This is a genomic window from Bacillus niameyensis, from assembly GCF_001375535.1.
GTDB classification, from domain to species: Bacteria; Bacillota; Bacilli; order Bacillales; family Bacillaceae_C; genus Lederbergia; species Lederbergia niameyensis.
This window is the reverse complement of the sequence record NZ_LN831197.1, coordinates 2,332,240-2,389,910: the sequence shown is the minus strand read 5'-3', so window position 1 is coordinate 2,389,910 and position 57,671 is coordinate 2,332,240. Positions and strand designations below refer to the sequence as shown.

Here is a 57,671-nt window from a genome sequence, read left to right as displayed (position 1 = left end):
TCCTAGATGAGCATTTACAGCATCATAGCTTTTGCAAATGAAAACATGCTCAGGTTAAGATTGAAACATCATGTTGTATAGGAGCGGTCTATGTGTTGAAAAGGAGAAATGAATTTGAGGTAAAATATAATCGGTTTTTATCCGAACTGAAGGAAGAAATTATTTCAGGAAGGCTTAAACCAGGAGAATTTATTTTACCTGAAAATACTTTAAGTAAAACGTATGAGCTAAGCCGAGTGTCGATTCGAAAAGCGTTGGCTGAGCTTGTAGAAGAGGGATTGATCGAGAAAATCCCAGGCAAGGGTAATCGGGTGACATTACCAGCAGAAACATCGAAGCAAACGATCACGCTTGGCTGGTTTTCTGATTCGTATGAACTTGAGATTGTTGAAGAAATTATTGCCCGCTTTGAACAATTAAATCCATTCGTCAAAGTGGAATTGCAACTACTACCAGGGACCGATTATGTTTATAGTTTGACGCAATTATTTGAACGAGGGAGCGGTCCAGATGTTTTTATGGTCTCAGATTTGCATTATCGGCAGTTAGAAGCGCTTAATCGATTAGATATTATTGATCCGTATTTACCAGATCACTTGCAACCTGAATTAGATAGTTATCCGAAGATATTTGAAATGTTTACGAAAAACGAAGAGGTGCTTTCAACACCATTTTTGTTTTCACCAGTTATTATTTGTTTCAATAAAAGGATGTTTAATGAAGCCGGAGTTCCGGGAAATTCGCCATTGAAAAATTGGGGAGATTTACTGGATGTAGCGAAAAGGTGTACGAAGGAAGAGGCGGAGGAATTAGTTGAACAATATGGTTTTTGTTTTTCAGCTTCTTCGCATCGTTGGCCAGTCTTTATGTTGCAAAATGGCGGTCGTTTTTTTGAAGATGATCGAACAGAATCGATTTTAAATAGTAAAGAAAATACGGAAGCTTTAACGTTTTGTCTTGATTTAATGTATGAAGAAAAAGTATCTCCAATTTTTTCCCATGGAAGCAATGATATGGCAGAAAATATGTTTATGCGCGAGCGTGCAGCGATGATTTTAACGACGTATTATTTTATGAATGAATTCCGTGATCATAAGATTAGTTGGGATATTATGCCTGTTCCTGAACAGAAGCAAAAAGCGACCTTATTATTAGGCGGGTCACTGGCGATTAACAGAAACAGTGAAATGAAGGAATCAGCGAAAGCCCTTATTAACTATATGATCAGTACGGAGGCGCAAACAACGATTAAACGAAATGGTTGCACGATTCCGATGTTGCGTGTAGTGGCTGAAGATAACCATTTATTACAGCCTGGAATCCATCCGGAAAATTACAATGCGTTTAAAAATGTAATGCCGTATGCGTATACGATGAGGGAGCTTGGTTTAACCATTTCTGATATTGAACTTTTAGAAAACGAACTACAGTTTCTTTGGGCGAATATGGAGAAGCCAGAAGATGCTTGTAAACGAATTGAACAGCTTCTCGATGATAAATTAAAGACTATCGCGAATTAATGTGGGGTGGAATTGTGTATGAAGGATCTTATTACCCATCCGAGGATCTTATTTACGAAGGATGAGATTGCAAATGCGGATACGCCTCCTCAACTATTAGCACAGGCTAAGCGGTTTCTGACAGAAACGGAATTTCAAGTTTCCTATCCGATGATAAACTATCAGCTAACCGTTTCATTACCGCTACAGCAATTAGCAACATTGCCTGAGCCAAAAGGTTACGTTGATTTTCCGTACTGGACGATGTATTCTCGTGCGATTGAGGAGAGGATTACAGTCCTTGGAAAAGCTTACGGTTTGACCAAGAAACGGGAATATGGGGAAAAAGTGAAAGAATATATATTGGCTTTAGCCCGGTTTGAACGCTGGTTTGAATTTCCACATCGTGGTGCAGAAGGCAATCTAAGTAATGCCCATTTTACACTAGCGATGGCAAGCGGGTATGATGCTATTTTTGATTTATTAGATGAACAGGAAAAAGACATAGTCCAAACGGCCATTTTGGAAAAAGGTCTGCACCCTTTTGAAATCGACTTTGATAACAAGGATAGCCACAATATTATTGCATCTAAAAGAGTGGCAATGCTCGTCGGAGCTCTTGCGATTTTAGAAGAAAAAGAAGTTGAACCTTATTTCACGAATGCCTATGAATACTTGCTCGCTTATTTAGATGAAAGACTAGTTAGTCCGGAGAATGAAGGGCTTCTGTATACGAAGGTCGCTGCTCAACATATTTTATTAGCTGCAGATACACTGCATCGTGCGACTGGAGATGGGTCACTTATTGCTCACCCGTATTTTAAAGAATTTTTGCCTGAACTCTTTCTCTTTATGCTTGGAAATAGCGAGACTGCTAGTTTTGCTAACTTTTCGGATTCCTTTTATTCGCTAGATATCGATTATATGATGTCTATGATTGCGAAGAAAAATCAACATCCTGTTGCTAGCTGGTATGTGCAAAACTTTTCTAATGAAAAAGAGCATAGAGTAGAATCGATACCGCCAGATTTATATTATGCTAGTCAAAAATCTCAAGTGTTTCCGACAATTGGCTGGACCTCCTTTCGCAATGGCTGGTCAAAGAAAAGTCATCTACTCGCTTTTCTATCTAGTGAGTCCGCCAAGGATCACAATCATTTTGACCAAAACAATTTTATCTTGCATACGGATGGAGAGTGGCTGATCACGAATCCTGGATATCAAGATTATGTGGCGGGACCAAGAAGGGAATTTACCCTTGGTACAATCGGGCACAACTCCATGCTTGTAAATGGAAAAGGTCAGGTATATTTAGGAAAAAGTAAGATTGTTGACTCCTTTTTATCGGAACGCTTCGATTATTGCATAGGCGATGCAACGCGGGCTTATGGGGATGCAATTAAACTTTGGGAAAGACAGATCATCCATGTTGATCAAACTTATTTTATGTTGATTGACCGTGTACTAAAAAAGGAGGCTCACGATCAATTAAGCTTTTTATATCATACAACGGGAACACCGATGGTTAACTTAGTAGAGCTGCAAGTGGATGAACTTATTAAAGAGAATAAGATTGATTTTGTTGGAGAAAACGCCTGTGCGTCTATTTATCCGTGTTATCCACAAATGATGAACAAGGCTGTAAAAGTATACACGGGGGCGGAGGAGTTTGGGCCTTATTTGCAGGTTGAACCGAATTCAGATCTGGAACAGGAGATATTAGTGACGCTTATTCATCCTGATGGGAATGAAAAGCTGGAACCAGTTGTGAATTTGGACGGCGGAAAGCTATCATTGCGAATTGAGCGAGATTTTAAGGTTGACTATTTCTTGATGAACATAGAGCGGAGAGCATCGGGAATGGTTTCTGAAGATGGTCTGTTTTCGATATACGGTGAGCAAGGCTGGTTATCTAAAGGTAAAAGTCAAAATGTTCTGAGTAAGGTTGTGTTAATAAATGGATCGGAAATTCATTATGGAGATCAGCTTTTATTCCAATCTAATAAGGACCTGAATGCTGTCGTAATGATGGAAAAAGGTAGTCCATGGTATCAAGTGGATGTAACAGAGGAGACTGTAATCCATGCTCATTTTGAGAATGATCGCCTTCAAAAATTTGTCTTACCTAGAGGAAGTCATGATCTTAGAAGGAGATTGTAATAGTCATAGAAATATGAATACATGTTAAATACATGTAGTTATTTAAAATACGGAAAATAAGGTGGCGTTGGGATGACTCTAAGTAAGTGTCTCGCCACTAAGGAAAGGAGAGCAGGGGATGGAACTGAAAGATACGGAAGTAAATCAGCCTTTCCTAAAGATTCCTAAAGAAAATAAATGGAGAAGACTTCAAAAGCGGATTATAAAAGATCGGTATCTTATCTTCTTAGCTCTGCCGGGAATTCTATACTTTTTAGTGTACCGTTATATCCCGATGGGTGGAATTGTAATCGCATTCAAAGATTATAGTGCTTTTAAAGGATTTGTCGATAGTCCATGGGTTGGAATGAAGTACTTTAAGTTGCTTTTTTCTGAACCAGAGGTAATTCGGGTCATTTGGAATACGTTGCAAATTTCCTTTTTACAAATCCTTTTTGCTTTTCCGATTTCTATTGTGTTAGCACTCATGCTCAATGAATTAAGGAATCAAGTTTTTAAGCGAATTGTTCAGTCGATTGTATATTTACCACACTTTCTTTCATGGGTAGTTGTCGTAGGGATTACGGTCATTTTTCTACGTAATGAAGGAATGCTTAACAACTTTCTTGTTAGTGTGTTCGGAATGGAACCGATCGGTTTTTTAACGGATCCGCATCTTTTTAAGCCACTCATTATTCTTCAAGTCATTTGGAAGGAATCTGGCTGGGGAACAATCATCTTTTTAGCTGCACTAGCTGGGGTGAACCCAAATCTCTATGAAGCAGCTGAAATGGATGGGGCAGGTCGTTGGCGGAAAATATGGCATATTACCCTGCCGGCAATTCGTAGCACAATCGTGATCTTGCTTATTTTACGACTTGGTAATGTTATGGAATCAGGATTTGAACAGATTTTCTTAATGCTTAATCCGTTCAATATGGATTCGGGTAATGTTCTTGATACGTTCGTTTATTTTAAAGGGATTCAGCAAGCTAACTATAGTTTCGCTACGGCCGTTGGTTTATTTAAAGGTTTAGTAGGATTAATTTTGGTTGTTGCCGCCAACCGATTAGCAAAGAAGTTTGGCGAAGAGGGTCTTTATTAGAGAGAGGAGGGAATCAGAGTGGATCAAAAAAACTTCGGATCGAAATTGTTTGACTCGGTTAATATTATCATCTTGATTGTCATTGCTTTTGCGATGATCTTCCCTTTTTTCTATATTTTCGCCGTGTCTTTTTCTTCTATAAGTGATTTCTTAAATAATGATTTTTTACTCTGGCCCAAAAAGTGGGTAACGGATGCCTATTCTTATATTTTGAGTTCGGATCGATTTATTCGCTCTATTCTTGTAACGATTTATATTACAGTAGTGGGAACATTAGTGAATTTATTTTTTACAGCGACGATGGCTTATTCGCTATCAAGAGCGATGATTGGTCAGCGCGCGATTCTACTGTTGGTCTTATTCACAATGTTATTTTCTGCGGGAATGATTCCAACTTATATGGTAGTGAAAGAAACAGGACTCATTAATAGTATATGGGCTTTAATTATTCCGGTTGCAGTTAGTCCCTTCAATTTGATTATATTACGGCAATTTTTCTTAGGGATACCGGATGATCTAAAGGAGGCGGCATTAATCGATGGAGCGCAGGAGCTGCAAATCTTTTGGAAGATTATTTTGCCACTGTCGAAACCAGCGCTAGCCGCATTTGGCCTCTTCTATGCTGTGGGTCATTGGAATAGTTATTTTTCGGGAGTTTTGTATTTAAGTAGTCCGGAAAAGTGGCCGATCCAAGTCATCTTGCGCCAAATTGTCATTGTCAACGAACCGAATGCTGCACTTGGTGCCAATGAAATGGTGATGGAAGCCTTGCCGCCACCTGAAACAGTGCAAATGGCCGCCATCTTACTGGCTACGCTTCCTATTTTAGTAGTCTATCCATTCTTACAAAAACATTTTGCTAAAGGGGTGATGCTCGGGTCTGTTAAAGGGTGAAATGGTGTGTTCTCTAGTCAAAGGCAATCGAAANTAGTCATAGAAATATGAATACATGTTAAATACATGTAGTTATTTAAAATACGGAAAATAAGGTGGCGTTGGGATGACTCTAAGTAAGTGTCTCGCCACTAAGGAAAGGAGAGCAGGGGATGGAACTGAAAGATACGGAAGTAAATCAGCCTTTCCTAAAGATTCCTAAAGAAAATAAATGGAGAAGACTTCAAAAGCGGATTATAAAAGATCGGTATCTTATCTTCTTAGCTCTGCCGGGAATTCTATACTTTTTAGTGTACCGTTATATCCCGATGGGTGGAATTGTAATCGCATTCAAAGATTATAGTGCTTTTAAAGGATTTGTCGATAGTCCATGGGTTGGAATGAAGTACTTTAAGTTGCTTTTTTCTGAACCAGAGGTAATTCGGGTCATTTGGAATACGTTGCAAATTTCCTTTTTACAAATCCTTTTTGCTTTTCCGATTTCTATTGTGTTAGCACTCATGCTCAATGAATTAAGGAATCAAGTTTTTAAGCGAATTGTTCAGTCGATTGTATATTTACCACACTTTCTTTCATGGGTAGTTGTCGTAGGGATTACGGTCATTTTTCTACGTAATGAAGGAATGCTTAACAACTTTCTTGTTAGTGTGTTCGGAATGGAACCGATCGGTTTTTTAACGGATCCGCATCTTTTTAAGCCACTCATTATTCTTCAAGTCATTTGGAAGGAATCTGGCTGGGGAACAATCATCTTTTTAGCTGCACTAGCTGGGGTGAACCCAAATCTCTATGAAGCAGCTGAAATGGATGGGGCAGGTCGTTGGCGGAAAATATGGCATATTACCCTGCCGGCAATTCGTAGCACAATCGTGATCTTGCTTATTTTACGACTTGGTAATGTTATGGAATCAGGATTTGAACAGATTTTCTTAATGCTTAATCCGTTCAATATGGATTCGGGTAATGTTCTTGATACGTTCGTTTATTTTAAAGGGATTCAGCAAGCTAACTATAGTTTCGCTACGGCCGTTGGTTTATTTAAAGGTTTAGTAGGATTAATTTTGGTTGTTGCCGCCAACCGATTAGCAAAGAAGTTTGGCGAAGAGGGTCTTTATTAGAGAGAGGAGGGAATCAGAGTGGATCAAAAAAACTTCGGATCGAAATTGTTTGACTCGGTTAATATTATCATCTTGATTGTCATTGCTTTTGCGATGATCTTCCCTTTTTTCTATATTTTCGCCGTGTCTTTTTCTTCTATAAGTGATTTCTTAAATAATGATTTTTTACTCTGGCCCAAAAAGTGGGTAACGGATGCCTATTCTTATATTTTGAGTTCGGATCGATTTATTCGCTCTATTCTTGTAACGATTTATATTACAGTAGTGGGAACATTAGTGAATTTATTTTTTACAGCGACGATGGCTTATTCGCTATCAAGAGCGATGATTGGTCAGCGCGCGATTCTACTGTTGGTCTTATTCACAATGTTATTTTCTGCGGGAATGATTCCAACTTATATGGTAGTGAAAGAAACAGGACTCATTAATAGTATATGGGCTTTAATTATTCCGGTTGCAGTTAGTCCCTTCAATTTGATTATATTACGGCAATTTTTCTTAGGGATACCGGATGATCTAAAGGAGGCGGCATTAATCGATGGAGCGCAGGAGCTGCAAATCTTTTGGAAGATTATTTTGCCACTGTCGAAACCAGCGCTAGCCGCATTTGGCCTCTTCTATGCTGTGGGTCATTGGAATAGTTATTTTTCGGGAGTTTTGTATTTAAGTAGTCCGGAAAAGTGGCCGATCCAAGTCATCTTGCGCCAAATTGTCATTGTCAACGAACCGAATGCTGCACTTGGTGCCAATGAAATGGTGATGGAAGCCTTGCCGCCACCTGAAACAGTGCAAATGGCCGCCATCTTACTGGCTACGCTTCCTATTTTAGTAGTCTATCCATTCTTACAAAAACATTTTGCTAAAGGGGTGATGCTCGGGTCTGTTAAAGGGTGAAATGGTGTGTTCTCTAGTCAAAGGCAATCGAAAAGGTATTGTAAAAAGTTCTATGAAAACTAAAGCCTAATTTTAGTGATTCATCCCGAAACGGAGTGGAAACCCGTCGCAATCGCTCTTGACAAACACGCCAATGGTTTGAATTCAGAGTAACAAGGGCGAAGGGGACAAAAGAAGGCAGGCCAAATAAGCCCTTGGTTTTTCCAATTTTAAACCATTGGCAAGTTCGGTTTGTCAAGAGTTCGCTACGCCGATTGCTGAACAGATCCAAAAACACAAGGGCTCAGCTAAACAAAAAGTTAGGCTAACCGCTGTTGAACAATCCAATGCTGAGCTAAATCGATCAATTTTGTCCACCGTGCTGGCATGGTAGGAAGACCCGATAACGCTGTGTTCACAACAGGTACCTTTCCTTCTAAAGAGGCATGTGGCCGCAGAAAATTAAAATAAGCGACAAACAAAGTGACATAGGAAACAGAACCATGTTCTGAACCAAAGCCATGCGTGGAACGATAGTTCCCCTTGAAAGTACGATTCAATCTCTCGATGATTTGTTTTAGCGGTCTGTATTCAGTTGAAATAGGATCCTCATTGGTAAGCCCAATCACTTGTTTCACATCAAATTTGATGTCGTTCTGGGCAAAAAAGTGTTGAGCTAAAAGATAGATGGGATTTCCATCCACTACGAAGGTAAGATCTTTAGGGATATCTTGCATTTTAACTAACACTTCATCAATGGCACGAATAGCCGTTACCGTGTCGCGATTTGGAGACACTGGATAAGAGAGAATGATCTTCTTTACTGCATCAAAAAAGAAAAATAAATAGTGCCACTTTCCATTGACTCGGATATAGGTTTCATCGCCACAGAATTGATCAGAAAGCTCATAGGGATAATGATCCACATACGGTTTAAGCAATAGAGCCACACTGTTTTCGTAATTCAAAATGGTTTGGTGGGAAATTGCAACACCATGGACATCTTGCATAATGGCTGCTGTCTTACGGGCTGAAAGCCCATAATTCACATGATAGGTTAAGATCAGACCCAAAACGTGTGGCGAAGCATAAATCCTAGATAAATCGACTTTTGGTAACTCGAATGATCTCTTAGATAAAGGTCTAAAATCAATGTGAAACTGACGAAAGATATACCTCAATTTAAATGCTTGAGGATCTTTCTTAAACCGCTTTTTCTCTTTTTTAGACATGGTCTTCAGTTTCTTTCGATAATAAGAACAGTCATTATTTCTACATTTGTAGACAGAGAAATCTTTTCTTTCTTTAATCTTATCAAGGGTCTTTGCACAGTGAGGGCACTTAAGAATGGCCTCTTTAGAAAAGCGATTCTTATCACTGAAAAGGCAAGAACAAACCTTGCATTGAAACTGCCCTTTATCACCATTATTGGCGTACAGATAATCTGATGGAGCTCCACACTGTGGACAGTTCATTGTTTTTGGTACAGTGGCCTTTGCGTTAGAACGTCTTTGAACAGGTTTGAGGACCTTTCCATGTTCCTCAAGATACTCGTTTAAAAGTAATTTGTAATCAAATTTTTTTACGGTTTCGATGATCGGAAGGTCATCTACCTGCAGTTTTCGATAAGGCTTATTAACTGGCTCTTCTAAAGGTTTCTCAAACATGTTTTTACCAATGAGAAGAGTTTGTAAAGTACGGATCATTTGATCTTGGTACTTGATAAATTGAAGTAAATAGGTTAATAATTGAGGGTACAACTTGTCACTTCCTAATCTTGGTTGTTGGTGGTCTGGTAACCTCAATTATCCAAAGATTTTAGGGGGTGGCAAGTTTTTTGTCTATAAACCCTTTTAAATCAAGGAATTATTAACTTTTTACTATAGATGTTTTGACAATACGATCGAAAAAGAGGGGGAACTATAATGAAGAAAAAGTGGTATTTAGTCATTTTACTTGGATTGGTGCTCTTATTAGCTGCTTGTAATTCGAAGACGAATAATGCGGGTGAGGAGAATCAAGGAAATAGTAATAAAAATCCAAGCACAAATGAAAAAGATGATCCTGAACAAACAGAGCAAATCGATCCATTTGATCATTCGAAAAAATATACGATTACGGGTATGACATTTCGCTTCGGGGATCCGCCGCCATCTAAAAGCCCTGGTTTAGACCTAATTAATGAAAAATTCAATATCGATTATAAACCTGAGATTATTCCGCAAGGGGATTATGCTGAGAAATCCTCCGCCATCGTTGCATCCGGAAGTATGCCAGATTTGGTCGGCTTTACAGCAGGCGATGCCAGATTTTATCAATGGGCCGAAGAAGGAGCATTCCTGCCATTGGATGATTATTTAAGTCACTATGATACGCTCGGGAATATTCCTGATCATATTTATGATGCTTTCAAAGTAAATGGGAAAATTTACGGAATTCCGCGGTATAGTCAAGTGTATCCATTAACACCCGTTTTACGGAAGGATTGGCTAGATAAGTTAGGACTGGAGATTCCAACGAACTATGATGAATTGAAAAAGATAGCGATTGCTTTTACAAAAGATGATCCAGACGGAAACGGTAAAAATGATACGTATGGGCTTGCGATTGGAGAAAATATTAACCCGAATTTTAATATGGGAGCATATTGGGATTTTGGCGCTTGGTATCATCAAAATGATGATGGCGATTTCATCCCAGGGATTATATCTGAAGGCCGGAAAGATTTGATACAATTTTTTGCAGACCTTTATGCAGAGGGAGCAATGACGAAGGATTTTGCCGTTTTGAATTGGGCTGATACGAATGCTGAATTTTACTCAGGAAAAGCCGGTATCTTTATCGGTGGTGTTGCCGGAATGTCGGAGCCTTACATGGAAGGGTTGCTGGAGTTAAATCCAGAAGCAGAATTTGTGGCAATTCCTCCATTTGAAGCACCAGATGGTTCTGTTGGCTTTACAATGGGGAGCGGGAACTCAGGAATTCTCGCGTTGAATGCTAAAATGGCGGATGATGAAGGGAAAATTTATCGTGCGTTGGAATTAGTAGACTTTGGGAAAAAGTATTATTCAAAAGAAGAACAAAATCCGCAAAATGAAGATTTCGATTGGTACTGGGGTAAGGAAGGCGTTGGCTACAATATGGAAGATGGAAACCCGGTACGTGTTCCAGAATTCTCAACAGACGGATTGGCACCATCCACCTATTTCTTAGATAACCGCGAGCATGTTCCGGACGATGCAAAAGTTGTTTATTCAGATGTTTACGCATTACAGCCAATGAAGGATTTGGTTGATGATCTTCAACAAATGTTTGAGTCGAATAAGATGTATGTAAATCCTTCCAATGGTGTCATGTCCAAAACAGACCAAGAGAAGGGCTTGGATTTAACACAATTTTTAATGAATGAACAAGCGAAAATGATTGCTGGTCAAAGACCAATTTCGGATTGGGATAAACTAGTAGAAGAATATATGAACCGCGGTGGAGCGGACATCATTAAAGAAATGAATGAAGGAATTAAATCAAAAGGGTATACGGAAAAGACATGGAAGTAAAGTGATAGATTTTACATCGCAGAGGAGTTCAGAGCTAATGCTAGGGACTCCTTTGTTATTTTGGGAGGAGTGGAAAATTTGAATAAATTAGCTGTAGGATTGATCATGTGTTTAATGTTTTCATTGTTTTCACCAGCTTTTATCTCCTATGCAGAAACAGATGAGAAACCGATTTTGAAGAATGGCAGTTTTGAGCTAGATGAAAATGGGGGAATTCCCGGATGGAACCCGGATGGTGATTCCGAAGAAGTGACAGTTGATCAAGCGGTTTTTGCCGAAGGGGCTAGCAGTCTTCGTGTGGAGGATACTTCTGGAACGGCCACTATGGGAGCTGTTAGTGATCCACTGGAGGTAGCGCCGTTTGAGAATGTTATATTAACGGCACAAGTTTTGAAAAAGTCAGGCTCTGGAGGAAAGGCTGATCTCAGGTTTTTTGATAAGGAGATGAAATTACTTTCTGTAGTAAGCGCCCTTGTTGATGGAGTGGCTAATGATCGTGAGTGGAACGTTCTTCGGTTGGCTGCCGCTTCACCGAAAGATGCAAAGTATTTTCAAATTGCCTTTTACTCTCCGAATGAAGCGGAAGGCCTCTTTTTTGTAGATGATGCTAAAGTGTCAGTTTCGGAAGTTCCTGGAACGATTACGAACCTTGGACCCCAATCAACAAGTTTAACGATTATGACGGGTGCGTATGGAAAGGATAAACTGGGACGTGATGTCATGTATACAGTTGCGCAGGGGGATCCTGCCCAGTTTATTGTTAGTGATGTGAATACGAAGGAAATTTACGATCAGGAACCACTTGTTGCTTTAGATGGAAGTAATGCTACGGCAGCTTGGGCGATTACGGTCGCTACGGACGGGAAGGTTTATCTTGGAAGTACGCCAAACGGAACACTTTTTCAATATGATCCGCTGACAGAATCTATGCGTACACTTGGGAAACCCGTTCCGACGGATACCGTTATTTGGGTGCTTGTCCCAGGTCCAGATGGGAAGGTTTACGGAGGGACTGGATATTCACAATCGATTTTTGAGTATGATCCAGCTAAAGATGAAGCGAAAGTTTTAACATCTTTCAAAACGACCTCTAAGGAATCGCATGTTCGGAGTCTAGCTTATGATGAAGACCGTCATGTTTTATATGTAGGTGGAGCGGATGTCGCAAAACTATATAAGTATGATCTAGAAACTGGAGAAGAAACATTAATTACAGGATTTGGCGGCAAAACATCTGTTTACGATTTGCAATACACGGCGGGTAAACTGTTTATTAGGGTAGATCCAGGACCTGTCATGTATGTGTATGATCCTGATCGCCATCATTTAGACGTAAGAGAAAACCCTGAATATAATACACGTGGATTCTCGAAGGTTTCACCTGATGGACGGGTGTTCTACACCTATTATGAACCAACAGCTGATGGTGGAAATCAATGGTCACTTTATGCTTATGATGTAAAAACTGGGGAGTTCGGTTCGTTAGGTGTAGATGTGAAGGGACCAGCAATTGCGTTTACTTACACAGAGTTAAATGATCCGAACTTTCCAGGTGTGACGCTAGTTGGATTAGCGGGGAATAGTGGGCGTGCCTTCTACTATAATTTAGAAACAGGATATGTTGAAACACCTGAACTGCCATTGCCGCCACAGTTTGTTGAATTATTTAATATTGGTAAAAGTGTTGATGGCAAAATGCTGAGTGCTGGCTTTATTTCGGGTGGCGGGCTCGGCGAATATTCACCAACACAAGATAAGACCGTTCATTATTCGTCGTTAGGACAGGTGGAAGGCTATGCTGAATTAAACGGAAAGATGTATTTTGGCGTATATCCGCGAGCCTCCATTTTTGAATATGATCCTAAGTTAGCGTGGAATCGGACTGATCCAAGTGAGCCGAATAATCCCGTTCGTTTAACTCAACTTGGCGATGAGCAAGATCGTCCGATTGCAATGCTTGGTGTGGAAGAGGAGAATAAATTGTATGTTGGAACGTATCCAATTGCAGGGAAAACCGGCGGTGCCTTGACGATCTATGATCCTGTTACAGGAAATTTCGATGTGCAACGGAATATTGTTCCTGAACATTCGATAAATACGATTTTGTATCGCGATGGCAAATTATACATGGGCACAGGAGCGATGGATGGCGGCTCTGGTAAGCTCGCGATCTATGATACAAGTACGGGGAAGATTGAATATGAAATGGTTCCAGTTGAAGGGAAGAAGACTGTGACGTCCTTTATATGGGGGCCGGATGGTAATATTTGGGGAATGGCATTAGGAACATTGTTTATTTTTGATCCTGACACGAAGGAGATCATCTATACTGATGATAAATTTCCAACAGCTGATTATGCCCACAGTAATCCGCGTTTAATGGTTGGGACAGATGGAAACGTTTATGGCTCGATTTTTATTGGCTATGTTGCCGATAAAACGTATACGAGCAAACTGATTAAAATTGATGCTGAAACTAAGCGAGTTGATATTTTACTAGAAGGAAATGTAGAAAAATTAGCCCAAGACGACTTTGGTAACTTCTATTTTAAATATGGCAGTGAATTAATGAAATATAGTGATCCAAACTTGGTCGTGTCCTTAACTGGGGTGGATGTCGAAATTGAAAAAACTCGCTTCCATCCAGGAGAAGAGACCGCGATTGAATTAACGGGTTTATTGGAAAAAGGCCGTACGACCAAGGAACTTTCAGGTGCTACTATCACTTATCATTCTAGTAATCAGAAGGCTGGAATTGTTACGGAAGATGGAAAGCTAGTGGCGAAGCACCCTGGTCGGACAAATATTACAGTAGACGTTTCATTGGCTGGAAAAACGGTGATTTCGAAGTCCGTTGCTGTGATGGTTACAGCAGATATAACGGAATTAGTGGAGTTCATTGAAACCGCACAATCCATTTCCAATGATGATGGGCAATATACGTCCGCTTCCTTTGCCGAATTACAGACGGCAATTGAAAAAGCTAGAGCAGCTTTAGAAGAAATCGAGACAGAGGAAGAATTAGCAGATGAGATGGCGGAACTTCAAGCAGCGATAGAAGGATTAATCCTGTTGGAAGACTTCAATACAGCCCATATGTTGTCTGTACTAGAAAAACATCGTGAAGAATTATCTGAACAAACCTATCGTTCATTGTCCATTCATTTAATATCTGTAAGTCAATTTGAGCGAGAACAAGCAGCATCGAAAGTAGTCAAACATATGGAAGGTTTTAAACAATTAATTGAAAAGCAGAAGGATAAACAGTTAATGACTAGAGCGTTATATGAACGGTTGGAAGCTGATGCTGATTCGCTCATATTGAAATGGCAGGGGAATAAGTAAGCAATAAACGTTGTGAATGGGGCTGTCCAAAAAGTGGAAGATCACTTACCTTTTTGGCTGCCCCTAGTTGTTTTAAACGAGGGTGTTGATTTCCGCAGAAGGCACTCGCTTTCCGCGGGCATGGCTTGAGCCTCCTCAGTCGCTGTGCGACTTGCGGGGTCTCAAGGTCCATGTTATTCCCGCAGGAGTCTCGCGCCTTCTGCTCCAATCAACGTGATTAAAATGAAGCAATTATTTTTAACATATTTCTACAAAAAAAGTACAAAAAAAATCGTCCTATCTAGTAAAATGAAGTGACTACACAACATTAATAGAGAGGGCGATTTTTATGTGCAATCCGAAGATTACTACTGATCTTTATAACACACAGCTCGCGCTATCAACAGACGAAACAAGAGAAAATTACATTCCTAAACGCCAATTAGCTCCCACATTCAAACCCTACAATATGCATCAAAGCTTTGCCATCTTCGTTGTTCAGGAGTTAATTTCGGAAAACCATATTGCGCTTGTGGTGGATGAAATGGCGGAAGCGATTCCCAATGCACAACTCTTTGCGTATTATACTGGTGGTGACCGTAGTCCCTATCATCCAAAAATGATGCTGAAAGTCATTCTGTATGCCTACTCGCAGAAATTGTATTCATGTTGTGGGAAAGTTCGTTGGAGTTCAACTACTTAGGATATATCTGTGTTAATTCATTTCCATGCTTTAGATAGACAGTATCCACCTTTTTTAAATCACTATCCTTAATGGTTAAATTGAAATCACCATAAGGGTGCTTTTTTGTAACAATACCACCATTTACAGTGATATTGATTTGGCTTCCAGAAATATCATAATTGTAGCTTCTATAGCTTTTGCCGCTTGATAGCAAACTACCATTTATGGCTAATTCATTGTCTGATAGTGACACATGGTTAATAGCTAGTTCATTTATAGAAAGACTGGAGATATGATCACCCCTACGGATAAAAAATGTAATTACTAAACCAACTACTAATAAAAGAGCTAATATAAATAAAATCTTCTTTTTCATTTATATATATTGCTCAATATAGGGGAGCTAGAACCCTGGGCATAGTATACTTTGTAGTGGTGCGGTATAGTGACAGTAGTTGCATAGCCGCTTACTATTTTTAGTTTTCTCATCATATTTCCTCCTCGTACTCTATAAAATTTTCCAAAGTAAGTCTTAAGAAATTTGTTATATATTCAAATAAGACTTCCTAGTATTCGTTCTCTTTAGTGTTTTCCCCCTTCTTATCCTTACGACCAAATTTTTTAGTGAATTTTAATATAAGTTCTATTCCAATACTTAGAAATCCTTTAATATGTTTTTAAAAAAGTTTGACAAAATTCCAGTTTGGTTTTTGACCATAATACAATCAAAGAAATAGGGTCCTAAGGAGACTTGCCATAGTTCAAGGAAAAGGAGGGTATTATTGACTAAAGGTTACATGACAAACTAATGTTGTACTTGTCAATTTGAAATGGCAGTAAATAAGTAAACAATAAATGTTGTGAATAAGGCTGTGACATAACTAAGAATCCCCTCTAAACGCGAACTTTGAAAAACTTGAGCGGAGGAAATATACGTAGACTCCTCGAAAATGCTATCGCATTTCCTTCGTGAGACGTGGATTCGAAGAAGCTTAATCTGGGTCCTGCGGGAAGTGGGAGATCGGTGAGACCCCACAGGGCGTTGGCCCGAGGAGGCTCACCACTCCCCCGCGGAAAGCGAAGTATATTTCCGGAGCGGGTAAATCTACAATATTGTTCGGATTTATTATGTGTTAAAAAACATTTATCCCGGCTTCATTGTACTATGCAGCTTAGGTGCCCGAATTCCAAGACAGCCACCGACCAAAAATGTAATCAAAAAGGATTCAACGCAAACGAGTCAAATCCTTATTGATCAGCACTTTATTCTACATAAACTGGCTGTGAAATCCTTATCTCTTCGTAACATCTACTTCAGTAAATTGCATATCAGTTTTTTTGCGAAGGGTCAATTCAATGATTCCCTCCTTATAAATGGCGGTAGCCCCTTTTTTTTGAACAATCGCTGGTAAGGTAATCGTTTGTTGCTTACTAGGGTCAGAGGTGTTTTCGAGAAATACTTGATTCGTCGTGTGATATAGTTTTAATTTTTCCAACCAATCTTCATCTTTAATCGTTATACGAATAATAATATTTTCGAACGTCTCAAACATTTGTATATCGTTTGACTGATTATTTTGTCCTTGGAATGAGGAAGGCATTGCCTGCTGCATTTGGTCTAACAGAGGCTTCATAAAAGTTTGAGAGAAGGGACCATTTCCGTCCTGTGAAAAAACTTGCGACAGCATTTTCTGCACATGCTCATCAATATTGGAGTTGCTACTACCGAAACCAAAGGGGTTCATCTCGTTTTGTTTTACGTTAAAAGGAAACATATTCCATGGAAACATGCAAGCTCTTCCCTTCGTCCAATCATCATACTTATATTTTATGAAAAGAATGGCTCAACGTTCGCACGCTTTATTTCCTTGGCTTATTTTCTCAATGAATAGCGGAAAGGGTTATAATAAAAATATATATTGCGGAAGGAGAAAAGATCATGAAGAAAACGACGGACATGTCTATTGAAGAACTCTTTGATCTAGAGGCAGAGCTCCGTGTTGCCAAAGATGAAGAGAAAGGTGTTTCACTTCCTGCGTTAATAACAGTTGAAGAAGAGCTTTATGAGAAAGTAAGTGCTGATAAAACTGGAAAATATCAAGACAGTTTAAATATAATCAAGAAAAACTTGGTGGACCTGATGATTCGCTATGGTCCTTATTTAAAAACGATTTATCAAAGGGATGATCTCGCAGAAGAAAAGGCGTTATCACAGGCTCTTAAATATGATCGAGGAAATCCTTATGCGTATTATCGGCTTGGGTATTTAGCTTATAAAAGAAAGAACTATTTGACATCTGCTGTCCATTTCAATAATGCATTGAAAAGTCAGGAAAGACGCAGGAGTGCGGAATATTTATTAACGGAGCAACAGAAATATATGGCTAATATGCATCTGAGCAATTGTGCATTAAATGTTGCCTTACAAGCTCAAAAGGCTTTGGAGGAAGAAACAGTAGGGGCTCCTTTACTGGAATTGGTTGGAACAAATGAAAACATCTTGAAAAGCCATGCATTGACGGTTACTTCACAATCTGGAGTTGAGTGGCATTCTATGGAAAATTGTCAGGAAATGATCAAATCCGATGAATTCGAAAACTATCTTATACTTTACTTTTCTGAGCAGCAGCATTCCGCTTTTTATAAGAAGCAAGAAGTAAATCTTAGTTTTAATCAGGCTGAGCTGCTAAAAACAATGATGCTTCAGACGAGCAAAAACAAACGAGCTGTTAAAGAACAGTTCCAACATCTTTTTTCATCACGGGATGAAAATGGCGAAATTCCTGCCAATATTATGAACCGAGCTCTTAACCGTCTAAAAAGAAAACTCGCCCAGTGTCAAGTACCTGCCAATATTATTATAAGCTCACCTGAACAAGCACAATATTACTACAATCAAGAAATTCTTTATCTAATCATTGAAGTGTCTGGCACGCTTTAGAATTTGCTGAATTGGGTAAACACAATTTCCTTCGAATATAAAACATGGATTTTGTATAATGAGAAGAATGAATCATTTGGAGGAAATGCAAATGAAAAAAATACTCGTAATTGAGGATGAAGAAAGTATTAGAGGCTTTATTCGGGTGAATTTCCAAGCACATCATTTTACTGTATTAGAGGCTGTATCAGGTGAGGCAGGATTAGAAAAGGCGAATGAGGAACAACCAGAAGTGGTTTTGTTAGATGTCATGCTTCCTGGAATCGATGGATTTCAAGTTTGTGAACAATTAAGAAAACAATTTCCAGGGATTGGCATTATTATGTTGACGGCAAAAGGACAAGATGTTGACCGTATTAAAGGATTGAAATTTGGAGCGGATGATTATATAGTCAAACCTTTCAATCCATTGGAATTAGTCCTGCGTGTGAAAGCTTTAATGAGAAGAATGAAAAAAACGGAAGAAGCGGAAGCAAAGGATACTATCAGCAGAGGTCCTTTCTTTATCGATCTGAATGCGAAGAAATGTTTTAAAAATGACGTTGAACTGGCTCTTACACCAAAAGAATTTCAGTTGCTAAAATTATTTATGGAGAATCCGGGGAAGGCTTTTTCTCGTAATGACTTATTAGATTTAGTGTGGGGCCTTAACTTCGTTGGGGATACGAAAATTGTTGATGTGAACATTAGAAGATTGAGAACTAAAATAGAAGATACGCCTTCCAATTCCGTCTATATCGAGACAATTTGGGGGACGGGTTATTGTTGGAAGAAGGAATAGCGGATGGATAGAAAAACAAGGCAATCATTTGTTAGTTTGAAAAAGAGACTTGTCCGTAACTTTCTGATCATTATTTTTATAAGTGTATTGGCGTTTGAGGGGATGCTTCTTTATTTTACAAAATATTATTTTTATACGAATACAGAAAATGTTTTAACGAACCAAATTAAAATAGCATCAGAATTCTACTCGAAATATTTTTCTGATGTTCCCCTTGAAAAGAATATTATCGATCATGTTGATGTATTTTGGAAACAAACGACTGCTCAAGTCCAAATTGTCGATTTGTCAGGAAGAGTTTTACTAGATTCCACTGGAATGGAAAATAAGGAACTGATTAAAAGTAGTGATTTCCAAGCAGCGATAGGGAATGGAAAAGGTGTTTCCATTGAAAAGAATTCCAACGACGAAAAAGTAATGATTGTCTCTTATCCATTAAATTCAGATAAAGAGGTCGTTGGTGCCCTGCGCTTTATTACGACATTAACAGCGATTGATCACAATTTACGGTCTATTACATATGTTTTCCTTGGCTTCGGTCTGATTGTTATTATTGTCGCTTGGATTATTAGTCTTCTGCTCGCTAGAAGCATTGTGCTTCCCTTAAAAGAGGTAACAACAAAGGCGAAACGAATGGCAGATGGTGATTTAAAAATCCGTATTAACAAGAAGCGTAATGATGAACTTGGACAGCTTGCCGATACATTGAATTTTATGGCGGGAGAAATTCAAGATCGCGAAAAAGCGAAGGATGACTTTATATCTTTAGTATCCCATGAGCTTCGCACACCTTTAACATCGATCAAAGGTTGGGCAGTGACATTAAGGGCACTTGGGTTTGAAGATCGGAATGTTTTTCATGATGGGGTGACGATCATAGAAAAAGAAAGTGATCGCTTAACGAATATGGTGGAACAGCTTCTTGATTTTTCAAGCATTGTTTCTGGGCAAGTGAGTATCCAAAAGGAGAAAACCGATATTTGCCAATTGATTTATTACGTTGAAAAACAAATGAGTCCGCGGGCAATTAGGGAAAAAATCCAATTCCAAGTTGAATGTCAGGAACTACCTCCCATTGACGTAGACCCTGATCGAATCAAACAAGTATTGTTTAATTTGCTTGGTAATGCATTTAAATTTACTCCAAATGATGGAAGTGTTCTACTTCGTGCATTTCAAGAGGGAAAAGAAATAGTCATTTCTATTAAAGATACGGGCTGTGGCATAAGTCCTGAAGATTTGCCGCGAGTAAAAAGCAAATTTTATAAAGGAAAAAATAGTCAAGCACAAACAGGGCTCGGATTATCGATATCAGACGAAATTGTTAAGCTTCATAATGGATTTTTATTAATTCAAAGTGAATTGGGTAAAGGGACTGAGATTAAGGTGAAATTACCAATGAGTGATCGACATGCAAAAAAGTAAAAAGTTAATATTGCTTCTGTTTGTACTGCTTATTTACCTATTTGTATCTGGTTGCAGCCCATTAGAGTATAGTATTGAGGATAAAATATCCCCTCCCAATCATAATCAAATTGCGATTCAAGGGACTTGGAAGATTGAAAAATATATACCCGTTTATTCATCTAAAAAGACAGAGGAAAACGTGGAAAATTATATAGGGAAAACGGCTTTGTTTGACCAAAATACGTGCGTGTTTGCTAATGAAAAATGCCATTCTCCAGAATATAAAAATATTAATGTTGCCGGAATGGATTATTTGCAAAATACATATCGAATCGATCCTACCCAGTTTGGTACTATCGGTGATCGGATCGATGTTATAACGGTAACTTCGAATAATCAGTTCTTCTATGAATTTATAAAGATTGATGAACAAACAATGCTCGCCTATTTGGACGATGGATTTTTGTACTTGCAAAAAGAATCTAATGTCGTCAAAGTGGATCAGAAAAAAGTCGACCCAATCCAGGAAAATAAAGAACAAAAGAATAGAGAGAAGGAGAAATACCCCTCTCTTAAATCGGGAGTATTACTAGGAATTCGTTCAGAGGACAACACGTATCGAACGATGTGGATGAGCGCTGATCATGAAAAGTTATTTCCGATTGTCGAAAAGGATCAACTTCTAGTTCCGAGAATGAAAGGCTTTTGGGAAGTTGGAAATTTAAAAACCGAGGGGCAAAGTCGCCTATATGCCAGGCCAGTCGACCACGGGCCATCTCTAGTAGATACCCAGAAGTGGAGCATTCTAAAAGAATCACCTGAAAGGAAAATTACTTTTGTTGGACCTGACTATATCGGTACGGAGCGAAATTCGCGATATGACGTGATGCCCCTTGATTATATTGAACAGGGGAAAGGCATTACATTGTCTGAAGTCTTTGCTGGAAATGCCGATCAAGGTTTAATGCGTTCGAGTGAGACTTTCATTGCTTCGCTAGAACGAGATAAAGCAGAACTTTTACTTAAGCAGCCAAGTGAAGATAATTTTACACTTGAACGGAGACATGGACATTGGATTTTACGAGGTAGAATGTATTATCAGGAAACAGTAGATGGGAAAAACTATGAGGATTTTGATATTAACCTTTTATTACCAAAAAAGTTAATTAATTACGATGAAATGGATATTCCGTGGAGTGAAATCAAAGACAAACTACCATGGATTACGGATGCATACTTATCTCCTGTGAAAAATTTTATTATTTTAGTTTCTAAAAATGACCTCTCTATCTATATGATTAAAGATGGCCAAATAGCTGATGAACCGCTAAAGGAAATCCAACTAGACCAAGGTGATCAGATTATTATGGCTGAATGGGCGATAGGAAACTATGTTGAAATGTGGGAAGAGGCTGTGCGAAAATATTAAAGTGCTGGTGAAGCCCCTCGAATTTTGTCGAAAAAGAGGGGCGGCAGCTGCACTATTGAAGAAAGAACTTTTTTCTTTTAAAATAACTTGCATACTTAGAAGTTAAGTGATAGTATGTAGTTATGCTTAATATGTATTAATCTTATAATTCACATGTTTTCACGGATTATATGTTTAATGGTATTGTTCGTGAAAACATGTGAATTTTTGTTATACATCACTATTAAGTAACAAATTTTTTGGAGGTTTTTTAACATGAACCAAGGTACAGTAAAATGGTTTAACGCAGAAAAAGGTTTTGGATTTATCGAAGTTGAAGGCGGAGAAGACGTATTCGTTCATTTCTCAGCTATCACTGGCGAAGGCTTCAAAACTCTTGAAGAAGGCCAAAAAGTTAGCTTTGACATCGTTGAAGGTAACCGCGGCGAGCAAGCAGCTAACGTTGTTAAACTTTAATTAACTAAAAATCAGGCCGACCACGAATAAATTCGGGTCGGCCTTTTTATTGTTTAAATTGCGTCCAAAATTTGAACTCTTTAGAAAAATGTCAAAAAGTACAGGCTGTCTCCCTTGAAAAATAGAAAATATAAGCATAAAATAAAATTAAATAAATAGTTATCAAGAGTGGCTGAGAGATCTGGCTCAGAGACGCCACAGCAACCTGCAATTAAGCAAGGTGCTAAAACCAGCAAAGCAATATTTTGCTTTGGATGATAAAACGGCGAAAGAGCCCCTTTTGTATCCATTGCAGAAGGGGTCTTTATGTTTTCTTGGGGAGGGAGAGAGCCATGAAGAATTTTATAATTGAAAATGGTAAAAAGAAAGAGTTAACTAAAGAAGAACTAAAAAAGCTCAAAGCGAAAAATGTAACCGAAGTCATTAAAGAAATGACTCCAGATGAATTGGAGGCTTTCAAGAAGGCAAGGTATGAGAAATTTATTAAGCCGCTAATTGATGGGAATCTGGAGGAGTTGGATAGGAAGAGAAGGTAGTTATTGGGGATGAAATGAAAGGAATCCATTTTATAGGATAAAACGAAATGCTCGCTGATCGCGGGCTTTTTGTTTTTATTTAACTATCTTATTTCGATAATAATAGCAATAAGCCGCAACTGCGACTAGATAAGGAAACATTCTTATACATACAGATAAAACGCGGGTCCCAATCTGACTTTTGGGAGGTAGCACGAGAAAAGAAAAGGAGAGTTTTTAAGTTCGTATGTGAAAAGTTATGCGAGGCATTCTCATGTCCCATTGCAGCGACTTTTACATGCGAAAGGTCCATGAGAGTCGTTGTCATGTCCCATTGCAGCGACTTTTACATGCGAAAGGTCCATGAGAGTCATTGTCGTGTCCCATTGCAGCGACTTTTACATGCGAAAGGTCCATGAGAGCCGTTGTCATGTCCCATTGCAGCGGCTTTTACATGCGAAGGGTCCATGAGAGTCATTGTCGTGTCCCATTGCAGCGACTTTTACATGCGAAAGGTCCATGAGAGTCGTTCTCCTTTCCTTTGAAATTAAAAATCAGTGCTAGTCTTACTGGCTTATCATATTTTCATTGATTAAACGATTTTTATCATCCAAACTAAATATTCCGGGTGTCCAACTCGGGAGTATACCATAACCCCCAACGATTTCTTCTTCTACAACAATTAGAATGGCTTTTAAACGTTCACCTTCAATATCTTTTTGTTTCAATTTATAGGAGTACTCGACAACCTCTTTTCCTACATACTCTTCGATAAAGGTAATGCCGCTAGCTTCATAATTACGAAGAATTTCATCGGGAATGTCTAATATATAAGTTTCAACCTCAACAAGACGTTGAATATCCCATCCTTTATTCGATAAATATTGATCGTGTTGCTTATCAATACGTTTATGGCTACAGCCAGTTATTAATAATAATCCCAATAGTATTATAAGCGTTCTTAGTTTCATGGCTTCACTAGCCCTTCGCTATAATGAATTCTCACTTTAATAAAATTGTTGGTTCCAAGCTCTTAGGTATGATCTTGTATTTAGCAATAATTAAGATAATAAGAAAGATGAAACAGGCTAGCCCTGTGCTTTCACTTGTAACAACAGTACTTGGGATAATTGCAGTAACATTCAAGGTAAAATATATAAGAAAACCTGCAAATGAAAAACAATATAAGTAGTTGCCGTAAAGTCTCCGCTTGTCATTTGATGCGACTTTTCGAAGGTGAATGGTGTATTGTATTTGTTTAATAAGACCGTAGGAAAATCCAGAAATGAGCAAAAAAACAAACGCATAGCCAAACATTTCATCCATCATTTACCCTCCAAATAATAAGTTGTAATTATGATCAAAGGTTGGGCGTGTTATTACAAGTCCCTCTGCGATTTAGCTCCCCGTTTTTCAAGCCATTTCACAAGCTCAGCATTCGCGTTTCGCAATGCCGCGTCAAGTGGAGTCAGCTTATCCCAACTAGGCAGCCAGTTCACATTTGCTCCTTGGCTGAAAAGATATTTTGCACTATGCAATTGTCCGCCGTGGCAAGCATTCCAGAATGCACAATCAATCTCTTCGTGTGCAGGAGGGATATCGCTGGAAAAACGGCTTTCCATTCGATTCATGAGAGCAAGTGCGGCTTCATCATAAAAAGTAGTCTTTGCGCCGAGTTCAACAAGCTTATGTGCTGCTTGCCATTGTCCAAAAATCCGCGCATCAGTAAGAGGTGTCCCATTTCCAATTACGCCACCTCTCGCTTCCATATCGGCACCTAATTGAACTAAGGTGACCAACGCTTCGACATCATCATTACTTGCCGCCCAGTGGAGCGGTGTCTCACTGTGAGGACCGATAAATGGCGCATTGATATCAGCCCCTGCCTGCACTAACAGAGTAATCGTTTCTTGGCAATTAGGATAATGACCCGGCCAATCTGTCGCTATATGCAGTAATGTTCGTGCCATCTCACCGTCGATAACCCTTGCCTGAGCGAGCCCTTGGACTTTTTTCAATAGATCTTTTAACTTTTCAATTTCTCCAAATTGGATCGCCTTAACAACAGTCTTAGTAATTGGTTCTTCCTTATAGATTTTCAACATGCTTGTCCCCTTATATTTTTTTTGACAATAATTATCTTGTAGCGTCTGAGTGGATATATTCATTCATATTCTATATAACTACTGCGATTACCTTTATTAAATAGGTTAGGCTGTGGTTAACGATATTTTAATGAAGATTTTCAAGTAATTCGGACATTCATGATTCCTGATATTTCAGCAAATTCTATCTCAATTATAAAAAATAGTTTACAATAGTAAATAATGGAAAAATAAGTTTATTTATAGATCTAGAAAAAGGTGCATGTGCTTAACGGGGGGATCGTCTTGTATAACAAAAAAGAAAGACACCTAAATATGAAAGCGGATAACGAAAAGGCCTTTTTTGAAATGTATTATCAAAAAGTTTATCAAACAGCCTATTTTATTGTGAAGGATCAATATCTGGCTCAAGATATTACACAAGAAACCTTTCTTAAAGCCTTTCAAAGTATGGATACCCTACAAGATCAAAAAAAAATGGGTGCTTGGCTGGCAACAATTGCCACAAGAACAGCAATTGATTTTATAAGAATGCAAAAAAACCGAAACGATATCCCGACTGAAGACGTCTATATTGATGTAGAGATCGCGAGGAAACAAATAAGCTCTTCTGTCGAGGAAGTTGTTGAGAAGAATATACTTAAAAATGCCATCAGGAAGAACATTGCAGAGCTAAAGCCTCCGGAATATAGAGAGGTTCTTCTTCTTAAATATGAGTACGAGTTAAGAGATGAGGAAATAGCAAAGCATTTGGGCGTGAGTGTAGGTGCAGTAAAATCTAGACTTCATCGAGCTAGAAAGAGATTAAAAACCGTTCTTAGTAACCAGAAAGAAATTAGGAAATGGTGATGCCATATGAAAAATGTGAAAAATGATGATTTAGAAAGATGGATTAAGGAAGCGATTCACGCAGAAGTGGAAGATAGCCCATCTCCACTCAAGTCTAGCGATGAGGCGTGGGAGCAAATAGTGAATGAATTTAATCGACGGAAGATGCGTACTCGTAAAAGGTGGTCCTTTAAAACAAAATGGATGTATGTAGCTTCCATGTTCGCAGTCGCTGTCTCAATCATGTTTTTCTCTAATCAAAGTAGTTTGGCTTATGGTTCGTTTGCAGAATTTTTTCAAAAGGTACAAGGGTCGGTTATGCATTTATTTGTGAAGGTTGAAAAGGAACCGATAGAAATGAATGCGCAAAAGGAAATACCGAATAATGAACCACATAGTTCAGGTAACTTTTCCATGATGAATGATTCAGAAATGGTTACCAAGCAGTTGGGATTAGAGGAGGCACAAAAGGAAACGGAATTTACCTTGGTTATACCCGATTATATTCCAAGTGACTTTCATTTGAATAATGTCACGGTTATAAAACAAGCGGAGGAATTGAGCAGTGAAATTTACTTAAACTATGAAAGTCAGGATGGCACATTCTATATTAATCAGGGATTAATCGATGATTCTTTTGCGATGGGAGCTGTGCTCGATAAAGAAGACGCAAATGTTGAACAGGTTCTAGTCAACGGGCAACAGGCAAGCTTTCTACTTTATAAGGATGGGTCAACTGATTTAATTTGGATTAGTCAAGATGAAAAATTCTGCTTTATCATAAGTGGGATGCTGTCCAAAAAGGAAATTATAAAGATTGCTGAATCCATGTAAAAGAGAGAGGGGTTAGCCTCTCTCTAGCCATTTATTTTACGTAAATGTAGGAAGTATAACTTGTAGCCTGTTCAACTATAGTACCTTTATTTACCCAATGATGAGCTCGAGCCCGATAATAATATCCCTTAGGGACTTTGGCGCTTCCTGCTCCTGCGACAAAGGATGTATTATTTTGGGTGAAATCTCCTACCTTTATTTCCTCAAGCCATCGCCCACTCGGTGCATCCCATCTTTGGAGATAGAGTACCACGCCCATGGAATTAACCGTGAAATATGCACTCGTATTCCCACTGACTCTGACTGTATCACCACTTGCCCCAATAACACTAATTCCACTTCTTAAATACTGGTTAGACATAAAAGGTTGCATACTCGTGAGCGAAATTAGTGGTTCATTACTACTAATACTACCTTCACCGTTCATTAAGTCAGGTGAAGGTTCCCCGATTGTCGGTTTAAGTGGATCCGTATTTTCCGCGGCTAAACTAGTGACAGGAAAGATCAGCGAAATCATTAGAATCGATGCTACTAAAACAATCAAACTTCTAAATCTCTTCAAAACAATTCTCCCCTTTCAAATTATTCATATAATAGACGTATAGAAAAGAAAAAGGTTTCAAATTTGTCAAAAAGTATTAAAAATAATTGCAAATTAACTCTGATTTTGACGGAAGTGAACCGTTTTTTTCGAAATTCGTATATAGGATGGAGAATTTTAGCAGGCGGAAAATGATATTATTGATTAAGAGAATCCAAAAGAGGAGGTTTGAAAGATGAAATTTGCTATTCGAAAAACCGTCTATTTTTCATTTTTAATTATAACTGTAATATTCATAGCAGGATGCCAAAGCAAGAGTAAAGATATTGGCAGGAGTCCGACTTTACTGGATAATGTTATTTCGAGAGATGGGAAAGTATATGAATTTGAACATATTCCATGGTTTATGAAAAGGGAAGATGTGATGAAGGAACTCGACTTAAAAGAGGAGGATATCACCCTACTTCAAGACGGGGACACTATGAAAATCAGTCATACTATTCCTTTCAAAAAGCCAAAAACGGAAGCAACGGTTATTTACAACTTTGATGATAATCAGCTCGTTAGTGGCACGTATGTGATCAATGCTGGTAGTGAGGATGAGCTTGTTCGCGTCGGAACAGAATTGAAAAAAACACTGGAAGATTTTTTTCCAAAACCAGCAGGCAATACTTTAGAAGAACTATCTGAAGAAGTTTTGCGTTCAGGAAAAAGTTCTGGGGTTCGTTGGGAAGGTGAGGACCATAGCAGTTTTGATATATCGATTCCTGAGCCAAAATCAGAGTATATTATGACCCTTTCTGTTCATGGTCCAAAGGAGCCGAAAAAATCGTTGCAGGATGAGTAAATAAAGAAAAGAGCAAAAGCTTACTTGAAGGATTCTTTTTCAAGTAAGCTTTTGCCTTTTAGAAAAAATATGGTGCTGACCTTTTAAGAAAAGCGAATCATTTTACCCATGCGGAAATTCTAGTGTTGTTGATATTACGGCTCTACTCTCCTAATATCAAACTTCAGGAAATCCGCTTAATTTATAGGTTACAAAAACTAATGTAACATTGCCATCAACAACGTTCATACGTAATTCTACATCGAGCTCATCATTTACCTCCCAGATTTCCATGTAATCAGTTATTCCAGGTTCCAATTCTTCATAATCGGGCATCACGGCGATTCTTTTCGATAACATTGGATAAGTGGTCGGTTCACCGAACTCCTTGTTTAGATCCTTATACAATTCTTTAGTAAGATCATACCCGTCTTTTCCATTATCCTTAAACTCTTTAATATACGTAAATCCGTACATTTCATCAGTATCATTATTAAAGTTAAGGGCGAGTGTAAGGGATTTCCCATGAAAAGTACGTTCCTCTTTAAAGGCATACGTCCCTACTATATTCCATAATTGGTCAATATTCTTTCCTTCTTCAAGTTTTAAGTTTTTAAACACGGTTTCCTTCTTTAGTCCGATATTTTCAGTCAAAGTATCGATGTCTTTATTACTTGCGATACTTCCCGAACATGCTGATAAAATCAAAATAATCATTGACAATGAGAGGATAAATCTTGCTAGTTTTATCATTAGATCACCTCTTAAAATCTACCTATAGTTAATTATGGTCTATAATAGATAGACATTTTATTTCCTGCTTAATCACCGCAAGCCAATTTTAATAGTCTAGGAAAATGCAATCATAAAGTAACACGTCAAAATGGCATAGTGTAACTTTCCCTTTTACCATCAACAGTATATTCAAATATTATATAATTACCTGGGGTTCCTCCCCCTGATAATAGAATTACTTTGTTAGAATCAAAGTAGTTCGTATTAGAATAAACCGTGCTTGGAACAGGATTAGACTTATAAATCTATGCTCTGTTATCTTTTGTTATACACATCCCCTCCTAATTAGATGTTTATAGCAATTCCTTTTGCTATGTCCATAACTCATAGGGATTATGGCAAAATGGAATTGTTAACCAAGCCTTTGTAGTGCTCCATTTAAACTAAAAAATAAATACAACTGCTTCTTTTGCAATACAAGACGTATTATTTCTAATAAAGGTTTCACCCTTTTCTGAATTTTTTTATTTTTATTTTAAAAAAGGATGTCCTATGTAGATATCCCCTTTAAAAATGGCGAATCTTTTAGATGCTGGGATAGCCTAAACAAATTTCCTTTTCAAGTGGCTCTTGCTTTTGGTCGTGTAATTACTTCCGTGCTAAAATGAAGAAAAAGTTGAAGGAGTTTTTTATGTTAAAGGACAGACTGTGTTACATAGATGAATATTGTCAAACATTCATATCCCGCGTTGTAAGAGAAGAGAAAGATGCGAATGGAGAATGGTATGTCATATTGGAGAATACAGCTTTTTATCCAACAGGTGGCGGGCAACCGCATGATACGGGGACATTGAACGGTATCCCTGTTCTTAATGTTGAAGATGTCGATGGTGAAATTCGCCATACAGTTGCGGAAAAACTTGATTCAACGATTGCAGAAGGTGTGCTTGATTGGGGGAGGCGCTTTGATCATATGCAGCAACATGCTGGTCAACATATTTTAACAGCAGCGTTTGTTGAATTATATGATTTTCAAACGGTGAGTTTTCATTTAGGAAATGAGCTTTGTTCAATTGATTTGGATGTTGAAAAGGTGACAGAGGAGCAGTTGGCTTCCGTTGAAAAGCGAGCGAATGAAATCATTTTAAAAAATATCCCGATTGAAAAGAAATGGGTAACGGAAGCTGAGCTTGAGCAATATTCATTGCGAAAGGAACTCAAGTTTACAGATGAAATCCGACTTGTCATGATCCCTGATTTTGATTATAACGGTTGCGGTGGCACACATCCCAGTTCAACGGGGCAGGTAATTAGCATTAAAATTTTAGCAACGGAAAAGCAGAAAAAGAAGACGCGGGTACATTTTGCGTGTGGTGGTCGCGTATTACAGCAATTACATAGAAAAAATGCGATCTTAGGAAAAGCCTCTCAACAATTAAGTGCCGCAGAAGAGGGGATAAACGATGCGATAACAAAACTATTAGGGACAAATCGTTCATTGGAAAAATCATTGGAAGAAGCTCATGAAACCTTATTGTCCTATGAAGTGAAAGATTTACTTATCACGAAAGAACGGAATATCGTAAAAGCTTTGTTTAAGGGACGGACGATCCAACAGCTACAAAAACTAGCTAGGTTGCTAGTGGCGGGAGACGAAGAGGTCATTGCTTTACTAGTAGCTGAAAATGGAGATCAACTGCAATTTGTAGCTGCTCGTGGAGCGAGGAGCGAAGTTAGTATGAAGCAAATAACGAAATCAGTACTTCCGGCCATTAATGGAAAAGGCGGCGGTAATGAAGGATTTGTTCAAGGCGGTGGCGAAAGAACGATTCCAGGTGAGGAGTTATTAATCATAATGGAAGAGAGTTCGCTTAATTCATGATTAAAAGGGGCGATATAGGAAAGCAGGTTTTCCATCAAAAAGGGCAAACCTGCTTTTTGGCTTGGAAATATGGTTATACACCGATACAATTTGCAAAAACTGAGGTGCTTAGTTAAAAGTTTTTAAAAAAGTAAAATAATTTTGGGAAAACAGAAACCTTTTTATATTATAAGGCGTCTTGTATGGTAAAGACATCAGTTGATGCATTAATTACTAATAACAACTGAAATTTTACTGAAAGGGAGTTGTTCTATGATAATATATTGGCCAAAACAATAGACTGTTTCTTAGCAACCCAAATAAAGAGGCAGCCGAAGAAGTGGAAAAGTATGTGGCTCAAGCCGGTAAAACTGTAAAGATAGAACTTCCAACTGATCGAGAAGATAAAATAGGTCTTAGAAAAAAACATTTCTTCAGACAACCAATTATCTATACTACATCTACGTGAATGTTGATAGTACTGTTGAAGTGTAGAAAATTAATCCTTTAAATGGAGTATTTGAAAAGTCTAATAGAAAAATGTCCGAGTAAAGTATGCAGGTCCGGCCTGATGTTTAAAAAAAATTGGGGAAATATAAAAGAAAGGAATCACAAAAAGACTAATAAAGGAATATGTTCAATTATAGTAGCGCTTACACTTATACTGCCTGTTTTGTTTTCTAATACGTTAACCGTTAAGGCAGATGAAGTAAATAATAATCTTTCGGCAGAAACAATAAATGAGATAATAGAGCAATCTAAAAAAGAAAGTGAACTTACAGATAAGGATTTTCATTTAGTGAGTAATGAAAATGCAAGAATTATGGCAAATGAATCAACATTTATTCTTGAATCAATTGATAAAAATGAAAATGGAGATGTTATACAAACATCTATTTTGCCATATAAAATTTTAGAAAACGGAGAAATGGTAGATAGTTTCCAATATGCCTTAAATCAGGGTAGCAATATTTCACCACAAGCAACAAACACAACTCCAACAAAATTTGTAGATGTAACGATTACTGTGATAACATCTTTTGCTATGTATAGAGATATATACTTTTCTCCTGTATATAGACACGCAGGGATAGAGGCTTACTGGAGCTCAAGTAATTCAACTGTTAAAGTATCTAATATGTTAGTACGTTATGATACTAGGGGTGATTTATATGAGTATCCAAGTGTTGTAAATAATGGAGTTCGTAACTCCACCCCTTTACAGAAAAACTATTTTAAGCGTAGCCAAATTTCTAGGTCTAACCCTGTGAAAGGAACTGTTTATATTGACGGTAATAATACAATGCCTTACAACAGAGTTGTTAGTTTGACTAGTTATCTAGATCATAAGGGTCTGATTTATTTGAAGTTAAATTATGTTGCGAATGGTAAAACATATGAACATGATAGAAGTTATACTGTGTACACAAAATAAATACCAACATACGAATTTTAAGTATCATTTAACAGTTAATAAATGTTAAGCAAAATTGTATAATAATGGATCATATTAAAAAAGGCGGTGTTAATATGAAACACCAATTACAGATCTTGCTGTTGATTACATGCACATTGTTTTTAACGCTTGTATCATGTAATCAAAACACTTCTAGCCCAGAAATCTTTGGCGATGTGGTCATTGAGACAAAGGAAGGATTTAGATTTCTAGATATAGATTGGTTGACCGACTTAGAAAAAATGAAAGAAGATATACCTGATGCTGTCTATGATGATAAGTTAGACCGATTAGAAGTACATGAAGAGTTGGAAGGCGAAAAAAGAGTTACTTTATATTACTTTCATGAAAATCAATTTGTTTCTGGTGAATATATTATTGTACTCAAAGATAAATCCGATTATGAATCATATCTATCTGACATTAAAGATCAAGCAGAATCTTACTTTGCAGAGCATCAACCAAGAAGCAATACTTTAAATGATCTTTTAGATAATCAGTCTGTAGTATGGGAAGGTAATGACAAAGGCGATTTCAGTTTGTCACCTTATGAAGGTGAAGATAGATATATGATCATTTTCAAGGTGTCAGTACCCGAATCATTGCTAAAGGAATTGGAATAGAATAGCCATCCCTTTATATCACAATCGATATCAATATAGTTTAAGTTTTATTTACTAATACTTAAACTATTAATGGAGAATATAAAAATTAACAAGAGTGAATTGGCTAGGAAATTTAATGTTGTAAAGGATTATGAGTAAGGTACTAGATTACTAACAGTCATGAGAAAAAGGAAAAAGCAGGTTTGCAATATAGAGGGCAAACCTGCTTTTATGAATTGGCAACTTTAATATGAGCCTCTTCCAAAATATACTTATCAACAAACTTCCAAACTTTATTCCAATAAGTTTCCGGATCTACCATTTCTGCTTCCCCATGTCCTGCACCAGGGATAATCAATTTATCTTTTTCGACATTTGCAGCGTTGTACACTTCCTCTAGCATCGCAAAGGGAACAAAAGTGTCGGCATCACCATGAATAAATAAGATCGGAGTTTGACTTTTAGCAATTTGGTTAATAGCTGATGCCTCTTTTAAATCGTACCCTGCTCGAATTTTCGTGATGGTATTAGCAGCATTCATAACAGGAAATTTCGGTAAATGAAATAGATCATATAATTGATACGTAAAAACATCCATAACAGAAGAGTATCCGCAATCTTCCACGATCACTTTAACGTTATCTGGAAGTTGCTCCCCAGATGTCATCATGACGGTGGCTCCGCCCATCGAAATACCGAATAAGACAATTTCAGCATTAGAATCCTTTTCAATAATATAGTCGATCCACCGCAACATATCTTTGCGATCATGCCAGCCCATTCCGATATAATCGCCTTCACTTTGGCCGTGGCCACGTAGATCCGGCGCCAAAACATGATAGCCTTTTTCAAAGAAATTCCGCACGTATCGTAACATTTGTTTGCTATTCCCGGAATAACCATGGACAACAATCGCCCATTTTCGATGGGGTTTTTTATTTTCATAGAAGAACCCATTAAGATTCAATTTGTCATGCGACTTTACACGGACCATTTCTGGTTGGTGGTACTTTGAAAATTCGGCATCTGTCAGCATTTCTGTATCAGCAGAAACCAAATGCGGATTTTCTTTTAAAAAATCCTTTTCTTTATGTGCGTTTAAGGCGAAATTATAAAAATAATTTCCAACTATAAAATAAGCAGTCATTAAGATTACGAATATAATAAATAAAATGATCATGATTATCTTAGAAGAATCCCTCTTTTTGTATAGTAATAACTTCATCTTAATCATTCCTCGATTCATATGCAACATGCATAAATTGGCAGGGACTTTTGAATGGGTCTTTTTAACTAGAACTCAAGAAAATTAGGAGTATTAGCCTCTTAATCTCCTTTTCTATAGAAAGTAGTGGTGGTAAAATATACCTGTTATACTAGTTTTTTATACAAAATAACTAAGGAGAAGAAAATACATCATGAGAAAAGTTATGCTTTTATTCGTCATAATCATGTTGGCGGGCTGTTCAGGATTAAAAATCGATCCTGAGAAAAAGGATACAACTCAGCAAGAAGTGGCAACTGAAAAGGCGGAAGATCCGAAGCCAACACGAGAATCCCTTAGTACTGAGGATTTAGTTAATGCAACCAAGTTAAATGAAAGAATGGCTGCAGTATGTGGAGAAATGAGAATTGAATATGAACAAGCTTATTTTAAAGCTAATGATAAGAAGCCATCTTTAGTAGCGATTTGCCATCATGACGGTGATATGACATTTGAGGGAAATACAGCTTATATCATGGCAGCTGTTCCGGACCAAGATACAGATGACTGGAAAATAAGTGAATTAGCACAATACGACATCGCACATCCGATCGGATTTTTGGGGAAGATCGAGGTTGATGGAAGAGAAATCTTAGTCATTGAAAGAGATGAAATCCGCGCCCGATATGGAGGAAGAGATTTTGACTATGTCTATTTTGAGGAAGGGGATGCAGAACCTCAAATTGGAATTACGTCTAGTGAACATACCCAATCTGGGATGATGAAAATAGCAGATAATCAGATTGTTATTGAGGATGAAGCGGTGTTGGAAACATATACGTATAAAAATGGCGAGTTTCAACATCATTCAGAATTGAAAAAACTAGATAATAGTGCGGATTTAATCATTTATTTTGATAAAGATGAACAAGATGAGCTCACTTTTTCTACGGAAAATGTGACAGGGTTAGATGTGAAACCAGGAGACCGAATCAGCTTCCGGAGGAAAAGGCCGATTCCGCTAGTGAACTTTCAAATTCGTACTGACCTTGAGCGGGAAGACGGACAAGTGGACACGTTTATCGTTACAGAAAGTGATATGGCTAAAACGATTGAAGTTGGTGAATATCCTTTCGAAAATATGAACGTTTTTACGGTTGGTAAAGTAGAAATTCCCAAGGTGGATTTTTTACAAAAACAATATTTTAACGAATTAAAACAAGGAATTATGCCAAATTCGAAAATTCAACTCACCGATTCGAATAAGGACATCGAATCGATTCTTGGACCACCAATTGAATCCATTGGTTATTCAGGTGCCAACTATTTAAAATATAAAGATTTCTTCTATGCGACTCCTTTTCTAGAAGAGGAAGGCGATAAAATTTATGGTATTTTGCGCACGTTGAAAGATAATGAACTAGTGACAGGAACGGAGTTAAAAGCGGCATGGGGTGCTCCAACAGAAGAATTCCAGGATGAGATGAGCGAGCCGATCACATTAACTTGGAATTACCAACTTAGCAGTGAGTATTTTGTGGTCGTAGACTTTGACGGACGAGACGAAAGCTCGAATGTTGTCGGCTTTACATTGATGAGAAACTACGAATAGAGAATGGATAGAAAAACTCGGGTCGTGCCTGTCACCACCCGAAAATCGACAAAATTCGGGTGGTGACAGGCACTTTATTTTTGGGCAGTGTTTCCGATAAATATATTGTGGAGATTTTACACTTTAAGCAGGAGGGATTTTACAGCATGAAGAAGGTCATCAGTTTTATAAGTGTGGTGGCTCTGTTCTCTTTAGTACTCTTTCTCAGTGGCTGTGGTCAAGAGGAGAAAGGGAAAACAGGTAGTCAAGGGGAGAAAAAAGAAGCGGAGACACAAACAAAAGTAGAGAAGGAACAGGAGTTAAGTTTAGCACAGCAAGGCTTTTCAATTGATTATATCGATGCGCAAACGAATGGATATTTAATTTTGGAATTGGTTGGGCCTGGAGGGGATACATACTATGGAATTATGAATGAAAAATTCCAATGGATTTTGAGACCGACTAATGAAATCATCGATATATGGGATTACCAAGATGGTTTGGTTGCTGCAGCTGTTCCAGAAACGAGACAAATGATTTTGAGCCGGGATGAGGATGCGAAGCTTTGGGGATTCATTAATGAACTAGGCGAATGGCAAATCGAGCCGAAATATAAAGAGGAATACTACGGATTTTCTGAAGGAATGGCGATTGTTGGAACGGTTGAAGAGGATCGTGATGATTTATCCAACTCTAGAAATATCGTCATTGATCAGAATGGTACAGAAGTATTTGAACTAAAACCAATGTCTAATCAGTCTGATGAGGACGATGAGGAAGTTTATGAAGATTATTCAAATTATTATTTTATGAACGGTTACTTAAAGACAGATTCAGGTTTCTATGACAGCAAAGGCCAATTTTATAATATCAATCAGTTTATTGATTTAACAGATAGATCGTACCTTACTTATGGAATTGTTGATGATAAAGTCATAATAGGTGCAGACGGACAGGTGAAAGTTTATTCACTTGATGGCAAGGAAATCAACGCCTTCCCCATGAATATGGGCGATGGAGATGACGAGGATATATACGTTTCCACGACGAAAGAACTGGCTGAGGAAAACTTATTCATTGTTCGTTCAGATGCATATGATAGTGATATTGTGTTAATGGATATGAATGGAAAAACTTATCTAACTGATAAAAATGGGATGACTGTAGAAGGGAACTATATTCTTTTATCTGAAGAAGATAGCAACATCACTTCCTATTATAATTTTAAAGGGGAAAAGGAATTTCAAGTAAATAACGAAGAGATGCTTGGTGAACTTTATCCATTTGACCGGTATTGGGTAGAAGGAAATGAATATGCTCGCCTAGTTGACATCAATGGAAAAGAATTAATTGGCGAAGACAAGAAAATCCAAACAGATGGAGTTTCTAACTATGTAGATGATGATTACGTTCCTAAGCCTATTTTTGAAATTGACGTAAGAGAATCCGCAGATAATCCAGATTTCGAGGATTTTTTGATCAATATGGATACATTGGAAATGATGAAAGTAGCAGATTTATTAGAGCGCTAGTCAAAACAAAAGAAACCCAGAGCCATTGCGTTCTGGGTTTTTGGCGTTTCAAAAATAAGGTGCTCCACTCCGATGGATATTCCATTAGTCTTTTTGCAATAATAAGCGTGTTTCATAATCAGTTTGAGGAGGAAGACAATGCAAAAGCAAAACAAGGCTAAAAAGAATGTCGATCCCATAATGAACCCTGAATTTGCCGGAACTGATTCACAAAAAGTAAAACAAGAAATTCAAAAAGACGTGAGCCGAGGACAAGGAGCAATAACTTCCCGTGAGGCTGGAGCAATGCGAGATTAAAAACTACTTTGAGTGCGCCTAAATAAATGATAAACTTGTGCCAATTAAAAAAGATTTTAGGCTTCAAAATCTGGGGGAGTTTGATGGATTTACTAGCTGTACAGTCGTACTTTAAAGTGCATAGGGAAATAATTGATTTTGAACAAGTAGAGCGTGAGATCGGGCAGACGATGTATTTGTATAACCATAAGATTGTAACAGAGCTTCATCATTTTTTGCTTGAAGACGTATGGGATCTATCTTATCGAAGTATTGGTGATGGTGGAGGAATGCTTTATTTACATACAATTCAAGGACTTTACCCTTATCTAGTGAAAACATCGCCGCAAGAATTTATAGAAGCTTTTAAGACAATAAAGAGTTTTCGATAGTGAATTCACTATATGAAAAAATAGCACGCCCCGAATTCGACAAAATTCGGGGCGTGCCAGGCACCTCTTACACCATCACTTTACAAATATCATTCGTGAATTCGACTGGATCTTGGATTGGCAATCCTTCGATTAACAATGCTTGGTTGTATAGAAGGTTGGTAAATAGTTTAAGTTTATCTTGATCAGCTTCATATGCTGTCTTTAACGATTGGTAGACTTCATGATTTGTGTTGATTTCCAAAACTTTGTCGGCTTGGATATTCTGATTATCCGGCATCGCGTTAAGGACCTTTTCCATCTCGATTGTAATTTCTCCCTCTGTGGAGAAGCAAACTGGATGAGAACGCAGGCGCTTTGATGCGCGAACATCTTTTACTTTACCAGCAAGAATTTCCTTCATCGATTCGAAGAGTTCTTTGTTTTCTTTCGTCTCTTCATTCTCCTGCTTGTCCTCTTCTTTATCTTCAATTCCTAAATCGCCACTTGCAACAGAACGGAACTCTTTTTCTTTATAAGACAGGAGCATCTTGATCGCGAATTCATCAATATCCTCAGTGAAGTAAAGAATTTCATAGCCTTTTTCGGCAACAACTTCTGTTTGCGGCAACTTCTCGATGCGGTCGATCGAATCACCGGAAGCATAGTAAATATATTTTTGTTCCTCAGGCATTCTCGAAATATATTCATCTAAAGTGACGAGTTTTTTCTCTTTGGAAGAGTAGAACATAAGCAGATCTTGCAGAGCTTCTTTATGCATGCCATAGTCACTATAAACGCCAAACTTCAATTGGCGACCGAATGATTCGTAGAATTTCACATATTTATCTCGGGTCTTTTTCAACAAACTCTGTAGTTCGCTCTTAATCTTTTTCTCGATGTTATTAGCGATTCGTTTTAACTGACGATCTTGTTGCAAAATTTCTCTAGAAATATTGAGGGACAGATCTTCAGAATCAACCATTCCTTTTACAAAGCTAAAATAATCAGGAAGCAGTTCCGCGCATTTATTCATAATTAAAACGCCACTAGAATATAGCTCGAGTCCCTTTTCGAACTCTTTGGAATAGTAGTCAAATGGAATGTTCTCCGGAATGAATAGAATCGCATTGTAACGAATCGCACCGTCAACACTTGTATGGATGTGAGCGAGCGGCTTATCAAATCCATAACGTTTTTCTGTATAAAAGTTTTCGTAATCAGCATCCGTTAGTTCGCTTTTGTTCTTTCTCCAAATGGGAACCATGCTGTTAATCGTTTGTTCTTCTGTTATCTCCTCGAATTCATCTTCTGTACCTTCTTTTAACTTACTTTCGGTTATATCCATTTTAATTGGATAACGGATGAAGTCCGAATATTTTTTAATGATGGATTTTAGGCGATATTCATCCAAATATTCATCATAGTTTTCGTCTTCCGCATTTTCTTTAATCGTTAAAGTAATTTCGGTTCCGACTGTTTCTTTTTCCGTCGTTTCGATTGTATAGCCATCTGCACCCGTAGATACCCATTTATACGCTTCTTCGCTGCCTAAAGCTTTACTGATTACTGTTACTTGATCAGCAACCATAAAAGCTGAATAAAATCCAACACCGAATTGGCCGATAATATCATATCCATCTTTCAATTCATTTTCGCCTTTGAACGCGAGTGAACCACTTTTGGCGATCGTTCCTAAATTATCTTCTAATTCTTCCTGTGACATTCCAATTCCGGTGTCAATGACTTTTAATGTGCGGCTGTCTTTGTCCGCCACAATTTTTATGTAATAGTCATCTTGATTAAACGTTAGTGAATCATCAGTTAATGCCTTGTAATAAATTTTATCAATCGCATCACTAGCATTAGAAACTAACTCTCTTAAGAAAATTTCTTTATTTGAATAAATTGAGTGGATCATCATGTCTAGCAGTCGTTTCGATTCTGCCTGAAAAGCTTTCTTTTCCATAATGATTTTCTCCTTTCAAAAATTTATATAACCATTTTAGCACTCTTTAATGCCGAGTGCTAATCATTTATTTGATATCATAAGTAAGGGTTTATGTCAAAGGAAAAGGCCAACTATGGCAATCGTAGTGTATTTACATAGGTATTTTCACGCTAGATTACATGAACTTTTAAGGCATTTAAGAGATAAATCACCTCTCGTATCTACTATTATATCCCTGCCCCAGTTTGTTGAAAATCAGATTTTCCTGTTGATTCCAATCTCTTAGAATAGAAAAATACGATATAATAAGAGCTATTAAATAGTAGACTTTGAAAGGGTGAGGTCGGTGAAATTTTTCCATACGGCGGATTGGCATTTGGGGAAACTTGTTCAAGGTGTTTATATGACAGAAGATCAACGTTACATACTTGACCAGTTCATTCAGGCGATTACAGAAGAACAGCCAGATGCGGTCATCATTGCGGGCGATTTATATGATCGAGGAGTACCGCCAACGGAAGCGGTCCATCTTCTAGATGAAGTGTTAGAGACGATCGTCTTAAAATTAAAAACTCCAGTCATAGCAGTGGCAGGGAATCATGACAGCCCAAGTCGCTTAAATTTTGGCAGTAAGATTATGAAAGAAAAGGGTTTGAATCTTGTCGGACGGCTGACGAAAGACATGGAGCCTGTTATCCTCCATGACGAGAATGGTGAGGTCCATTTTCATCTCGTACCTTACTGTGACCCAAGTGTCGTTCGGAATCTTTTCGAAGATGAAGAGGTTCGGTCTCATAATGATGCAGCGCGGAAAATCATTGAACATATTAGCGCGAATCAAGATAAACAAGCGCGTCATGTTTTAGTCGGCCATGCTTTTGTGACTCCCTTTGGAGAAAAAGAAGAGAATACGAGTGATTCAGAACGGCCACTTTCAATTGGTGGAGCTGAGTACGTTGATGCCCGTCTATTTGCTAATTTCCATTATACTGCACTAGGCCATTTGCATCAGGCTCACTACGTCTCTGCTGAAAAAATTCGTTATGCAGGATCGATTTTAAAATATTCTATTTCAGAAGAGCGTCATAAAAAAGGCTTTTCAATTGTGGAATTGGACGAAAATGGAGAAGTTGCGATAGAAAAGCGGACTTTTACCCCGAAACGAGATATGCGAACAGTGGAAGGGACAATGGAGGAAATTCTCACTCATCCAATAAATGAAGACTATGTATTTGTACGTTTATTAGATGAAACACCAGTTTTATCACCAATGGAGAAAGTGAGATCTGTTTACCCAAATGCGATGCACGTTGAGCGAAAGGCGACATCGGCCATTTCCGATGAACGTTATGAAACAAAAGCGCGGAGTAAAATGACAGATCTCGAACTCTTCCAATCTTTCTATAAGCAAGTTAAAGGTGTGGAACCATCAGAAGAAACTGAGGCCATTTTCAAAGAGGTTCTTGATGATCTTTTACAAGTAGAAAATGAAACAGTGAAACCGACGAAAGAAGTCGTCACAAATTAAGGAAAGGAGGATCAACAATTGAAACCATTAAAACTTAAAATGTCAGCATTCGGGCCGTATAAAAATACGGAAGTGATTGATTTTCAGGAGCTGGAAGACCACCAATTATTTGTTATATCTGGGAATACGGGCGCTGGGAAAACAACGATCTTTGATGGGATTTGTTTCGCTTTATACGGAAGTGCCAGTGGCCAAGATCGTGAAAATCAAGTGATGCTTCGCAGTGATTTTGCAGACGATGACACACATACAGCGGTTGAACTGGAATTCGAATTGAATGGACGTTATTACCGAATTCTCAGGCAATTGGGTCACGTGAAACAAGGAAATAAGACAAAAACCGGGGAAAAATACGAGTTTTTTGAAAGCTTGAATGAAAGAGAAATTCCGTGCGTGGATCGCCAAATCGTCTCAGAAATCAATCAAAAAGTTGAACAACTCATTGGCCTCACCCAAGATCAATTTAAACAGATTGTTATGTTGCCTCAAGGAGAATTCCGCAAATTATTAACTTCACAAACGGAGAATAAGGAAGAAATTTTACGCAGATTATTCAAAACAGACTCGTATAAGCATATTGGCGATCGATTAAGAGAACGGAAAAGACGAGTAGAGGAAATTTTTACCCAAGAACGGCAAATGCAACATACGTATATTCAAAGTATTAGCGCGACAATGCCGATGCGTGAGGATTCTTCTATCTTTCATGTCCTTTCCCAGGAACATTATAATGTGACTCAAGTGTTGACGGGTCTGACAGAAGAAGCTGTCTTTTATGAACAACAAATTATGATAGATCAAGATAAATACGAAAAAGCTTATAAAGCAAATGATGAAAAACAGCGTGAATTTCATCAAGCGCAAGCATTGAATGAACGTTTTCTCGAATTAGATCGGAAGGAAACCCAGCTTGAATCACTACATAGTCAAGTTCCACTTTTCACCGAAAAAGAAAAGCAATTAGCTGCTGCCGAACGTGCAAGTACGCTACAGCCCTATGAGAAACAAGCGAATGACTGGAAAAAGGAAGAAGTAGAGAAGACTACAACATTTGAACTTGCATTACGGAATAAAGATCATGCCTTTGAACAATTTGAAAAGGTGCAACAAGTTTACAATCAAGAGGAAGCTAAAAAGGCGGTAAGAGAAGAAACGAGTAAAAAACTGAATCGTCTCCAAGAGTTTTTGCCGATAGTAAAAGAAATTGATGAAAGAAAACAGGCGATTCAAAAACTGAGGAATGAGGCTAAGCAGACTTTTGATAAGTTGTCATCTATTCAAAAACGTTTGGACGAAAAAAAGGAAATGCTCGAAACGAATCGTGAAATAATGAAAGAGCTGGACAATGCTGTAATTGAATTGCCAGAAAAACAGCAAGCTTTATTAACGATGCGCGACAAGGTAAAAGTGCTAATTGATTTTATGAATTGGTCTCATAAACAGAGTCAGTTGGAACGAGAAGTGGCTGTGAAACAACAAGACTATGAAAAGCAAAGGGCAGAATATTTATCACTTGAAAATGCATGGCTCAATAACCAGGCGGCTATGATAGCAAGTCATTTACACGATGGAGAGGCTTGTCCAGTTTGCGGAAGTTTCACACATCCTGAGAAAGCAACTTCTGCAAAGGGAGTTGTGACGAGGGAACAACTTGAGGCTTTGAAGAAGCAGTTGGATGAGAAGGACAGTCTTTATCGCGATCATGTCGCTCTTCTGAATACGATTGTTTCACAATTGAAGGAAAAGACAGAAGAAGTTGTTCAATTTGGCATTCGTGTAGAAGAAGTTGCGACTGTTAAAGAGGAACTTGTCGTAGCAGGAAAAAGGCTGAAAGTTGAAGTTGACCAATTGACGGAATCAAGAAAAAGACTGATTCAATTAAAAGAAGCAGTTGAAAAAGTTAATGCTGAAATGCAAGGATTGGAGTCCGAAAAGGTAGATTGTGATCAATTGCTTCAAAAGCAAAAAACAGCTTTTGAAACAGCCCGTGCGGTTTATGAAGATCGCCTTCATCAAATTCCGGAAGAAGTGCGAGTGCTTGCAGACTTAGAAAATGAAATAGCTGAAACAGAAAAAAATAAGTTAAACTTGGAAATGGCATGGGAACAAGCACAAAAGGATCTTCAAAAGGCTCAGGAAAACAGGACAAAAGCTCTTGCTAATCTGGAACATGCGAACAAGCTGCTTGAAGAAACGACGGAAAAAAAGGAAGCAGCGATACTCGCATTTCAAGAGGCTGTGCAAAAAGCGGGCTTCGATTCCAGCGAAGCGTATAATCAAGCAAAAATGCCTGAAAGTGAACGGCAAAATTTTAAAAAGGCAATAGAACAATTTAAACAAAATTTGTCTACAGCGCGGGAACAGGTAAGTGAGTTGAAAGAGTTGTTAAAAGATAAGTCACGAATTGACCTGACTGTCCTGCAACAAGAACTGAATGACTCTAAGCTCGCTTATGAACGAGCGCTAAGCGAGTGGAATCAATCGAAAGAATACCATCAAGAGACGACTCGCTTGATTACGATGATCTCAGCTACGAATGAACGCGTCCGTAAAAGTGAAGAGCAATTGGCTATTCTTGCCGATTTATATGATGTGATTAGAGGTCAAAATAGCCATAAAATATCATTCGAACGCTATTTACAAATCGAATATTTAGAACGAATTATTGATGCAGCCAATGGGCGACTGAAAAACTTATCCAATGGACAGTATGAGCTCATTCGGAGTGACCGCCAAGAATCTCACGGAAGACAAAGTGGTTTAGCTTTAGATGTCGCCGATTCCTATACGGGACAAACTCGTGACGTGAAAACTTTGTCTGGAGGAGAAAAATTCAATGCCTCGCTCTGTTTAGCATTAGGTATGTCCGATGTCATTCAAAGTTTCCAAGGCAATATTTCCATCGAAACAATGTTTATTGATGAAGGCTTTGGCACGTTAGATGAAGAGTCTTTGAACAAGGCGATCGATACATTAGTCGACTTGCAACAATCTGGACGCATGATTGGTGTCATCTCTCACGTTCAAGAATTAAAAACAATTTTCCCAGCTGTGCTGGAAGTTAAGAAAACGAAAGAAGGATACAGCCAGACACGGTTTTTACTTAAGTAAAAGAGAGCAGTCCATACATACGAGTATGGGCTGTTTTTTTACATTCTATTAGCCTCCTTTAAGGGTAGTAAAAGAATAAAAGCTAAAGTCGAGAAAATATGAATGAAAGTCGGAAGATTATGAACGGAAGTCGTGAAATTCTGCTTCAATGTTGAAAAATTCTCCCTCAAAGTCGTGAAATTCCATCTCAAACTCGGAAGATCGCCTTTCAAAGTATAAAATAACGTGCAATATTAATAAATTTCCTTTAGAAGGGGTGTCCTTTCTTCCAACTCAGCTCTATATAGAGGGTGATCGCGGGCTTATTCCTTTTCCATGCTGAAATAAGCTGATCACCGACTTCTGAATAATTACTAATCTTATAAAACCAAAGCTATAATATATAACTTGATAAATTCCAAAAAAATAGAGTATTAAACTGCCATTCTCAATTAAATAATGGTAGTATGAAGAAAGGAATCTATACATAGCATGGAGGGAACAACAAACGTGGCAAATTTAACAGATTCTATTAAAGGAATTACAGGTAAAGTAGCATTAAGTCAAGATGCGAGAATTGAAAAATGGCAACGCCTTCAATACGGAATGTTTATCCATTGGGGTCTCTACTCCGAAATAGGTGGCGTTTGGAATGGTGAGCCTGTTACAAAGGGATACAATGAGCAAATCCAAATGTGGGCTGACATTTCAGAAGCTGAATATTTGGAAATTGCAAAACATTTTTCAGCTGAAAAATTTGATGCTAAGGAAATTTGTAAGCTGGCAAAAGATGCTGGTATGAAATATATCGTGATTACTTCCAAACATCATGACGGATTTTCAATGTTTAATACGGCAACGACAGACTATAACATTGTCGAAAAAACTCCTTATGGGAAAGACCCGTTAAAATTATTGGCAGAGGAATGCCAAAACTTTGGATTAGAATTTGGTCTTTATTTTTCGCTTGTGGACTGGCATCAAGGACATGAATTTGATTATAACAACTGTAATTCGATTCCGGAGTCGATGGAACCTGTTATTGAAGGCCAGCTCCGCGAATTATTAACTAATTATGGCCCAATTGCGGAAGTTTGGTTTGATATGTCCGCACCAACTGTTGAACAAAGTAAAAAGTTTAAGAACCTTGTGCATGAACTCCAACCAAATGCAGTTGTGAATAGTCGGATTTGGAATAACGAAGGTGAATTTCGTACATTAAACGATAACGAAGTTCCAAAAGTGCCAATTGAAGGCGCTTGGCAAACTCCAGCATCGATCTATCATTCAACTTGGGGTTACAGAAGCTGGCAGAAGCGTGATGACTTTCAGGGAAAAATGGAAGAACTAGTTAAAACTTTAGTAAGTGTGCGTGCTAGAGGAGGAAACTATCTTCTAAATATTGGGCCTCGTGGCGATGGATCGATCGTAGAGTTCGAAGCCGATGTTTTACGCGGAATCGGTGCATGGTTGGATCGTCATCCTGGATTTGACGATCTATCCGCAACCCAATTTGATCAACATGCTTGGGGAGAAGTACTTACAGGGAACGGAAACTTATTTTTATATGTAATGAATTGGCCAGAAGATGGCAAACTCGTTTTGAATGGACTAGCAACAAACGTAACAGATGTGAAGGAAGATGGCTCGAATACAGTGCTAGCTTATCAGGTGGAAGGCAATGATCTAATCATTACATTGCCTGAAAAGCCTGCTGACGAAGTGCTGCCTGTGATTCAAGTAGCATTAGATGGAGAGCTTAGTGTGATCCCTCAACAAACAATCGTAGAATCAGAAGGCAGTTGGAAGATCCTACCTGAAAATCTGTATACAGGAAATGGCTATGCTGACGGCGGAAGCTACTTCACGATGAAAAAGACACGTGTACGTTTAACGAGTTATCTTGCAACGAACGAAGCAGGAACAGTTTCGCTAAAAGTTGCAGGGGAAGCTGATCCGTCCCGTAACTACCGCGTGCAGCTTGACGGAACAGAACACGTTGTAACAGGTGAACAATTAACAACTGCTGTAGTAGGACCTTTCTTTGTATCCGCAAACCAAGTCGTACCATTGAACATTACTCTGGCTGAACCTAAGCATGTGGGCGAAGATTTGAACTTGGTGTTTGAATCGGCAACAGTGACGAAAGGCTAAATAAATAAGATACAAACAGCCCTTGATTCTTTCAAGGGCTGTTTGTAAATGATGGTGATGGGTTGAAAACATATAAAAAAGTCTTGCTTGTTTTTGGGCTAATTTGTTTATTTTTTGTTGGGCTAGTTGGCTATGGAATATACTGGGCATTTTATTGGAATTACCGTGAGGAGACAGCGAATATTCATTGGCTAGATCATGAGACCGTTGAAATCAATGGTCATATTCTCGTCATACCCCACGATAAATTCGACTACCGGCGTCAAAAGTGAATTTGCCTTTATCTCGTGGCGAGTTCCTCTGTGAATTAGTGGTGAGAGCGCCAAGAGAAACACTCTCGTTTCATATTGCGTTGGAAAAACATCCAATTCCATAGAATCCTAAACATTGATAAAAAGCATAAGGTAACTTTTGACGCGGACTTTTTTACCGAAACATTAAACCTTTAATCAACGAGCAGTTTTAACACATCGCTAGAGATACAATTGTACCAATGAACGTATGTCTGCCCTGCTAAAGTTATTTTGTGGTTGTCTGGATAACGCTCATCCCAAGGTTGTTCTCCCTGTGCAAATTCTCCCTCTTTCAGTGCCCATTTGCGACCATTATATCTTCTCGTAAGAATGGCACGGCCTTCGGCAGAAATAAAGGATTCAATTAATATCCCTTCCTCATTAGGGTCATCATTTCCCAGATGATCCAATTCCACTATTCGTAGACACTCGAAATTTTGCTGCCCAATTTGAACATTTGCCATAGTATAACCGAACTTTTCATTCCCAGAAATAAGACGCTGTTCCTCAGGTCCCCAATCTTCTTCAAAATTTTCATCTAAAAATGTTCTTAGCGTTCTAACATTGTTTTGTTTATTAAAAATAGCCAACCATTGGACTGTTTGTTCAGTAAGTCGGGCATACATATGCATTATTTTAGGTTTCCATTCGTTCCCTTTTTCATGCTGAGCCACTTCAAACTCTACGCCACGAATGTCATGTATGACAGCCTCATTAGTTGCCTTCATGTCTACAATGATTTCTAATAAACCCTGTGCACCATTAAACTGTGCCCATTTGCACTGATGCCCTACCTCTGGAATAGCAAACCACCAGCGTAATTCAGGGAAATCTATCGTAATAGTCTCTTTATCTAGTGGCTGTACATGTATCATTGGGCATTTCTCTGGGAATTCATTATAAATGATTTTATTGTCCATCTTCTGTACTCCTCTCATTATTTAAATCCAGCTTTCTTCTAATGTGTTGTCGGGCAGTGTGTAATCGACTTTTAATAGTCCCAATAGGTACTCCGCTTTTAACGGAAACTTCGGCTACTGTCATACCTTTGAAATAGAATGATCGAAGTAATTGCTTTTCAGCAGGGGACATTTGCTCCAATTCCTCTAACAACCTTTCAATTAATAAATCCTGTTTCTGGTGTGTAATACCGTGGCGGTTAATCTTATGTTCCAATATTTCATATTCCATTGGCTGATCAATGTGATTTTGACGCCGATAGTAATCTTTACACTTATTACGCGCTATTTGCAGAATCCAACTTTTGAACTTGTCAGGCTTATTTAGAACGCTTAGGTTACGCCATGAAGTCAGTAGCGTTTCTTGAAAAATGTCCTCGCGTGCCACAGTATCATTCACTTGATAACGGATTAAGCGAGTCACAGAACTTTCATAGCGTTGACATAAAACACTGAATGCCTGCTGATCTCCTTGTATACTACATTGAATCAACAATTCATCTGTAAACTCTTCCAGCCGACTCACCCCCTTCACTTAACAAGACGTTTGTAACTTAGAGCTGGTTCATTCATTTTTTAAAATTACTAGTTTTTTTAAGATCGCTCAGATAAGGGGCTAATCTGTGATTATGGTTTTTAACATTTTAAAAACTCTTATATTTCATCGGAGGTAGTATGTTAAAATTGACTTATACAATCATTTTTATCGAATCTTTTCTTTAGTAGAAGCCTGACGACACAACTGTTTAGCTAGTTTTCTATAATCATTTTAAGTGAAAAATTAGGGGCGAAACAATGGACAACCGCTATAAACCAATAACAGGTTATGTAGTTCAACAATTTTCTAAGCACCTTGGTTCTAGACTTAATTCAATTTATATAAAGGGTTCAGTAGCCCGAGGAGATGCCGTTTGGGGTATATCTGACTTAGATTTAGTTCTTGCTTTCGAAAGTCATACTAAAGAAGATAATTTAGTAAAGAAACATGTTGAGGAAACTGTAAGAAATATTAAGGGTGGAGAGGCTTTAGTCATCCAACGTATTGCGAACCAAAGATTAATGGAAATGGACGAGAATACTAAAATATATTGGTTGTATTCCAGCTACTATGACTCAGAAGTACTTTACGGTAAACACCCATCTACATTCCTCCCAAAACTTCCAGAAAAAGAGAAGTGTGCAATGGCTATTTTATCAATATTGAAGGATGATGGGAAAGATATAAATTCCCTTAAAAATCTGGATACAAATGGTAGTAGATTAGTAGCGAAGTATATATTGCAATCGATTGCAATGTCTTTTGTATATGAAGGACATGCTGATTATATACCATTAACCAAAGTTCAGAAGTATCCATTGCCTACATCCCTTCAGGATTATATTCCTTATGTAGTGGATGTTTTTCTAAATCCTCGGGAGATCGCTGATGCTCAAAAGCTAGTGGAAGCTTGGAATGCTACATGGAAAGTTATTACTGAGCAGATTGGCAATATTTCGCTGCACAATGGGTAACTAGCCCCCTAATCTATTGAAGCGTAACAGACTATATTCATTTGGAACATTTATGTGCAACTAAATTTTAGTGCCAGTCCCACAGTATACTATAGTGTGGGACTGGCATTGCTTTACTTAAAAAGGCTAAATCAAGAGGGTCTCTACGTAGGAGCATTCTCCATCAATATAGAAACCATTACATAGAACTTGATAACGAAAAGGAGGTATTCCTAATGGAAGCTGACGGAGCTGTATTATCTTTTATATTTATTGCTGTAATCATTGCTTTAATTCCCTTGTTCTTCGTTTCGTTGGCGTTATTTATTAGAAGATCAAGCCAAAATTCAGCAACAAAACCAATCAATCCATTGAAATGAATCAAAAGCTTGATCGAATTATTGAGATGTTGAAGAAAGAAAAGAACAAATGAAAAATGAGGATGTTCAAAGTTAATTACTTTGGACTTCCCCATACCTTTTGACCTCACTAAATTCTTCTCACTATCGCCACAATGTCCAATCCACTAAAAAAGCGCAATGGATTATTAGAAAGGGAAAAATGTGGCAACGCCTTTCCCCACTTACTTTAAAATCTTCTTAAATAGTACGCTGTGATCCAGCACTTTTATTATGTGTCTTTCCAAATTCTTTTATAAAATTGATAGAAATCGTTTTTTGTGTACGTAGTAATAGATGTAAGGGCCCTTATAGGAGGAGAGCGATGAAAGATGAAAGGATTGTTTCACAATTAAAAAAGCAAAATGAAAAGGGTTTGTATGCTGTCATTGACGAATATGGCGGCTTGATTAAAGCGATTATTCGTAAATACTTATATCAATTAGAGCATGTTCAGGATGAATGCATGGACGATATTCTTATGTCGATATGGCTAAATATCGATGGGTATGATGCGCGTAAGAATCCGCTGAAAAATTGGATTGCAGGGATCGCGAAATATAAGGCAATCGATTATTTGAGGAAGTATCAAAAATACCTCGACCAGTTGGAAATTAAAGAAGAGATGGTAGGCAGTACTAATGCTGATATTGATGTGGATGGATGGAGCAGCCGCACGGAAAAGTTGTTAAGCCATTTGAAAAAAGAAGATCAATTATTATTTCTGGACCACTATGCTAAACAAAAAAGTATTGAAGAACTTGCCATGGAGCGTGAAGTAGAAAAATCGGTTATTTATAATCGTTTATCTCGTGGGCGGAAGAAATTGCGGACGATTTACAAAGAAAAGTTTAGTGAATTTTAAGGACTGAGGTGATCATATGAACCAGGGATTTGATCAATTTAATGATGAAACTATTGATCTTGCTGAATTTGAAGGTGAAACATTAACCGATTTGGAAAAAGGAAGGATTAAAAAAAGAATCCAAAAGAAGATTCGTACTCGAAAAATGCGAAGGAAAGTAGCCATACCGGCTGTTGCGGCTGTTGTTTTTATTTCCGCTCTAGCTATGAATTCCAATTTTGCATTGGCAGATCTTCCAATTATAGGGGCTAAATTAGAAAAGTTTGTTTTAGCGCAACAAGAGGGTCTAACAGATTATAAAACGATTCTTGGGAAAACTGTGGAAGATCAGGGAATGAAAGTGACATTAAATGAAGTAATCCTTGACGAAGGTCAACTGCTTATTGGCAGCACCTTTCATACAAATCTAGAAGGTTCGGACTTGGCCTATAACTGGTACACAAATATTGAAGTATATTTAGATGGTAAAGAAATCGCATTAGGTGGTGGAGGGGGTCCGGAGGAAATCACCAATTCACACGTTCAATATTTTTGGACTCAAGAAATAGGTCCTTTATTGACGAAGAAAGACCAGCGAGTAAAAATTGTTTTCAAAGATTTGAAACGTAGTGATGATCAAAAGGAACTGGAAGGAACTTGGAGCTTTGAATTTATGGCCTCTGCTGAAAATTTGATGGCCCATACTAAAACGATTCCCATTCACCATCAATTTGTGACAGCGGATGGACAAAAGGTAGAAGTGGATGAATTGATACTGACACCTGTTTCTACAAAACTATCCTATATAGTAAATGATCCAACAGAAGATGAAATCTATTTTAAAATTGAAGATGATAAAGGGAAAGAACTACAGGCGTTTTTCGGCAGCATAGGCACGAAGGAAAATTATAATCGCTTTATTGCCATAGCGGACGATGTGCAAAAGATCAAACTAACCCCATTTATTAATATGGAAAAAGGCGAAATGGTAATGGAAGATAAGTCGTTTGAAGTTGATTTGAAGAAGTAATTTTACAGGGATTTATCTATCGCAGTAATGATAGGTAAATCTCTTTTCTATTTTGTTGTAATGTTGTGGAAAAATAGATAATTAGAAAGAGGGGTATGGTAAACTAGTGAAGGGTACGATTCCCATTACTATACAAATAAACTAGGGCTGTGTTTGCCTTGATATAGGAGGTATTCTATATGAGACGATACGAATTTGAACCACCTACAGATCACTATGATCAACGGATAAAAGACCTCGATCAACAAATATGCGAATTAATAAAAAAACGGAAGGACCTATCAGATAATAATCCTGGTTTTCCAACGAAACAACTCATTTCTGCATGGTCAAAACAGTTCAACTTTTATGAAGGGTTTTTAAATAGTGTATTTATGGACTTTCTAAATGAAGACATTTATAAACCTGTTGTAGATCCAAAGGGGTTTCTTAAAAATATACCGATCTTAAAATCGTTCGAAAAAGACAAAGTGTTTTATTCAGTCACATTCATGCGGCAATATAAAAATGCGAGTGTGATTCAGTTTACGATTGACCGGGAAAATTCGGAAGAAGAAATCCATACAGGTTTTGAAGATCATACTTATTTTAAACTTTCTATAGAGGGTGAAGAGGTTGAGTATGATTGTCGGAACGATTTTGGGAGTGGATCAGGTGGCCATATGTCTTATTCTTTTATTGTATCGCCGACCTTGCCAGAAGACATATCTCAAACCAAACTTATTTTTACGGAATATAAAGTTCCGTTCGATAAACCTACTGGCTTTGAATTTGTTATATAAAGGGCATCCCTTGTAAAGGTTGATAGATTATTGGGAAAATAGGGTGAGGAAATGAGATTGCAAGAAATTATCGGAATGCTTAAGGAATATTTTTTCTTAGCATTCGCAGCCATCGTTGTGTTAGGGGTTGTCTTTTTTATTGGATATACAATCATTAATCGCAAATTCCTTGGAGGGAAGGGAAGGCTTCCGAAAAAACAACTGTTAGTTGGAGGAATGTTGATTGGCTATATCATTATGGTGATGGGTGTCACCTTTTTGAGTAGAGGCTCCCATTATCAAAGCAGGATGGAATTATCGCTTTTTAGTTCATATCGTGAAGCTTGGTTTGAATTTACTGTAAGGCAATGGCAGTTCTTGTATCTTAACATTCTTATGTTTATACCATTCGGCATCCTTTTACCGTTATATCGATCGCGTTTTAAAAAGGCGGTTTGGACAATTGGCGCAGCAGCGTTATTTACGCTTGCGATTGAATGCATCCAGCTAATCACCGGATTTGGCATATTTGATATCGATGACTTATTTAATAATTTACTTGGCGGGATCATCGGGTATGGGATCGTCATGGGTATTATTAACATCAAAGAGAAAAGAATAATGAAGGCATTATCTTACTTTGCACCCTTACTATTAGTATTGATCCTATCTGGAAGTGTATTTACATATTATCATTTCAAGGAATTTGGGAATCTTGCTATCATGCCAGTACATAAAATAAATATGAAACAAGTTGAGACCATGATCGATATCCAACTGGATGATCAAAGAAAAACAGTCCCGGTTTATAAAGCGCCAAGTTACACAAAGAAGGCGGCAGATGAATTTGCTGAGAAATTTTTCCGGAAAATGAATATGGATACAACGAACATGGAAGTTATTTCCTATCCAGATGATGTAATTTATAGAGTTAGCGATGAAAAATTTGTTAGTATCTCGTTCAACTATTTAGACGGAAGTTATTCATATACAGATTTTTCAAGCCATGACGAGGATAATGAACCGACCGATGTTGAGGAAGAAATTTTAAAAGAAAAGTTAAGAGATTTCGATATACAGATCTCGCAAGATGCAGAATTTGAAAAAGTTAATACAGGTTCCTATGTCTGGACGGTTGATAAAAAGGTCCTTGGTGATCAGTTGATCGATGGTTCATTGGGGGCAACCTACTATAAGGACGGCACAGTGAAGCAAATTGACAATCGCTTAATTACCTATGACAAGGTAAAGGATATTGAAATTAAAAGTGAACAAGAAGCGTACGAGGACATTTTAAAAGGTAAGTTTCAATATTACCCTGAAAGTGGAAAAATCGAAACGATGAAAATCCATGATGTAGAGCTAAGCTATTACTTGGACTCTAAAGGCTATTATCAGCCTGTTTTTGCTTTTGATTGTACTATAAATGGGAATGAATTCAAGATCTTGATGCCGGGGATATAGACGAAGGGTTGAAGTGTGGGGTCTCACAGCAAGTTAATGCAGGATAAAAAAAGGCCTGAAGGATCATGTCCTAAGTAGTTCAGTTTTGGAGTGCAAAGTGTAAAAACTCACTCCAAAACGGACTACTTTTTTATCGCCCTTTCGTAAGATAAACCGTAGACACTTCCATAAAAAGATTCGATATTAAAGAACCCCCATGTTTTATATCTGTTATGGTAATAAAAAAATGACTCAGTTCACTGAGCTACATCTTACATCCATTCCCGATAGCTCATTCAAATTCAACTAATTCACCTTTACTTTAAGTACAATTGTTTCAAGCATCATTTACTAAAGTCAATTTCAATGGCATCCTCGAACCCATTCTCGGCAAATATTCGTATAGATGCCTGAGTGTTATTTACCCAAATCACATTAAGTTGGTCTGCCTTGTAACTTCTATCCAGATGGGTATATTCTTTATATTTATTTAAATTACTTCCGTTATCTCCGTAATAAATTCTTAAAAGCCTTTTAGGATTTTGTCCCTGAGACCTAATTATTTCTCTTAATTCAATCATCTTTTTATGGTCGGGGGATTCACTTGTCATTAATGTATTGGAATCGAGTTCTATTTGCACATTTTTGAAAGGTTCACGATTTTCTTTATTAAATTCGATTATTTCTGGAAATTGTTCCTCTCCATATAAAGCAATGATTGCAGTATCATCACTTTCCCATTTTACAGTAGCATTTGAATCATTAAGTGTTTTCCCATCGTTACTAATGATTCTGTGAATATGTTGATTCCGATATTTAATCTCGATAGAGGATGGACCGAAAAAGAATGGTTCGCCCTTTTCCGCAATTTCAATTGTATTCTTACCGTTCGGAGAATGACTAACTATCAACGTACGTTCCTTAATCTCTGTCTGATAATGAAAATAACTGGCAAATAAAAAAATGGGTCCCAAAAATAGAATAACCGCCCATATTAAACCGCCCCATTTAGCCCGCTTTTTTTTGTGTGTAATATCTTGCTCTATGTCCATATTTTCTTTTTCTTCCTTAATGCCTCCAACTGTTAACTTCTTATTTTGCTTTCTTCTTTTAAGGAATGTTACCCACCAATAAATCAGATATAAATAACCCATAAGTGAAAGAATAGCCCATATAGAACCTTGCCGTAATTGCGACAAGAAGAATTCTGCTTCACTTGGACCCCTTCCATTTCTGTGCACATTGTTAAATATTTCAATTAAGGCTATAACAACTATCACTATGATCGTTTTTTTAATATTTTTCTTACGAAAAAGACCAAATATCGCTGCTGGAACCGTTACTATGGGTAAATATTGTATGAATATCATTACAATCATTAATAAAAAAAGGTACATTAAAAATGTCAATATAGTCACCACCGATGCTTTCTTAATTATTGTTATTTTTGGGATTGATTCATACAACCTTGGAATCATTTTAAAATTCAAATATTAAAATTGTTGGATTTCTATACAATAGTACCATACACATACCTAGAAAATCTATGTATATTCAACTTTCCATTTCATAAAAAAAGAGCTTAGACTCTAAGCTCCGTAAATTATTTGAAATATATTATATCGTTCAATCAAATTGTTTGTCAGTGATACTATTAGAAAGAGAGCAACAAATGAAAAAGGACCAGAAGGATCACGTCCATTCTGGTCTTCATTTTACTCCTGTGATGCAAATTCACTTTCGTCGGAATTTAGGATTTTCATAAACTCTTCACCCGTAATCGTTTCTTTCTCTAAAAGATACTTCGTGAGTTCATGTAATTTCGGTTTGTTTTCCTCTAAAATTTGTTTCGCCTTTTCATGGGACGATTTGATGATTTCTAAAATGACGTCATCAATTTTAGATGCTGTCTCCGCCGAAACTAACAACGAGGTGTCCCCGCCTAAATACGGATTATTCACAGTTTCAAGTGCCATCATATCGAATTCCTCACTCATTCCGTAGCGAGTAACCATCGCTCTTGCTAGCTTGGTAGCCTGCTCGATATCATTGGATGCACCTGATGTGATCGAATTAAAAATAATTTCCTCGGCTGCACGTCCACCCATATAGACTGTAATTTTATCCAAAATCTCATCCTTGCTCATGAGCACTTTTTCGCCTTCTTCGATTTGCATTGTGTATCCTAATGCTCCGGAAGTACGCGGAATGATGGTGATTTTATGGACTGGTGCGGAATGGCTCTGTTTGGCAGCGACTAAGGCATGTCCAATTTCATGGTAGGATATCGTTAACTTGTCTTTCATCGACATCACGGCATTTTTCCGTTGATATCCCGCAATGACGACCTCTACAGATTCTTCCAAATCACTTTGATTGATCACTTTACGACCTAATTTAATAGCACGTAAAGCCCCCTCATTAATAATATTTGCTAAATCAGCTCCGGAAGCTCCTGCTGTCGCTCTTGCAATTGCATTGAAATCGACATCTGTATCCAACTTAACCTTCTTCGCGTGTACCTCTAGTATCGCTTCTCGTCCAACAAGGTCTGGCAACTCTGCTGGAATTCGGCGGTCAAATCGGCCTGGTCGCAATAATGCTTTATCAAGTGTTTCAGGTCTATTTGTTGCCGCTAAAATAACGACCCCTTTATCGGCATCGAAGCCATCCATTTCGGTCAGAAGCTGGTTCAATGTTTGCTCGCGCTCATCATTTCCGCCAGGACCACCTGCCGTACGGCTTTTACCGATTGTATCAATTTCATCAATGAACACGATACACGGTGCTTTCTCTTGCGCTTGTTTAAAAAGATCTCTCACACGAGCGGCACCCATTCCGACAAACATCTCTACGAATTCCGAACCGGAAATGGAGAAAAATGGAACTTTTGATTCACCCGCAACAGCTTTCGCTAAAAGGGTTTTCCCTGTACCTGGAGGACCTACAAGCAAAGCGCCTTTTGGTATTTTAGCTCCAATCTCTTTATATTTTCCTGGGTTGTGCAAAAAATCAACAATTTCCTGCAACGCTTCTTTTGCTTCTTCTTGACCTGCAACATCTGCAAAGGAAATACCAGTTTGGGCTTCTACGTACACTTTCGCTTTACTTTTGCCAAACATCATGGCGTTGGAACCGCCGCCTAGTTTTCCAGATAATTTTCTTGCGAAGAATTGACCAATCGCTATGAAAATAACGAGCGGTAGAATCCAAGCCAAAAGAAAACCGATAATTGGTGACGTTTCTTTTGGAATAATTTGAGTGAATTTCACATTTGCGTTATAAAGACGATTCACTAAATCAGGGTCATCCATTCTTCCCGTAACATAAACCTTTTGACGACCGCCTTCGTTCGTTAGTTTATAACCAATTTGCTTATCCTGAATTTCTACAGTATCAACAGCACCTTTATCAATTTGAGATAAAAATGTGCCGTAATCGACTTCTTCTAATTGTTGCTTATTAAACATAGGTATGACAAAAGCGTTTAAAATCAGGACGACGCCAATGGAGATGATTAAATAATAAATGAGTGGTTTTTTCGGGCCTTTTTTTATTTCCATATTCGATCCTCCTTGCCTTTGGCTAATATTTTGTATGCAATCCCTCTAGTAGTTCATTCATCTTTTTTAGCCCGGCAATAATTTCATATAGTGTTTCCGTACTTACATTGTCCACATACTGAGAGATTTTCTCGATCAACATTCGATCAATTTCATCTACGATATGCAGACCTTTATCAGTAAGGATGACTTTCACAACTCTTTCATCATTTTGATCCCTAATTCGTTGAATGAGCTCTTTCTTTTCTAGTCTCTTACACATAGTGGACATATTTGTACCAGCAACATGAATAGTATGCGCCAGACTACCAATCGTGTGAAATCCTTCTTGCTTGATCGCCATTAGTATTCTCATTTGCAAAATGGTCAAGTCAAACTGATCACACAGGGAGTTCATGGCAATATTTGTATTTTCACCAATCTTCCTAGTGTACTCCCACAGAATATTTTTAAACTCATCGACGTCCACGATAACACCCCTTTATATATGACTCATAATATATATAGAGTATATATATTGTATTTTATATCAATTCTTAGGGAAAATCTAATTTGAAGGGGAGGGAGTTTTTGGAAGGGGGATGTTCAAATTTTATAAACTGGACCTATTGAGGTTGAAAATTTATTGCTATTTCGTTGTTAAGTCATGTATAATATCCCTTAATATTTGAATATCAT

50 protein-coding genes, 1 pseudogene and 1 riboswitch (1 of these 52 running past the window's edge) are annotated in these 57,671 nt (G+C 37.9%); of the genes and pseudogenes, 36 read left to right on the top strand and 15 right to left on the bottom strand.

Annotated features, from left to right (window positions below):
* The 7 genes from BN1243_RS11270 to BN1243_RS11240 all read left to right on the top strand — a co-directional run.
* Nucleotides 1–41 carry the 3' portion of an alpha/beta hydrolase family protein gene (locus BN1243_RS11270; RefSeq protein ID WP_062106855.1) on the top strand. Its footprint begins 1,027 nt before the window's first position, so only the last 41 of its 1,068 coding nucleotides appear in the window; the start codon falls outside the window, past its left edge; its stop codon occupies nt 39–41.
* Nucleotides 42–92: 51 nt separating this feature from the next.
* On the top strand, nt 93–1,520 hold the full coding sequence (locus BN1243_RS11265) for an extracellular solute-binding protein (RefSeq protein ID WP_062106853.1): 1,428 nt from the start codon (nt 93–95) through the stop codon (nt 1,518–1,520).
* 18 nt (nt 1,521–1,538) lie between these two features.
* The gene (locus tag BN1243_RS11260; RefSeq protein ID WP_062106851.1) at nt 1,539–3,659 is read left to right on the top strand and encodes a heparinase II/III domain-containing protein; all 2,121 of its coding nucleotides are present in this window, start codon (nt 1,539–1,541) and stop codon (nt 3,657–3,659) included.
* 118 nt (nt 3,660–3,777) lie between these two features.
* Nucleotides 3,778–4,743 carry an ABC transporter permease gene (locus BN1243_RS11255; RefSeq protein WP_062106849.1) on the top strand — a complete coding sequence of 322 codons (966 nt, stop codon included), beginning with the start codon at nt 3,778–3,780 and terminating at the stop codon, nt 4,741–4,743.
* An 18-nt stretch (nt 4,744–4,761) separates the two neighbouring features.
* Nucleotides 4,762–5,637: a carbohydrate ABC transporter permease gene (locus BN1243_RS11250; RefSeq protein ID WP_062104484.1), complete on the top strand. Its 876-nt coding sequence runs from the start codon at nt 4,762–4,764 to the stop codon at nt 5,635–5,637.
* A gap of 152 nt (nt 5,638–5,789) precedes the next feature.
* Nucleotides 5,790–6,755 (top strand): ABC transporter permease, encoded by a 966-nt coding sequence (locus BN1243_RS11245; protein ID WP_062106849.1) that lies wholly within the window; start codon nt 5,790–5,792, stop codon nt 6,753–6,755.
* Between the two features lie 18 nt (nt 6,756–6,773).
* Complete coding sequence (locus BN1243_RS11240; RefSeq protein ID WP_062104484.1) at nt 6,774–7,649, top strand: carbohydrate ABC transporter permease; 876 nt, start codon at nt 6,774–6,776, stop codon at nt 7,647–7,649.
* A 299-nt stretch (nt 7,650–7,948) separates the two neighbouring features.
* Here the strand turns inward: BN1243_RS11240 and BN1243_RS11235 are convergent, their stop codons facing one another.
* Nucleotides 7,949–9,388, bottom strand: a complete 1,440-nt coding sequence (locus BN1243_RS11235) for a DDE-type integrase/transposase/recombinase (RefSeq protein ID WP_062104485.1) — start codon at nt 9,386–9,388, stop codon at nt 7,949–7,951.
* Between the two features lie 165 nt (nt 9,389–9,553).
* Between BN1243_RS11235 and BN1243_RS11230 the strand changes: the two genes are divergently transcribed.
* From BN1243_RS11230 to BN1243_RS11220, 3 genes are all read left to right on the top strand, one after another.
* Nucleotides 9,554–11,185, top strand: coding sequence for an extracellular solute-binding protein (locus tag BN1243_RS11230; protein WP_062106847.1), 1,632 nt, complete (start codon nt 9,554–9,556; stop codon nt 11,183–11,185).
* Between the two features lie 78 nt (nt 11,186–11,263).
* Nucleotides 11,264–14,530, top strand: coding sequence for an FIMAH domain-containing protein (locus BN1243_RS11225; protein ID WP_069201783.1), 3,267 nt, complete (start codon nt 11,264–11,266; stop codon nt 14,528–14,530).
* Between the two features lie 328 nt (nt 14,531–14,858).
* Nucleotides 14,859–15,212 carry a transposase gene (locus BN1243_RS11220; protein WP_062106846.1) on the top strand — a complete coding sequence of 118 codons (354 nt, stop codon included), beginning with the start codon at nt 14,859–14,861 and terminating at the stop codon, nt 15,210–15,212.
* On the opposite strand, the gene BN1243_RS11215 is transcribed toward BN1243_RS11220, so the two are convergent.
* On the bottom strand, nt 15,205–15,570 hold the full coding sequence (locus BN1243_RS11215) for a hypothetical protein (RefSeq protein ID WP_062106844.1): 366 nt from the start codon (nt 15,568–15,570) through the stop codon (nt 15,205–15,207). The genes BN1243_RS11220 and BN1243_RS11215 overlap by 8 nt on opposite strands.
* A gap of 916 nt (nt 15,571–16,486) precedes the next feature.
* Nucleotides 16,487–16,984 (bottom strand): Hsp20/alpha crystallin family protein, encoded by a 498-nt coding sequence (locus tag BN1243_RS11210; protein ID WP_062106842.1) that lies wholly within the window; start codon nt 16,982–16,984, stop codon nt 16,487–16,489.
* 149 nt (nt 16,985–17,133) lie between these two features.
* Here BN1243_RS11210 and BN1243_RS11205 point away from each other — a divergent pair, with 149 nt between their 5' ends.
* The 6 genes from BN1243_RS11205 to BN1243_RS11180 all read left to right on the top strand — a co-directional run bounded on the left by BN1243_RS11205 (nt 17,134) and on the right by BN1243_RS11180 (nt 22,744).
* Nucleotides 17,134–18,135, top strand: coding sequence for a hypothetical protein (locus tag BN1243_RS11205; RefSeq protein ID WP_062106840.1), 1,002 nt, complete (start codon nt 17,134–17,136; stop codon nt 18,133–18,135).
* 58 nt (nt 18,136–18,193) lie between these two features.
* Nucleotides 18,194–18,916, top strand: coding sequence for a response regulator transcription factor (locus BN1243_RS11200; RefSeq protein ID WP_230200177.1), 723 nt, complete (start codon nt 18,194–18,196; stop codon nt 18,914–18,916).
* A 3-nt stretch (nt 18,917–18,919) separates the two neighbouring features.
* The gene (locus tag BN1243_RS11195) at nt 18,920–20,341 is read left to right on the top strand and encodes a sensor histidine kinase (RefSeq protein ID WP_062106836.1); all 1,422 of its coding nucleotides are present in this window, start codon (nt 18,920–18,922) and stop codon (nt 20,339–20,341) included.
* On the top strand, nt 20,328–21,752 hold the full coding sequence (locus BN1243_RS11190) for a hypothetical protein (RefSeq protein ID WP_062106834.1): 1,425 nt from the start codon (nt 20,328–20,330) through the stop codon (nt 21,750–21,752). The genes BN1243_RS11195 and BN1243_RS11190 overlap by 14 nt, the downstream gene beginning before the upstream one ends.
* Before the next feature lie 255 nt (nt 21,753–22,007).
* The gene (locus BN1243_RS11185; protein WP_062106832.1) at nt 22,008–22,208 is read left to right on the top strand and encodes a cold-shock protein; all 201 of its coding nucleotides are present in this window, start codon (nt 22,008–22,010) and stop codon (nt 22,206–22,208) included.
* 156 nt (nt 22,209–22,364) lie between these two features.
* Nucleotides 22,365–22,472: riboswitch (SAM riboswitch) on the top strand.
* Between the two features lie 68 nt (nt 22,473–22,540).
* The gene (locus BN1243_RS11180; protein ID WP_062106830.1) at nt 22,541–22,744 is read left to right on the top strand and encodes a hypothetical protein; all 204 of its coding nucleotides are present in this window, start codon (nt 22,541–22,543) and stop codon (nt 22,742–22,744) included.
* 545 nt (nt 22,745–23,289) lie between these two features.
* Here the strand turns inward: BN1243_RS11180 and BN1243_RS11175 are convergent.
* Genes BN1243_RS11175 through BN1243_RS11165 form a run of 3 tightly spaced genes read right to left on the bottom strand, consistent with a single transcriptional unit; the run spans nt 23,290 to nt 24,828 of the window.
* Nucleotides 23,290–23,694 carry a DUF4830 domain-containing protein gene (locus BN1243_RS11175; protein ID WP_062106828.1) on the bottom strand — a complete coding sequence of 135 codons (405 nt, stop codon included), beginning with the start codon at nt 23,692–23,694 and terminating at the stop codon, nt 23,290–23,292.
* A gap of 31 nt (nt 23,695–23,725) precedes the next feature.
* Nucleotides 23,726–24,049 carry a hypothetical protein gene (locus tag BN1243_RS11170; protein WP_062106826.1) on the bottom strand — a complete coding sequence of 108 codons (324 nt, stop codon included), beginning with the start codon at nt 24,047–24,049 and terminating at the stop codon, nt 23,726–23,728.
* A 53-nt stretch (nt 24,050–24,102) separates the two neighbouring features.
* Nucleotides 24,103–24,828, bottom strand: coding sequence for an ankyrin repeat domain-containing protein (locus BN1243_RS11165; RefSeq protein ID WP_069201782.1), 726 nt, complete (start codon nt 24,826–24,828; stop codon nt 24,103–24,105).
* Nucleotides 24,829–25,113: 285 nt separating this feature from the next.
* On the opposite strand from BN1243_RS11165, the gene BN1243_RS11160 reads away from it, so the two are divergent.
* Both BN1243_RS11160 and BN1243_RS11155 read left to right on the top strand, forming a co-directional pair.
* Nucleotides 25,114–25,677: an RNA polymerase sigma factor gene (locus BN1243_RS11160; protein ID WP_062106822.1), complete on the top strand. Its 564-nt coding sequence runs from the start codon at nt 25,114–25,116 to the stop codon at nt 25,675–25,677.
* A gap of 6 nt (nt 25,678–25,683) precedes the next feature.
* Nucleotides 25,684–26,490: a DUF4367 domain-containing protein gene (locus BN1243_RS11155; protein WP_062106820.1), complete on the top strand. Its 807-nt coding sequence runs from the start codon at nt 25,684–25,686 to the stop codon at nt 26,488–26,490.
* A 31-nt stretch (nt 26,491–26,521) separates the two neighbouring features.
* Here BN1243_RS11155 and BN1243_RS11150 read toward each other — a convergent pair whose 3' ends face one another.
* Nucleotides 26,522–27,052: a DUF6147 family protein gene (locus BN1243_RS11150; protein ID WP_062106818.1), complete on the bottom strand. Its 531-nt coding sequence runs from the start codon at nt 27,050–27,052 to the stop codon at nt 26,522–26,524.
* A gap of 214 nt (nt 27,053–27,266) precedes the next feature.
* Here BN1243_RS11150 and BN1243_RS11145 point away from each other — a divergent pair, with 214 nt between their 5' ends.
* Complete coding sequence (locus tag BN1243_RS11145) at nt 27,267–27,878, top strand: hypothetical protein (RefSeq protein WP_062106816.1); 612 nt, start codon at nt 27,267–27,269, stop codon at nt 27,876–27,878.
* A 156-nt stretch (nt 27,879–28,034) separates the two neighbouring features.
* Here the strand turns inward: BN1243_RS11145 and BN1243_RS11140 are convergent, their stop codons facing one another.
* Nucleotides 28,035–28,610 (bottom strand): hypothetical protein, encoded by a 576-nt coding sequence (locus BN1243_RS11140; RefSeq protein WP_062106814.1) that lies wholly within the window; start codon nt 28,608–28,610, stop codon nt 28,035–28,037.
* Nucleotides 28,611–29,256: 646 nt separating this feature from the next.
* On the opposite strand from BN1243_RS11140, the gene BN1243_RS11135 reads away from it, so the two are divergent.
* The 3 genes from BN1243_RS11135 (at nt 29,257) to BN1243_RS11125 (ending at nt 32,532) form a co-directional block, all read left to right on the top strand.
* The gene (locus BN1243_RS11135) at nt 29,257–30,474 is read left to right on the top strand and encodes an alanyl-tRNA editing protein (protein WP_230200176.1); all 1,218 of its coding nucleotides are present in this window, start codon (nt 29,257–29,259) and stop codon (nt 30,472–30,474) included.
* A gap of 550 nt (nt 30,475–31,024) precedes the next feature.
* Complete coding sequence (locus tag BN1243_RS11130; RefSeq protein ID WP_062106810.1) at nt 31,025–31,888, top strand: hypothetical protein; 864 nt, start codon at nt 31,025–31,027, stop codon at nt 31,886–31,888.
* A 197-nt stretch (nt 31,889–32,085) separates the two neighbouring features.
* Entirely contained in the window at nt 32,086–32,532 is a 447-nt protein-coding gene (locus BN1243_RS11125) for a hypothetical protein (protein WP_230200175.1), read from the top strand.
* A 211-nt stretch (nt 32,533–32,743) separates the two neighbouring features.
* Here the strand turns inward: BN1243_RS11125 and BN1243_RS11120 are convergent, their stop codons facing one another.
* Nucleotides 32,744–33,694, bottom strand: coding sequence for an alpha/beta hydrolase (locus BN1243_RS11120; RefSeq protein WP_407638888.1), 951 nt, complete (start codon nt 33,692–33,694; stop codon nt 32,744–32,746).
* A 238-nt stretch (nt 33,695–33,932) separates the two neighbouring features.
* On the opposite strand from BN1243_RS11120, the gene BN1243_RS11115 reads away from it, so the two are divergent.
* The 4 genes from BN1243_RS11115 (at nt 33,933) to BN1243_RS11105 (ending at nt 37,509) form a co-directional block, all read left to right on the top strand.
* Nucleotides 33,933–35,330, top strand: a complete 1,398-nt coding sequence (locus BN1243_RS11115) for a DUF4309 domain-containing protein (protein ID WP_062106805.1) — start codon at nt 33,933–33,935, stop codon at nt 35,328–35,330.
* A gap of 146 nt (nt 35,331–35,476) precedes the next feature.
* Nucleotides 35,477–36,841, top strand: a complete 1,365-nt coding sequence (locus tag BN1243_RS11110; RefSeq protein ID WP_062106803.1) for a WG repeat-containing protein — start codon at nt 35,477–35,479, stop codon at nt 36,839–36,841.
* A 138-nt stretch (nt 36,842–36,979) separates the two neighbouring features.
* The gene (locus BN1243_RS22350) at nt 36,980–37,138 is read left to right on the top strand and encodes a hypothetical protein (protein ID WP_195892105.1); all 159 of its coding nucleotides are present in this window, start codon (nt 36,980–36,982) and stop codon (nt 37,136–37,138) included.
* 83 nt (nt 37,139–37,221) lie between these two features.
* On the top strand, nt 37,222–37,509 hold the full coding sequence (locus BN1243_RS11105; RefSeq protein ID WP_062106802.1) for a hypothetical protein: 288 nt from the start codon (nt 37,222–37,224) through the stop codon (nt 37,507–37,509).
* A 67-nt stretch (nt 37,510–37,576) separates the two neighbouring features.
* On the opposite strand, the gene htpG is transcribed toward BN1243_RS11105, so the two are convergent.
* A complete protein-coding gene (gene htpG, locus BN1243_RS11100; protein ID WP_062106800.1) occupies nt 37,577–39,457 on the bottom strand; it encodes a molecular chaperone HtpG in 1,881 nt (626 codons plus the stop codon).
* Nucleotides 39,458–39,785: 328 nt separating this feature from the next.
* Here htpG and BN1243_RS11095 point away from each other — a divergent pair, with 328 nt between their 5' ends.
* The 4 genes from BN1243_RS11095 to BN1243_RS11080 all read left to right on the top strand — a co-directional run bounded on the left by BN1243_RS11095 (nt 39,786) and on the right by BN1243_RS11080 (nt 46,483).
* Nucleotides 39,786–40,967 carry an exonuclease SbcCD subunit D gene (locus BN1243_RS11095; protein WP_062106798.1) on the top strand — a complete coding sequence of 394 codons (1,182 nt, stop codon included), beginning with the start codon at nt 39,786–39,788 and terminating at the stop codon, nt 40,965–40,967.
* Between the two features lie 18 nt (nt 40,968–40,985).
* The gene (locus BN1243_RS11090; RefSeq protein ID WP_062106796.1) at nt 40,986–44,078 is read left to right on the top strand and encodes an SbcC/MukB-like Walker B domain-containing protein; all 3,093 of its coding nucleotides are present in this window, start codon (nt 40,986–40,988) and stop codon (nt 44,076–44,078) included.
* Nucleotides 44,079–44,567: 489 nt separating this feature from the next.
* On the top strand, nt 44,568–46,211 hold the full coding sequence (locus BN1243_RS11085; protein WP_062106794.1) for an alpha-L-fucosidase: 1,644 nt from the start codon (nt 44,568–44,570) through the stop codon (nt 46,209–46,211).
* Between the two features lie 62 nt (nt 46,212–46,273).
* Complete coding sequence (locus BN1243_RS11080) at nt 46,274–46,483, top strand: DUF5412 family protein (RefSeq protein WP_062106792.1); 210 nt, start codon at nt 46,274–46,276, stop codon at nt 46,481–46,483.
* 173 nt (nt 46,484–46,656) lie between these two features.
* Here the strand turns inward: BN1243_RS11080 and BN1243_RS11075 are convergent, their stop codons facing one another.
* Together BN1243_RS11075 and BN1243_RS11070 are read right to left on the bottom strand one after the other, a co-directional pair.
* The gene (locus BN1243_RS11075) at nt 46,657–47,424 is read right to left on the bottom strand and encodes a hypothetical protein (RefSeq protein WP_062106790.1); all 768 of its coding nucleotides are present in this window, start codon (nt 47,422–47,424) and stop codon (nt 46,657–46,659) included.
* Entirely contained in the window at nt 47,414–47,989 is a 576-nt protein-coding gene (locus BN1243_RS11070) for an RNA polymerase sigma factor (RefSeq protein WP_195892104.1), read from the bottom strand. The genes BN1243_RS11075 and BN1243_RS11070 overlap by 11 nt, the downstream gene beginning before the upstream one ends.
* Nucleotides 47,990–48,258: 269 nt before the next feature.
* Between BN1243_RS11070 and BN1243_RS11065 the strand changes: the two genes are divergently transcribed.
* The 6 genes and pseudogenes from BN1243_RS11065 (at nt 48,259) to BN1243_RS11045 (ending at nt 53,451) form a co-directional block, all read left to right on the top strand.
* A complete protein-coding gene (locus BN1243_RS11065; RefSeq protein ID WP_062106786.1) occupies nt 48,259–48,975 on the top strand; it encodes a nucleotidyltransferase domain-containing protein in 717 nt (238 codons plus the stop codon).
* Nucleotides 48,976–49,190: 215 nt separating this feature from the next.
* Nucleotides 49,191–49,387 (top strand): annotated as a pseudogene (locus tag BN1243_RS22105) (DUF4083 domain-containing protein).
* Between the two features lie 290 nt (nt 49,388–49,677).
* Nucleotides 49,678–50,217, top strand: coding sequence for a sigma-70 family RNA polymerase sigma factor (locus BN1243_RS11060; protein WP_062106784.1), 540 nt, complete (start codon nt 49,678–49,680; stop codon nt 50,215–50,217).
* Between the two features lie 16 nt (nt 50,218–50,233).
* Nucleotides 50,234–51,226 (top strand): DUF4179 domain-containing protein, encoded by a 993-nt coding sequence (locus BN1243_RS11055; protein ID WP_062106781.1) that lies wholly within the window; start codon nt 50,234–50,236, stop codon nt 51,224–51,226.
* Between the two features lie 179 nt (nt 51,227–51,405).
* On the top strand, nt 51,406–52,008 hold the full coding sequence (locus BN1243_RS11050; RefSeq protein ID WP_062106779.1) for a hypothetical protein: 603 nt from the start codon (nt 51,406–51,408) through the stop codon (nt 52,006–52,008).
* A gap of 51 nt (nt 52,009–52,059) precedes the next feature.
* A complete protein-coding gene (locus tag BN1243_RS11045; protein ID WP_062106777.1) occupies nt 52,060–53,451 on the top strand; it encodes a VanZ family protein in 1,392 nt (463 codons plus the stop codon).
* Nucleotides 53,452–53,774: 323 nt separating this feature from the next.
* On the opposite strand, the gene BN1243_RS11040 is transcribed toward BN1243_RS11045, so the two are convergent.
* The 3 genes from BN1243_RS11040 to BN1243_RS11030 all read right to left on the bottom strand — a co-directional run bounded on the left by BN1243_RS11040 (nt 53,775) and on the right by BN1243_RS11030 (nt 57,462).
* A complete protein-coding gene (locus BN1243_RS11040; RefSeq protein ID WP_230200174.1) occupies nt 53,775–54,800 on the bottom strand; it encodes a hypothetical protein in 1,026 nt (341 codons plus the stop codon).
* Nucleotides 54,801–55,145: 345 nt separating this feature from the next.
* Nucleotides 55,146–56,993: an ATP-dependent zinc metalloprotease FtsH gene (gene ftsH, locus BN1243_RS11035; protein WP_062106772.1), complete on the bottom strand. Its 1,848-nt coding sequence runs from the start codon at nt 56,991–56,993 to the stop codon at nt 55,146–55,148.
* Nucleotides 56,994–57,015: 22 nt separating this feature from the next.
* A complete protein-coding gene (locus tag BN1243_RS11030; RefSeq protein WP_062106770.1) occupies nt 57,016–57,462 on the bottom strand; it encodes a MarR family winged helix-turn-helix transcriptional regulator in 447 nt (148 codons plus the stop codon).
* Between the last annotated feature and the right edge of the window lie 209 nt (nt 57,463–57,671).

Coding starts and splice junctions, on each gene's coding strand:
- BN1243_RS11260 (WP_062106851.1), top strand. CDS start 1,539: ATGAAGGATCTTATTACCCATCCGAGGATCTTATTTACGAAGGATGAG.
- BN1243_RS11255 (WP_062106849.1), top strand. CDS start 3,778: ATGGAACTGAAAGATACGGAAGTAAATCAGCCTTTCCTAAAGATTCCT.
- BN1243_RS11245 (WP_062106849.1), top strand. CDS start 5,790: ATGGAACTGAAAGATACGGAAGTAAATCAGCCTTTCCTAAAGATTCCT.
- BN1243_RS11230 (WP_062106847.1), top strand. CDS start 9,554: ATGAAGAAAAAGTGGTATTTAGTCATTTTACTTGGATTGGTGCTCTTA.
- BN1243_RS11220 (WP_062106846.1), top strand. CDS start 14,859: ATGTGCAATCCGAAGATTACTACTGATCTTTATAACACACAGCTCGCG.
- BN1243_RS11215 (WP_062106844.1), bottom strand. CDS start 15,570: ATGAAAAAGAAGATTTTATTTATATTAGCTCTTTTATTAGTAGTTGGT.
- BN1243_RS11210 (WP_062106842.1), bottom strand. CDS start 16,984: ATGTTTCCATGGAATATGTTTCCTTTTAACGTAAAACAAAACGAGATG.
- BN1243_RS11205 (WP_062106840.1), top strand. CDS start 17,134: ATGAAGAAAACGACGGACATGTCTATTGAAGAACTCTTTGATCTAGAG.
- BN1243_RS11200 (WP_230200177.1), top strand. CDS start 18,194: ATGAGAAGAATGAATCATTTGGAGGAAATGCAAATGAAAAAAATACTC.
- BN1243_RS11195 (WP_062106836.1), top strand. CDS start 18,920: ATGGATAGAAAAACAAGGCAATCATTTGTTAGTTTGAAAAAGAGACTT.
- BN1243_RS11190 (WP_062106834.1), top strand. CDS start 20,328: ATGCAAAAAAGTAAAAAGTTAATATTGCTTCTGTTTGTACTGCTTATT.
- BN1243_RS11185 (WP_062106832.1), top strand. CDS start 22,008: ATGAACCAAGGTACAGTAAAATGGTTTAACGCAGAAAAAGGTTTTGGA.
- BN1243_RS11180 (WP_062106830.1), top strand. CDS start 22,541: ATGAAGAATTTTATAATTGAAAATGGTAAAAAGAAAGAGTTAACTAAA.
- BN1243_RS11175 (WP_062106828.1), bottom strand. CDS start 23,694: ATGAAACTAAGAACGCTTATAATACTATTGGGATTATTATTAATAACT.
- BN1243_RS11170 (WP_062106826.1), bottom strand. CDS start 24,049: ATGGATGAAATGTTTGGCTATGCGTTTGTTTTTTTGCTCATTTCTGGA.
- BN1243_RS11165 (WP_069201782.1), bottom strand. CDS start 24,828: ATGTTGAAAATCTATAAGGAAGAACCAATTACTAAGACTGTTGTTAAG.
- BN1243_RS11155 (WP_062106820.1), top strand. CDS start 25,684: ATGAAAAATGTGAAAAATGATGATTTAGAAAGATGGATTAAGGAAGCG.
- BN1243_RS11145 (WP_062106816.1), top strand. CDS start 27,267: ATGAAATTTGCTATTCGAAAAACCGTCTATTTTTCATTTTTAATTATA.
- BN1243_RS11140 (WP_062106814.1), bottom strand. CDS start 28,610: ATGATAAAACTAGCAAGATTTATCCTCTCATTGTCAATGATTATTTTG.
- BN1243_RS11135 (WP_230200176.1), top strand. CDS start 29,257: ATGAAGAAAAAGTTGAAGGAGTTTTTTATGTTAAAGGACAGACTGTGT.
- BN1243_RS11130 (WP_062106810.1), top strand. CDS start 31,025: ATGTTTAAAAAAAATTGGGGAAATATAAAAGAAAGGAATCACAAAAAG.
- BN1243_RS11120 (WP_407638888.1), bottom strand. CDS start 33,694: ATGATCATTTTATTTATTATATTCGTAATCTTAATGACTGCTTATTTT.
- BN1243_RS11115 (WP_062106805.1), top strand. CDS start 33,933: ATGAGAAAAGTTATGCTTTTATTCGTCATAATCATGTTGGCGGGCTGT.
- BN1243_RS11110 (WP_062106803.1), top strand. CDS start 35,477: ATGAAGAAGGTCATCAGTTTTATAAGTGTGGTGGCTCTGTTCTCTTTA.
- BN1243_RS22350 (WP_195892105.1), top strand. CDS start 36,980: ATGCAAAAGCAAAACAAGGCTAAAAAGAATGTCGATCCCATAATGAAC.
- BN1243_RS11105 (WP_062106802.1), top strand. CDS start 37,222: ATGGATTTACTAGCTGTACAGTCGTACTTTAAAGTGCATAGGGAAATA.
- htpG (WP_062106800.1), bottom strand. CDS start 39,457: ATGGAAAAGAAAGCTTTTCAGGCAGAATCGAAACGACTGCTAGACATG.
- BN1243_RS11075 (WP_062106790.1), bottom strand. CDS start 47,424: ATGGACAATAAAATCATTTATAATGAATTCCCAGAGAAATGCCCAATG.
- BN1243_RS11065 (WP_062106786.1), top strand. CDS start 48,259: ATGGACAACCGCTATAAACCAATAACAGGTTATGTAGTTCAACAATTT.
- BN1243_RS11060 (WP_062106784.1), top strand. CDS start 49,678: ATGAAAGATGAAAGGATTGTTTCACAATTAAAAAAGCAAAATGAAAAG.
- BN1243_RS11055 (WP_062106781.1), top strand. CDS start 50,234: ATGAACCAGGGATTTGATCAATTTAATGATGAAACTATTGATCTTGCT.
- BN1243_RS11050 (WP_062106779.1), top strand. CDS start 51,406: ATGAGACGATACGAATTTGAACCACCTACAGATCACTATGATCAACGG.
- BN1243_RS11045 (WP_062106777.1), top strand. CDS start 52,060: ATGAGATTGCAAGAAATTATCGGAATGCTTAAGGAATATTTTTTCTTA.
- BN1243_RS11040 (WP_230200174.1), bottom strand. CDS start 54,800: ATGATATTCATACAATATTTACCCATAGTAACGGTTCCAGCAGCGATA.
- ftsH (WP_062106772.1), bottom strand. CDS start 56,993: ATGGAAATAAAAAAAGGCCCGAAAAAACCACTCATTTATTATTTAATC.